The sequence below is a fragment of the Microbulbifer hydrolyticus genome, assembly GCF_009931115.1.
GTDB classification, from domain to species: domain Bacteria; phylum Pseudomonadota; class Gammaproteobacteria; order Pseudomonadales; family Cellvibrionaceae; genus Microbulbifer; species Microbulbifer hydrolyticus.
Window position 1 is genome coordinate 1,838,149 of the sequence record NZ_CP047491.1, and the last position, 57,671, is coordinate 1,895,819.

Below are 57,671 nucleotides of genomic sequence, written 5' to 3' on the forward strand. Positions count from 1 at the left end.
ACCCGCAAAGCTGACGCGCGGGGTTTTACCGGCGGGGGCAATAGCCATGCTCGGGGTGCGCTTGCGGTCTTCCTGTTTGAGGTCAATCTTGTCTGACAGCCCCGCAATTTCGTTGGCGAGGCTGTTCAGCTCAGCACCTTTGGCGCTGCTGTTGGCGGACACACTGATCTCGATCGGATTGATGATATTTTGCAGATAGGTGTCCAGTTGTTTCTTTACGTTTGCGTCCAACATCGGTGTGTCCTGGTATTCGGTAATTCGTGGTTTTGTGAAGTCCTGTGGCGGTGCTGCTGACGGGTGCAGCCTTGCGAAACACGCCGTGAACCCATCCATGGGGGCTCTTCCGCGAGGTCCCTCTCGCGGAAGGTTTCGCAAGGCTGCCCCCGTCATCAGCACCTTCTCGGGTGTTTCAGTACTTCGTATGAACGAAGTAGTACTTAGATTTTGCCTACCAGGTCGAGAGAGGGAGCGAGGGTTTCATCACCTTCTTTCCACTTGGCCGGGCACACTTCACCCGGGTGGGCAGCAACGTACTGGGCGGCCTTAATCTTGCGCAGCAGGTCCTGGGCATCGCGGCCGATACCGCCGGCGTTGATCTCCACGATCTGGATCTTGCCTTCCGGATCGATCACGAAAGTACCGCGGTCTGCGATGCCTTCTTCTTCGATCATTACCCCGAAGTTGCGGGTGATGGTGCCGGTGGGGTCGCCGATCATCGGGAACTGGATCTTGCCGATGGTCTCGGAAGTGTCGTGCCACGCCTTGTGGGTGAAGTGGGTGTCAGTCGATACGGAGTAGATCTCAACCCCCAGCTTCTGGAACTCGGCGTAGTTGTCGGCCAGATCGCCCAGCTCGGTGGGACACACGAAGGTGAAGTCCGCCGGGTAGAAGAACACTACAGACCACTTGCCCTTGAGGTCCGCGTCGCTGACGTCAAAGAAGTCGCCGGACTGGTAGGCCTTGGCGTTGAAGGGTTTGATTTCGCTGTTGATGTAGTTAGCCATGGTATTTCCTTGTCTCCTGAGATTGAGTCTGCCCCGTGTTTGGGGCGTGGGTGATCGGGAATGAGGTAAATACTATTAGCTGAGAATCATTGATTGAAATTATTGATATCTATGGCTCTGATTGCTATGGGCAATGATATTTGTCTGTCTGATAGTTTCCTGGTCATCAGTTGTGATGTCTTCCGGCAATAAAAAAGCGGGCCCGAGGGCCCGCTTAAGGTTTGAGACGTTGTGTCAGTCTGTTATCAGACCAGCTTGCGTCTTCTCAGCAGTCCGGCCGCTGCCAGCAGGGCCAGCAGGTAGTACACGGAACCACCTTTTTTCTTCTTTTTCTCCGGCTCAGGCTGAGGCTCAGGTGTCACCGGAGTTTCAGCCGCGTTTACGGTAACAGTGACTTCCGCTTGTGAAGTCATCGCGCCATCACTGACAGAAACGGTGAAGGTGTGTTCGCCTTCGCCCAGGCCACTGACAGTCGGTGTGGCACTGTCCGCACCGTCGATGGTGCCCGGGCCGCTCCAGCTAAAGGTCAGTGCATCGCCGTCGGCGTCAGAGCTTGCGCTTGCATCAAGCTTCGCGCTTTCGCCTTCGGTGATGGTGACATCGCCGGCAACAGCCGCTACGGGCGCATCGCTGGCCGGGTTTACAGTTAACATGAAGGTCACGCTGCTGTAGTCCGAGGCAACGTTGTTGTCCCGCACGGTGACGGTAACTTCGGTCTCACCGGAGAAGTTTGCTTCCGGAGTGATGTCGAAGGTGGAACCGGCATCGTGGCCGTGGATGGTCGCAGAGATGTGTGCGCCGCTGACTTCGATGGTGTTGGGCACCGGGTCCGCGTCCACATACATTACCTGGATGCCTTCGAGGGTTTCATCCTCGTTCACTACCTGATCGGCGATACCAGCAACAGAGATATTGCCATTGACCACAATCTCCTGAGTGGAGGATTTGGCATCGGCAAATTCCATTGCGTTGTCCAGGCTGACCACCAGGGTTTGGCCGGCGGCGGACTCGTTCACACGAGCCTGGAACTTCACCTGCATGGCACTCTGCTCGGGACCTGAGTAGTCGTAACAGATCACCAGGTCATCGTGCAGGGTCTCGTCGAGGTTGTCGAAAGCGACGTTTTCTTTGCGGTAGCCGTTCATGGGGCCGGCAGATGTCAGGAAACCTTCACCCTGTTCGATACCAATAGCGCCGTCGGTCAGATCGCCGCTCAGGTTGTCGTAGGCCATAACGATTTCATGCATGCCTTCGCTGAAGTCGATGCCATTGCGCATGATTACCTGGAAGTCCACTTCGGTACCGGTTTCCTGATCGACGATATTGTCGTACTCGAGGAATACCAGGTCGCCGAGGTCGGGACGTTCTTCGGCATACTGGTTGGCGATGGTCAGGCCGCGCACTTCATCCGGGGAGTTGTAGTAATCCGCAGTGAAGTTGCCGCGCCAGAAGGGCATCACACCGGACATGACAAAGCCGGTGCCCGCTGGGCGGTGCCAGTTCCACATCCACCAGTTCTCGTCCATATGCAGGAGGCCGTTCGGCAGGATGTTGACGAAACCTTTGTGCGGCAGGCCGAACAGAGGAATTTCCGCATCTTCTTTCCAGAACAGCCACTCGGTAGATACCTGGGCGACAGTGCGCCAGTCGGCACCACCTTCCCACAGGCCGGGTAGCGGGCGGATATTGAACTCCAGCAGGTCAATGTATTTACCGTCGGAGTACTCGTCGATCATCGGCGTGTGACACATCTGATCAGTGGCGTTGGTGGTTACCACATAATCGCGCGGCAAATCGCGGGTAGTCGGCTGCAGGCCAGCGAGGCTGATCAGGCCGTTTTCGGTTGCCAGGTTCTCAATGTTGGAGGATGAGTTTACGGAACCTTCTACCAGCGTCAGACCTTCCGGCAGAGACGCCTTGATGTCGTAGCTGCGATCGGCGGATTCCAGGTTCTGACGGACATCGAGGGTAAAGTCGAGAACGTCGCCCGGTTTGGCGGTCTTCTGGCTGATTTCCAGGTTGACCTCGTCCTTGCCGCGTTCAACACGTACCGCGGAAAGACCGATACTGCCCGGCGCACCGGTGACACCCAGGTCGAATGCACCGTAGTACACATCGCCCTGCGTCGCTTCCGGCAGGTCCCAGTCCAGCATGATGTCCACGGCGCTGCCGCCGGTATTGGAATCCGGGGTGGTGATGGTCATGTTTTCCGTGTTGGAGTTGGAACCAATCACGGCATAACCGCCGGTTACCTTGCCTGCTAGGTGAGGAGAAATACCGTGACCGGCTGCTGAAGAGTTGTGAATCACCGCCCAGTAGGTGCCGGGTTCCGGGTTGTTAATCACACAGAAGTTGTTGACGCCCGGGTGGAAGGACGTACACACCAGTTCCTCCTGGTACTCCTCGGTGCTCTCGAAGTCAGCGCCGTTACCATTGCGATCGATGCCGAGCATCACCGATGGATTGCGATCCAGATCTTCAGGATTGACTGCATCGTAATCGTAGGCCTCGACCACCAGCTGCTTGGTGTCTTCGGGCACATCGATCAGCATCCAGCCCCAACCGCGGTCTTCGCCCATGTTGCCAGGGGAGACGTAGATGTTGCCACGGCCCAGATCAAATTCATGCACGGTTGCCTTGGTCAGGCCATACTCGCGCACTTCAAATGAACCGGTTTCCGGCAGCTCCAGACCACCAACAATTTCGCGGCCCTGTTCGCGGTGGATTTCCATTGCTACCTGATCGGGCAGCGCACCGCGATTGAACGCGGCAACTACCGGAAGGTGGCTGCGCGGCGAGGCACCACTGGTTTCGGTCAAAATTACATCGCCAAAGAACCAGAGCTTGTCCGTGTCAACCGATGGCAGGTCTTCGAACGGCGTCTGAGACACGGCGTCGAACATATCTGCCAGCTCCACGGTGACCATGATGGTCTGCTCTTCGCCGGCACGCAGCGAAAACTGCTCCGGGCTGACCTTCACTTTGGCATCGGAGTTGTACTTGTCCTCGGCAGTCGCGTTCCAGGTGCCATCTTTCGTGGCTTTCAAGGTGCGGATCCAGGAACAGGTTTCCCTGCAGTCCTTGTTTACCATCGAAGGTGTGTTCAACCACTCGACTCGGCCGCCTTCGGAGGGGTTGGCTGCGACGTAGTTGTCGATGGTTTCATTCATTACCAGGCCAGCTTCTGCCGCCGCGGCAATGTTGAGGCTGCCAGCACCCTGACGGAAGGAGTTGGTCAGGGGGATCTTGCGACCGTAGTTGTCAGCGCCGTGCGCCTCTCCTGCGGTCAGCATCAGTGCGGACTGGATTTCCGCAGGGGTCCACTCCGGATGTGCCTGTTTCACCAGGGTCATGGCGCCAGCAACCTGCGGAGAGGCCATGGAGGTGCCGCTCATAAAGGTCCAGTCGCTGGGGAATGGCATGTTGGTGAAGGGCTGGTCGTCCGCATTGGCCGCATAGACATCAACACCGGGTGCCGCAATCGCAGGTACCAGGTAGTTGGTGTTGGTAATGCTGGGGCCCGCAGAGCTGAACGGGGCCATGATATTACCCGCTTCAGGGTCTGTACCGTAGGTGGTGACACCCGCGGTGATCTCGGCCATGTTGACCGCGTCCTGGTTGGCATTCAGCCATCCGTACAGGTTCGAACGGGCGCTGGCATCGATGTGGATACCGGGAATGACATAAGCATCTGCGACCAGGTTATCGCTGTAGCTCACGTTGCCGAGTACAAAACCTTCAGCGCCACCAGCGGCAACGTTTTCGGCTTTTGCGACCCGCGCAACCTCACCGCGGTCACACAGTACGATTACCGGCTGTGTGCTCTCGTCGACATCGAGGGTGTCCGGGTCATCCGCAAAATCAAACGTGCCCGCCGGGAACGGCTGTTCACACAACTTTGAATCCATGGTGGAGTTCGGGTTTGCGTAATGGCCGGCATAAACAATACGTCCAGCAATGCCATCGGAGTAACTGACCCCTTCAAAGGTTTTGCCATTCACCCGCCAGGTCTGGTTGGTGCCACCGGTAAAGTTGCCGATGGTTTTTTCCGCTTCCCGCAGTACCCGGTCATGGGTGAGGGCGCCGACCGAAGTCAGCCACGGCGAAGTGTGGTCTGTAGACCAGTAGGAACCGTAGTTCCCGGCAGCAACGGCGACAGAGATACCCGCTTCACGGGCAGACAGGAACGCCAGTTCCATCGGGTCTTCCCACGGGAAGGATTCAGCCCCACCAATGGAGAAGTTGATGACATCAACACCGTCGGCGATCGCGTCGTCGATGGCGGCGAGGATGGCTTCTTCCGGGCAGCCGGCAAACTCATCGCCTGCACTACCGGCATAACATACCTGATAGGAGATGATGTTGGCATGCGGAGCGATGCCGGACGTCTTCGGAAAGTTGAACGGCAGATCGATACCGTCGGAAGTGGTAACGTTTTCCGGTGCCTGCAAAGGCGTATCCATCACCACGTTACCGCCTGCGGTGCTGGCGGTATGGGAGCCGTGTCCGTTGTAATCCTCGCCATTGGTGGGGCGACGGTTGGAGGACGGCGTCCAGTATTTGTAGGCGTCGGTAATCACCGAGTAGGAGTGAACGCCGATCAGCTTGTCATTACACAGTGAGGCATTTTCGACACAGTCACCCACGTAAACACCTTCACCCAGCGGGTTGGTGTGTTCGTAGCCATCGCCGCCGACTTCGGCAAAGGCGACGTGATCGGTATTGATACCGGTATCGATGATACCGAGGATCATACCTTCACCCTGGTAGGGGACGCCGCTGGTTACCGTGCCATCGTGTACCTTGTCGGCGCCGAGGAATTCAACCGAACGGTCTGAATGCAGGTCGAAAATACGGGATGGGGTAATGCGTTTTACGCCCGGCATTTCAGCCATACGCATCGCCTGGTCCTGGGTCATGCGTACTGCCATGCCGTTGGTGGCCATGGTGAACTGCTTCTGCACTTCAAAGCGAATGCCTTTCGCTTTCGCTTTACCCATCAGGTCAGACTGTGTACGACTGAGCTGGTCACGGTATTGCTGTACTGCGCGGCTATTTTTCAGGTCTTTGAAATTGCCAGTCGGGTTGGAACGCATACCGCTCTGCAGCTGACGAATATCGTTGCTGTAATTTACAACCGGTTCGTCGCTCAACTGCACGATGTAGGTAACATCGCCGGAGACATTTTCCTGTGGCTCAAAGACGGGGCTTTTGCTGCCGTCGCGCACCTGGTTGGTGCCGGGTTGTCTGTTCTCGTAGATGCTTCCCTGGAGATTTATCGTACCTTCTTCCACCTGACCCTGGATCATGTCCATTGTCAGCTTGGATGCGTGAAGCCCCGTACGATATCCCGAACCCGAGTCTATCGCGGCGGCGCCACCGGCTACATACAGCGCGGTGACACTGGCGATAAGACACTTCGAGAAGCGTGCCTTATTGGCATTAGTCATAGTTATTTATCCTTATTTGGCGGATTGCCGCCCATGCCTCGCAAGCCTTGGGTAAAAACTGCCGGCTGGAGCAATCCGCTATTTACCACTAAGTAAAAGGCGCGATTTTTATCGCTACCTGTTTTATATCGGAATTGGCGGCCGTGGAATATGGCGCCAGCCTGTGCACTGGTAACGGTTTGTAACACCCGCTTTTGTTTTTTTAGCAATGCTATTTATGTCATTTTTGACAGGTTGGGATTTTGTGAGGGTGTTGGCAAACGGTGTGCTATGCACAGTTTTCGTGAATTGTGTTCAGCGCCCAGTCACCGCTTTTTCGGTACAAAAAACAGCCTTTCAGGTGCGATTGACGAACGGGGCTTTTGTACTGTTTACGGATTCACCCAGACCGGTAGGGGGGCGCATGTTACTGGCGTGAGGAGGGCTGTCTGTCGGGGGCGTTGGTTAAAACAGCGTATTGACGATCATTCCCGGAACCAGCCCGGTGATGACAATGGCGATCAGTACCACCAGGCCATCGTGGGCAATCATGGCGAGCGCGAACGTTGCCAGAGCCAGGCCGGCGATGGTGGCGGAGAAGGGCACCACTTCCATCAATGGCAAAAACAGGGCGATAGCGCAGCAGACCAGCGCGATCACAAAGCTGCCAACGCGCGAGACCAGTATCTCAAGGCGTGGGCTGAGCCACCGGTCGAGTACCGCCGCGGGCTTTTTCAACCAGTGCAGGGCAAGGAGGAGTTTGCGCTGGGGGATCGAGCGCTGAAGAAGCCAGCCGGGCAGCCAGAAATGCGTGCGAAAGGCGAGCATTTGTATCGACACCAGCAAAACCAGTATTGCCATAAGCGTCGGAACCCCCGGGAGACCGGACAGGGGCGAGAACAGCACCAGCCCGGCGAGCAGCAGTATGGGTGCGAAAGAGCGAAGCCCGACCCGTTGCATCACCATTTCCAGTGACACGCGATCGCGCTTGCGTGCCAACGTTTCAAGCTGATACAGCAACTGTGTGAGGCTGGTGATTTCCTCTGGCATGGAGGTTTTGCCGAATTCCTTATGGGTTACAGTGTGGTTTGGAGGGGGCGAGATTACTCCGAGGCCAACCGTCCTCACGCTATCCGGGACTTTCTGCATCTCCAAGCGTAGATGCCAGCAGAGTGCATAGGAACGAGGAGGACTAGCATTGGCATTTTTCGCGCCTTGGTCTAGGCTTGATACACGATCTCGACCTGCCTGTTGGCAGCTTGTTCGACCAAAAAGATAACGCTATTGAAATTGCTATCCTGGTGGCGCTCCCACTGACATCACCGTCGACGAAAATGTAAGCCCGCGCTGGTATATCTGTACCCGTGGCCAGCCCACTAGTCTTCGCTTACCCCCGAGACCAAGGACATCGCTATGAAACTCGCCATTCTTTCCCGCGGTCCCAACTGTTACAGCACGCTCCGGTTCAAGGAGGCCGCCATCAGTCGCGGGCATGAGGTAAACGTGCTGGACACGCTCAAGTTTGCCATCGACCTGGAGCGGGGCGCGCCGGATCTGTATTACCGGCAAAAGGATATTGATGACTTCGATGCGGTGTTGCCGCGTATAGGCGCTTCGATAACCTATTACGGTACCGCCGTAGTGCGACAGTTTCAGGAAATGGATGTCTTTTGCGCGAATACGGCGCACGGTATCAACAACTCCCGCGACAAACTTCGCAGCCTGCAATTGCTGAGCCGACATCATGTGGGGATTCCGCGCACGACGTTCGTGCACAGTAAAAAAGATGTGTTGCCGGCAATCGAGCGCGTTGGTGGGGCGCCGGTCGTGGTCAAGCTGAATGAGGGCACCCAGGGTATCGGTGTGTTGCTGGCGGAAACGGTCAAGCAGGCGGAGGCCATCATCGAGCTTCTGCAGGCACAGAAGCAGAATGTCCTGATCCAGAAATTTGTTGCCGAGAGCAAGGGTAAGGATATACGGGCATTCGTGGTGGGTGATCGCGTGGTTGCGGCAATGCGCAGGGTGGCCCAGGGACAGGAGTTCCGCAGCAATGTGCACCGCGGTGGTATTGCCGAGCCTGTGGAACTGCCACAGGAGTATATCGACACCGCCGTGCGCGCGACCCAGATCATGGGGCTTCAGGTAGCCGGTGTTGATATGCTGGAAAGCAGTACCGGGCCGCAGATTATGGAAGTAAATTCTTCGCCGGGCCTCGAGGGAATCGAGACCTGTACCGGCCTGGATGTGGCCGGGGCGGTGATCGAATACATTGCGGCGCAGGTAGATTTCCCTGAAATTGACGTACGCCAGCGACTGACCGTGAGCAAGGGCTACGGTGTCAGTGAAATCTATATCCCCGAAGGGTCAAAGTTTGTCGGCCGCACGATCACCGAGACCCGCCTGAGCGAACACGATATCAATGTGCTTACCCTGTACCGTGGCGCCAAGATTATCCCCAACCCCCGGTACGAGCGTGTGCTCGAGCCCAACGACAAGCTGCTGTGCTTTGGCAAACTGGAAGCCATGCGCGGCATGATCCCGGCGAAAACCCGCCGCAGACGTCAGCCGGAGATTGCTAACCTGGACCCTGATGCGGTCGCCGCGGTGGTCGCCGACGTTACGGATTAGCTGAGGACCTGACCGTCATGGACGGTCAGGTGCTATCTCCTTCGTGCTCCGTGTTATTTTCAAGTCGCAGGTGCCACTCGAGTACAAATACGGTCAGCGATGGCAACATGGTGAGGGTAACCAGTGTGGCGCCGATAATACCGGTCATGACGATCACGCCCACGCCGCGGTAGAGTTCGGTGCCTGCACCGGGCAGAAACACCAGCGGTGCCAGGCCGCAAATGGTGGTGATGGTGGATATCGCAATGGGCCGCAGCCGTGAACTCACCGCTTCCTGCACCGCGTCGACCGCGCGCATGGCTTCTTCCTGCACATTGCTGATGGCCCGGTGCACAATCAGGATCGGGTTGTTGACCACGGTACCCATCAGGATCAGAAACCCCAGCATCGAAATCATATCGAACGGCTGGTGCACACCTTCCATGCCCATGGCGCGCAGCAGGGCCCCCACAAGATTGAGCAGCGCGAGCCCGGCTATACCGCCGGCGATGCCGAGCGGAATGGTGGTCATTATCAGCAGTGGGTATCCCCAGTGGGCAAAGATGGCCACCATCAGCAGGTACACAATCGCCAGCGCCACTACATAGTTGCTGCCGAGCGCGGCGCGGGTGGCGTCCAGCTGATCCGCGGCGCCAGAGATACCCATGGAGACCCCCAGCGGTACCTGTCCCTGGTCTTTCAGATACTGCACCAGATCTTTTTTCACACGCTCGACACCGGTTTCCAGGGCTACCGAGCGCGGGGGGATAATGTCCAGGGTAACCGTGCGGCGTCCGTCCACACGGCGTACCGTGGCAGTATCCACGGTCTCCTCAATACGGGCGAGGTCAGATAGTGGCAACACTGCACCGGCCGGGGTGTAGACGAATATCTGCTCCAGGGTCTCGACGGAGGCATCGGGGCCGTGGCGGTTGTAGAGGTAGATATCAATCTTGTCGTCATCCAGGAAAAACTCATTCACGAAGGCGCCGTCGGTCAGTGCGGCCACCGCAAAGCCAATGTCTTCGGCACTCATGCCCACTTCCGCAGCACGATCCCAGTCCGGCTTTACCTCCAGAAGTGGCTGCGCCAGCGACAGGCTGGAAGGGCGCGTCTGGATATTGGGATTTTCGAAAATTTCTCCGGCGCGGCTGTAAGCGGCCCGCGCCATCCGATACAGGTCGGCGAGGTGGGCTCCGGAAATATCCAGGGTCACACTGCGGGTGCCGCCATCGTTACTGCTGATAATGGAGCCCCGGGTGGCGAACGCGCGCATGCCCGGATAGCTCTCGTACTTTGCGACAATTGCCTGCATCAGCTCATCAATCTGGCGCGGGTCCCTGGTTTCGGAAATGATCCGTAAACTCTGTGGTGAGACCCGCAGGTTGAGGTATTTCATTGCCGGTACCGGGGTCTTGCCAGCGGCGAAATCCTCGGGCATGTCGTCGACGTAGGGCAGGAAGTATGCCTGCAACTCATCGGCAATCTTTTCCATGGTCGCCAGGTTATAGCCCGGCGGCGCGTTCATAATGGCAAACGTCTTGGCTTCTTCCCCTTCGGGCAGATACTCCGCCGGTGGTGTGAGCAGCAATACGATCGCGAGGCTGCTGAGGAAGGTGGTGACGATGCAGTACAGGCGCCGCCTCGGGGATGCCAGCAGCCAGTCGATACGGTCAATCACCGCGTGGCGCAGGCGACTGTGCTCCAGCTTTTCATTCGTGGTGCCATCGAAACGCAGCCGCGCACTGGCGGTGGGAATAACCGTGATGGCGACCAGCATGGAAACCAGAATGGACGCGGAAACCGCGATGGCGATATCGGAATAGAGCTGGCCCGCTTCCTCGACGATAAATACCACCGGCAGGAACACCATGACCGTGGTCAGGGTGGATGCCAGTACCGCCGGCCACACTTTTTTGACCCCGCTGATCGCTGCCTGCAAGCGGTCGAGCCCCCGACGGCGCTCCAGCTCGATGCTTTCGAGTACCACGATGCTGTTGTCGAGGGTCATGCCGATGGAAAACGCTACCCCGGCCAGGGAGATCACGTTGATGGTGCGACCGGCCACCAGCAGGCCGATAAACGCGGCAATGGTACAGATGGGAATGCCGACCACGCCCAGCGCGGTTGCCCGCAAAGAACGCAGGAACCAGTACATGATGGCGGTGGCGAGCAGGGCGCCCAGCAGCAGGTTCTTCCACACATTGAATACAGACGCTTCCACATAGCCGACGTCGTCGGCGGTGAGCTCCATACGCATGCCCTGGGGTTCGAGCAGCTCGCTGTTGATGAGTTTGACCTCTCGCAGCATCGCCCGCTTGATGTCGATGACATTGGAACCGCTCTCGCGGCGCACCGACAGGCTGATTACCGGCAGTCCGTTCACATAGGAATTGCTGCGGATCTTGAAATGGTCCAGCTGGATATCGGCAACCTCACCGAGCCGCACGATGCTGTCGCCGTCCCGCCGCAGGATCAGCGCGCGCAGTTGCTCCAGGTCCTGAAAGCGCCCCAATGTTCGCAGAAGATAGCGGCGTTTGCCGCTTTCGACTTCGCCCCCGGAAATATCGCGGTTGCGCTGGCTGATGGCCCGACGCACATCCGCGAGCGCGAGGTTTTGCTCGGCGAGACGCTCCGGTAGCAGCCGGATCTGGATCTGGCGCTCGGCACCGCCGTACACATCCACCTGTGCCACCCCCGGTACCCCGGACATACGCGGCCGCACATTGTCTTCCACGAAATCCCGCATCATATCCATGTCGAGGCTGCGTGGATTATCCGGCAGGGGGGATATGCGGAAATACATAAACGCATTGGCCGAGAACGAGGTTGCATACACCCGTGGTTCATCCACATTCTCGGGGTAGGAAGGCACCTGGGTGAGCGCGTTGTTGACGCGGATCAGCGTCTCGGTGATATCGACGCCAAAGGGAAACTCCAGCTCGATCTCCGCGCGACCGAGGTCCGCGGTCGATTGCAATTCCTGCAGATAGGGGATGTTGCGCAGGTATTCTTCCTGCTCGATCAGGATTTCTTTTTCGATATCCTGGGGGGTGGCACCCGGCCAGTCGGTGCGGATGGAAATTGTGCGCACTTCCAGGTCGGGGATCATTTGTACCGGGATTCGGAACGCCGCTACCAAGCCGAGAATCGCAATGATCAGGACGCTGACCGTGACCAGAATACCGTTGCGGACAATGTGCTCGAACATGATATCTGGCCCCGGAACAGTTAGCGACGGGCGGGTTTTACCAGGACAGTCTGCCCGGGCTGCAGGCTCTCGTTACCTCGCGTAATGACGATCTGTCCCGCTTTTAGTCCCGATGTGATTTCAATCAGGCCATTGAAACTGAGGCCGGTCCTCACCACCTGCTCGCGCACACCAACGGGCGTCTTGCGGTCGCCGTCGGTATCTGCGACCCATACTGTGATGCGTCCATCGGGGTAACGCAATACCGCGTCCCGTGGGACTGCAATTCCCGGTTCGGGCCGCTTTAGCTGCATGACCGCAGAAGCCGACATCCCGGGAATCAACGCTGGCAACTTGCCCGGTGGCTTTCCGTTCAATTGGGTACGCAACAGGAAGGTGCGGCCCGCATCACGGCTTAACGGTACCTTACTCTCTACCGTCGTCTGCAACAGGTGCCCGGTATCCAGTTTGACGGTAAGCGCGTCCTGGGGCTGAATTCGGGCGTAATAGCGTTGCGGCACACGGAAGTCCATGCGCAAGTCACCGGTGTCCACCAGTTCGAACAGGTTGATGCCCGGTTCCACCCATTCACCCAGATCCACGTGTCGCTGGCTGATTATGCCGGAAAAAGGCGCCACAATTTTGTGGCGTCGGAGCAGGGCGGCCTGTCGTTCCGCTTCCACTTCCGCCGCCTGTAACTGTGCATCGCGCACGCGCACTTCGGAAGCGAGGGTTTCCACTTCTGATTCAGCGATGTGCTGATCGGCGATCAGGGCCTGGGCTTCGCGGAATCGCCGTCGGCTGTCGGCCAGGGCTTCCCTGGCCCGGGCGACTTCCGCCAGCGCCACGTCCCGGCTGATGGCATTCAGCTCCGGATCCAGAATCAGTAACACATCGCCTTTGCCGACTTCACGCCCGACATCGGTGCGTATTTCCTGTACCAGTCCCTCGACTTCCGTGGAGAGCAATGCCTGTTTGAGAGGCGTTACGGTACCGGTAATCGGTACTTCTTCGATCAGTGCCTGTTGCTCGACGCGTACGGCCTCTACCGTGAGTGGTTGCGCCTCGGCGTGGCCAATACCCGCGAGGGAGGCCACGAACGTCAGGGAAAACATCAAGTGCAATCCAGCCATAGAGACAACATATCGATAAGAGTTTGCCGTGCAACTAAGGGTACACAGCTGCCGCGGGTTACCACAATGCATACGGTGGATGGAGAATAGTGGATCTAACTTTCGTGAACAGATGTTTTCAGGGCTTCGCGCTCGCTGGCCTGTAGTTGTGTATTGAGTTCCTGCATCGGGGTTTGGTCCACTACCAGCATGCCTTCATAAGAGCGGTCGAGATCGGCGATCAGCAAGATGACAACCGAATAGGCCAGGGCTAATGCAATTGCCACCTGGGGTGAGCCCTTGCGCCCGGTACCCAACTGAAAACCAATGGCAAACATCGCCAGCGCGGTAACGGCGAACAGGGCGCCCCAGATAGGTGTGGGAATGCGATAGCGACCGCCAACAAAGTCTCGCGAGGTGTGGAAATCGATGACCTCGTTCAGTGCGTCAAGAAACTTGCCCAGCCTGACGCCCTCGTAACCCGCGTCACTCAGGTTCCTGGTCACTTGCCACAGCTGCTGTTGAATAGCGGTACTGCGCGCAATCCGCTCGTTGTAGTCCGGTACGTTTTTGGGATCGAAGTCGCGGACATTTACATACTCGGCAAGCAATGCACGCACCTGTCGGCGCTCGGCTGGTGGCAGCAGGTCAGCCCGTAAATAGCTTGTTCCGATGGCGTTCACCTCGTCGAGCAGCAGTGCTTTGCGTTCGGCATAGCGCTCTGCGGCGGAATTGAAGGTGAACGCCAGCATAAACGCCAGCAGACCGAGAACCGCCGCCACGGCGCTGCCAATGGATGATTCGCTTGCGTGCCCACTACGTGTAGAGCGCCGCCCAACAAGGTTTCCCACTAACAGCGCGATAAGCACCAGCAGGATGGAAAACCCCGCAAATACAGACAGGGACGGATGACCGAAGGGACCGCTAAACATGATGCAAAAGGCCGTTGTTTTCCCGTAAGTCTGGCCCACCCGGCGGTCGGTTGCAGAGTTTTGGCGGCAATTGGTTGCGCGCAATGCGGGTTCCTTGCCGATGCGAAACAAGGGTCTGGAGCAAGAGAGGGCTGCCTGTACCGCATGATTGGCGCGTAACCCACCTCAAGTTTCTGCGATGAAGCCTTTAACCGTCACCAATGGCTTGAGACTTTCCTATATTTCCCATCACTACCCCGAATTCCGATAATGACTGGAGACGACAGCGATGCGGACCAGGTTTTCCTCTGTGGTTGCAGCCGTGGTGGTTGCGACGACGTGCCTCAGCTCTGCGCAAGTAGCATTTGCCCAGAATATGCCGCCGCCCGGCGAGCCCAAGTCCAACCAGTTTTGGTGGCCGGATCAATTAGATCTTTCGCCCCTGCGTGATCACGGGAAGTCGTCCAATCCGATGGACGATGATTTTGATTACGCCAAGGCCTTCAACAGCCTGGATCTGAATGCGGTCAAAAAGGATATCGAGAAAGCGCTGACTACCTCTCAGGACTGGTGGCCAGCGGATTATGGTCACTATGGTCCGCTGATGATTCGCATGGCCTGGCACAGTGCCGGTACCTACCGGGTGGGTGACGGCCGCGGTGGTGCCGGCGGTGGCCAGCAGCGTTTCGACCCACTGAACAGCTGGCCCGATAATGCCAACCTGGACAAGGCGCGCCGCCTGCTGTGGCCGATCAAACAGAAGTACGGCAAGTCCATCTCCTGGGCCGACCTGATGATCCTGACCGGCAACGTGGCGCTGGAATCCATGGGCTTCAAAACGTTTGGTTTTGCCGGCGGCCGCGTGGATGACTGGGAGCCGGAGTTGGTGTACTGGGGGCCGGAAACCCAGATGCTGGACTACGAAAAGCGGTTCAAAGGCAAAAAACTGGATCGTCAGCTGGCGGCCACGGTGATGGGGTTGATCTATGTGAACCCGGAGGGGCCGGGCGGAAGCCTCGATCCGAAGTTGGCGGCGGAAAAGATTCGTCTCTCATTTGGTCGCATGGCCATGAATGATGAGGAGACGGTTGCGCTGATTGCCGGTGGCCACGCATTCGGTAAAACCCACGGTATGGGCAAGCCGGATTGCATCGGTAAGGAGCCGGCAGCCGCACCGATAGAGGATCAGGGGTTTGGCTGGAAGAACAAATGCGGTAAGGGCAATGCGGAAGACACCTTTACCAGTGGCCTGGAAGGCGCCTGGACAATCACTCCGGCGCAGTGGAGCCACAACTTTCTGGATAACCTTTACAAGTTCGAGTGGAAAAAATCCAAGGGGCCTGGCGGCGGCACCGTCTGGATACCCACCGACCCGAATGCGTCGAATATGGTGCCGGATGCGCACCTGAAAGATAAGCGCCACGCCCCGATCATGCTGACGACCGATCTGGCGCTCAAGGAGGACCCCGCCTATCGCAAGATTTCCGAGCGGTTCAAGAACAACCCCAAAGAGCTCGAGGATGCCTTTGCACGCGCCTGGTTCAAGCTGACCCACCGGGACATGGGGCCAAAGGCGCGGTACCTGGGCTCCGAGATTCCCAAGGAGGACCTGCTCTGGCAGGATCCGCTGCCAGCGGTGGACTACAAGCTCCTCGATGAGAGTGACGTGGCCAAGCTCAAGGCCAAGATTCTCGCCTCCGGCCTGACTATCCCGCAGCTGGTGCGCACTGCCTGGGCTTCCGCATCCACGTTCAGAGGCTCGGATATGCGTGGGGGTGCGAACGGTGCGCGTATCCGTTTGAAACCGCAGAAAGACTGGCCGGTGAACAATCCAGCCGAACTGAGCAAGGTGCTGGCAAAGCTCGAAAGCATCCAGAAAGACTTCAACGGTTCGCTGTCCGGGGGCAAACAGGTTTCCCTGGCTGACACCATCGTACTGGCGGGTAATGCGGCGGTAGAGCAAGCGGCGAAGAAGGCCGGGCACAATGTGACAGTGCCGTTCAAGCCCGGACGTGCCGACGCCACCATGGAGATGACAGATGTGGAGTCCTTCTCCTGGCTAGAGCCCCGCGCCGATGGATTCCGCAACTACTACAGTAAGGGCAATTCCGTGTCACCGACGGAAATGCTTGTCGATCGTGCCGACCTGCTGACCCTCACGGTACCGGAAATGACCGTACTCGTTGGCGGTATGCGGGCGCTCGGGGCCAACACGGCCAATGTGAAGCACGGTGTATTCACCGACAAGCCCGGTACTCTCAGCAATGACTTTTTTGTCAATTTGCTGAGTATGGATACCGAATGGTCCAAGTCCTCCGAAGATGGTGTTTATCAGGGTAAGGATCGCACCAGCGGTAAAGTGAAGTGGACAGCAACCCCGGTCGATCTGATTTTCGGCTCAAATTCCGAGCTGCGCGCGCTAGCCGAGTACTACGCCACCGAGGATGCAGGCGAGGTATTTGCCAGCGACTTCGTTGATGCCTGGGCCAAGGTGATGAACCTGGACCGGTTTGATTAACAGAACGACAGAGTATCCACCTGGCTCCTTGCAATTGTGAGCCAGGTGGATAGTGTGCCGCGTGTTCTTTTCTTCCTGTCAAAAGCCCCACTCAAATCCAAACGTATAGCGGTCGTTTTGGCGGAATTGTCCGTAGAGTCCGTCCGCGGTCCCACTGAAAACGTCTGCACCCAACCATACTTCCAGATTACTGAACCAGAGGTAGCTGATTCTGGGACGCTACCTTCTGTCACCTCGATTCAGGGAATACAGGCCCTGGAATCCAACGGTCCAGGTATTGTGTGCCGGTCTTTGTTCTATATGTATAAGCATGTACCTGCAACGACATTTTGTGGCGACATCCGGTTTATGCCAGTCGGCTGCGTTGTTACCGTCATATAAGGAAAGTGATCCGTACACCGGGGTTTGTCGTAGCCCATAAAAATATGTAGCTGGAGCCAAATCATGAAGTTACTCCCTGCCGGTCTGTTACTGGTGTGTCTGTTCCAGTTGTCCGATGTGGCGGCAGAATCAATCTCCGTACGTATCAACAATGCGCCAGAGCAGGGTGTGGTGGTCATCCAGCTTTACGACAATCCCAGTACCTTTGGCGACTTTCGCAACCCGGTCCGGGAAACCCGCCATCCCGTCTCCGCCGATGGTGTCTACCGCATAACCAATGTCCCCGCCGGCGAATACGCCGTTCTTGCCTATTTCGACGAGAATGAAAACGGCGCACTCGACAGGACGTTCATCGGGATCCCGAAGGAGCCCATTGCGCTGTCGAACAACTACAAGCCCAAGGGGCCGCCCAGTTTTCAGAGGGCGAGTTTCAGAAAGCTGGATGACGGTGAACACGTGTTGGATCTCGAGATGTACAGCGTGCTGGGCGAGGCAGGCCAGTGGGGTGTGGGTCTCGGCGTGATTGGGCGCAGTAGCCCTTACAAAGGCTCTGATACCAACGTGGTGCAGGTGATACCTGCGATTACCTATTTCGGGGAACGGCTCCAATGGGTCGGCCCGCAGCTCCGCTACGGCCTGGTGGGGAGTGATCAGCTGCGACTGGCGGTCACCGCCACCTACCGTGTGGGCGCGTATGAGGAAGACGACAGCCCCATCCTGCAGGGGCTCGGCGACCGCGACAATACATTGATGGCCGGGATCGGCCTGGTCTATGAGGGGAAGCAGGGGGTTGATGTCGACTTCCGCTACGAGCACGACGTGCTTGGGCGGGCAGACGGTGGCACGGCAGCGCTAACGGTATCCAAAGGGTTCCAGTGGGGTAACCTGCGTCTTTCCCCCGCTCTCGGTGTCAACTGGCTGAGCAGCGACCTGGCGAACTACGATTTCGGGGTTCCCGTTGCAGCGGCCCTGCCGGGGAGACCGGCATACGATGTTGGCAGCAGTATCAACGTTGAGGCCGGTGTCAGTGGCCTTTACGAAATCACAGAAAACTGGCGATTCGTACTGTCCGTGAGCGCAGAGTTCCTGGACAGCGAAATTACTGATAGTCCGATCGTCGCCGACGACCAGGTATTCAAAGGCTTTGCGGCGCTTACCTACACTTTCTGAATGCGGCTTTCTGAATGTGGATTTCTAAATGTGTCTTCGCAAATTCGCGTGAAACTGTGGTGACCTAAGCGCAACGGCCGTTGTATCTATTGCTCGGGTATGTCGTTACACCGTTTGCAGGCCACGCGATTCTTGAAATTTCTGATACGAAAAATCAGGAAAATACTTGACGTTATAAACGCCCAGAGAATGCCAAATTCTATAGCGTATTCCAGTTCCCGGCCTTTCAGATATTGCACGCCTGTGAACAGCGTAAACAGAAGCACGGCCATAACGGCATACTGAAATATCGATTTTCTGACTGGCATCGAGAATCTCCTTTTCCCTCAAGATACATAAGGCCTGCGGCGTCACGGAAAGTCGCTAACTTCTGTTTGTGCTTGATATACGCGCCAATCCGCGAACCCATTGTTCGACGGCATAACGCTATATTCATACGTTGTACGCAAGTTGGCAACTCGGCTGTCGCTCGCCAAACTTTCCCTTCATGTCTGCGTCATGCACGGCTGGAGGATCTGTCAGAATAATCCAATCTGGGGCTGCTGGTCACAGAGCTCCAGTGGCTTTACCTGCGGACGCTGCGCGTGTAGTAGATCAGTCCACAATTTGACAAGGCAGAGAGCATCGCCGTTGTCCGGCATATGCATAAACACGAATGGCCGGACTCCTAGCTCTATCCAATTGGCGACACGCTCTACCCAGGGCGCGAGGTACTCGCGGTTACTCTCCAGATCCGGGTGGCCGATATAGCGGATGACAGGGGGTGCCTCTACCGGTAACAGGTGCACGGGCACATTCGGTTTCTTGCGCTGGGCGTCGACAATTGACGGGCTATCGGCCTTAGCCGCGAACAGACCCCGGCTATCCAGGCATACGCGGGCACATTTGCGCTCGCGGAGCCCCCGGTTCAGCACGCGCTCGGCGTCTCCCTTCTGGAAAAAAGCCGGATGCCGGACTTCCACGGTGCACATAACGGGCGAGGGCAGTCGGTCGATAAAGCGCCACAGATTGTTCAGGTGCTGTGGCCCAAAGGTTGCGGGCAACTGAAGTAAAAAGGGCCCGAGTACATGCTCCAATGGGGAAACGATTTCGAGGAAGTCCCGTATTTCCTTCTCCGGAGGTGCCAGCAACTGATCGTGGGTAATGCTGCGAGGAAATTTCAGCAGGAAACGAAAATCGTCAGAAACCTGGCTGCGCCACTGCGCGCACTGGTCCTGGGTGGGCGTTGCGTAGAACGTTGTATTGCCCTCGACACAGTTCAGCACCTGACTGTAGCGTTCCAGTGGCGTGGAACCTTCCGGTAAGCGGTTGTTCCACGCCGGGTGATGCCACTGGGGACAGCCGAGGAAATAGGGGAGATTCATGGTTTCGCAGTGATAAATATTCCGGGCCAAATGTAATGAGGGTGATGCTTAAGTCAAGTCTGCACTTTTAGTTTTAAATCATTAGAATGCGCGACCTTTTCACTGGGCAGAATTTGGTGGGCAGACAACCCACCTGTGAGCTGCACTCAAGAATGCGAAGAGGTTGACTGAAGTTCTATGATCGTATTTACCCTGACCAATGAAGATACGGACGAAGTATGGGTTGGCACGGCACGCGAAGGGGTAACCCCGGAAGCCCGCTTTCAGCAAATCCAGGCCGCACTTACACTGGGTATCGATCATCCGTTCTATCAGGAACTGAAAAAGTTTGGCGCTGGCGCTTTCACTCCGAGCCTGTTCGCCGTGGCGGAAGACCGCCTGGAGCTGCAGGAGCTGGTTGAAGAGGCGCTGGATTCATTCAACGCTAAAAGCCTTGTAGGAATAAAGACCGTTCGCCCCGGTACCACTAAGTCTGCGTTGTCACCCAAGCCAAAGCCTCGCGCGAGCCGCGCGAAGACTTCTACTGGCGCCAAAGCCACAGTATCTAAAACCGCAAAGCCGGTAAAAGAAAAGCTGGCAACCGGGCGCACCGGTAGTGCCGCTCGAGAGCGCGCGATCAAAGCGGGTATCGAAGCAGAAAAGGCCAGGATGGCAGCGGCCAAAGCCAAGAAAGTTCAGGATGAAGCCGATGAAATGAGGGCGATCCTGGCGGGGCTGGATGCCCGGGGTTCGACACTGTCCCGCCGCTGAGCGACCACAGCGGATCGTACCTTCCAATCGCTTCGGGGTGGGCTCCCTGTCCGCCCCTCAGCCTTTGCTATAGAACCCGAGTTGTACCAGCGCTGCACGAATCTGGCTTACTGTCGCATTTTTTAGCTGCCGGTAGTCGGGGTAGGGGGTTAGCAGTATCTGCCGTTCATAATCGATGGCGACGGCTGGCGCTTCCCTCAATGGCCTGGCATCCAGGCCGGGTATCTCGAAGCGCTGTAAATTGTCCTTACCCCCAATCCAGTGCCATGTATCGAAGGCCTTCAAGTGCGGAGCAAAGCACAGGGCAGTTTGCCGAAACAGCTCCCTATCCCTGAAATCGCGCCACTCCTCTCCCGGGCTCGCAACCTTGGCCAGCAATGTCACAATTTTGCGCCAGTGGTTCGAGTTGTTTTTTATTAGCTCGCGGGTATCGGGGTTCCCGATCAACTGCTCCAGCCCCTCGGGACGGTGAGGAAGATAGAGAATCAGCGATGGGCGCTCAGTGCCGAGATAGTCCAGTTCGGGCATGGTGATGTACTGCCGGCTGATAGGTTATTTGAGAGCCATCGTTCTTCTTAGTGATCCTGTTGTGTGGACTTGTCAGAGCAGCGTACAGGACGCCCTGGATTCTTGGTGAAACGCGGCAATCAGGGAGTACTGCAAGAACGGGGCGCAGGTGGTCAGGCAGTCCTTTATCCAGTAGTGAATATCTTCGGGATCCAGCGACTCGTCAGTGGCAGTGAATTGGCATTGCACCACATTGCGCGAGTCGTGTTCTTTTTCATCGTCGGTTACCACGATGGTAAGTGTAGAGGTGTCAACGTTCCAGCCGAAAAGCATGTACCTGGAGTCGTCCTGGATGTTGTTCTCCAATAGGCCACAGGCTTTATCAATGCAGGCATCGATTGCCTGCTGCATCTTCTCGTCTGAGGTAACTTCAAGGCTCGCGGAGTGTATGACGCGCTCGGAGCTATCCTCGCTGGTGGTGCCGGCGGGGCTGCCCGCATTCTCAATTGTCCACATCAAGTCCATGTTATGTCCTGGGTGACAGGGTTGTGAAAAAAAAACCCCGCTTGTGAGAGCGGGGCTTTCCATTGAGCGTCAGCTCGCTGTTTAAGTGAGAGACTTAAACAGCAACGTCCTGAATCTCGGTAGCGGCAATGCGCTTGCCTTCTTCGGCAGATTTCTGGAATTCCTCAATCTGGTCGAAGTTCAGGTAGCGGTAGATTTCCGCCGACATGGAGTTAAGGTTCTGGGCGTACTCCTGGTATTCCGCCGGGGTCGGCAGTTTACCCAGGATGGCGCCTACAGAAGCCAGCTCCGCGGAGGTCAGGTACACATTGGCACCATCGCCCAGGCGGTTCGGGAAGTTCCGCGTGGAAGTGGAGAGTACGGTGCTGTTCGGGGCTACACGTGCCTGGTTACCCATGCACAGGGAGCATCCGGGCATTTCGGTGCGGGCACCGGCTGCGCCGTAGATGTTGTAGTAGCCTTCTTCCATCAGCTGGTGCTCGTCCATCTTGGTAGGCGGAGAGATCCACATGCGGGTGGAGATTCCACCTTTGTGCTGCTGCAGCAGTTTACCGGCGGCACGGAAGTGACCGATGTTGGTCATGCAGGAGCCGATGAACACTTCATCGACCTTGTCGCCAGCAACGTCGGACAGCAGCTTGGCGTCGTCCGGGTCGTTCGGGCAGCAGACGATGGGCTCCTTGATTTCCGCCAGGTCGATTTCGATTACTGCAGAGTATTCGGCGTCGGCGTCGGCGCTCATCAGTTCGGGGTTTTCCAGCCACTCTTCCATGGCGCGTGCACGACGCTCCAGGGTGCGCTTGGAACCGTAGCCCTCAGAGATCATCCAGCGCAGCAGGGTAATGTTGGAGCGCAGGTACTCGGCGATGGCGTCTTCCGGCAGCTTGATGGTACAGCCGGCCGCGGAACGCTCTGCAGAGGCGTCGGACAGTTCGAATGCCTGCTCTACGGTCAGGTGATCCAGACCTTCGATCTCGAGGATGCGGCCGGAGAAGATGTTCTTCTTGCCTTTCTTCTCGACGGTCAGCAGGCCTTCCTGGATGGCGTAGTAGGGGATCGCGTGTACCAGGTCACGCAGGGTGATGCCCGGCTGCATTTCGCCCTTGAAGCGCACCAGTACGGACTCCGGCATATCCAGCGGCATGACGCCAGTAGCTGCGGCAAACGCCACCAGACCGGAACCGGCCGGGAAGGAGATGCCCATCGGGAAGCGGGTGTGGGAGTCACCACCGGTGCCCACGGTGTCCGGCAGCAGCATGCGGTTCAGCCAGCTGTGGATGATGCCGTCACCCGGGCGCAGGGAAACACCGCCGCGGTTCATGATGAAGTCCGGCAGAGTGTGCTGGGTGTCGATGTCCACGGGCTTCGGGTAGGCCGCGGTGTGGCAGAAAGACTGCATGGTGAGGTCGGCCTGGAAGCCGAGGCACGCCAGGTCTTTCAGTTCGTCACGGGTCATCGGGCCAGTAGTGTCCTGGGAGCCGACCGTGGTCATCTTCGGTTCGCAGTAGGTACCGGGGCGTACGCCGTCGATGCCGCAGGCTTTACCGACCATCTTCTGGGCCAGGGTGAAACCTTTGCCGGTGTCGTTCGGCTGCTCCGGCAGACGGAACAGGTCGGAGGCGCCAAGGCCCAGGGATTCGCGCGCTTTGGTGGTGAGGCCACGACCAACGATCAGGTTGATGCGACCGCCGGCCTGAACTTCGTCCAGCAGCACGTCGGACTTCAGTTCAAACTCGGACAGTACCTTGCCGTCTTCGGACAGGATCTTGCCTTCGTACGGGCGGATCTCGATGATGTCGCCCATGTTCAGGTCGTCGACCGGGGCTTCAAATACCAGTGCGCCGGCATCTTCCATGGTGTTGTAGAAGATCGGGGCCACTTTACCGCCGATACAGATGCCGCCGCCTTTCTTGTTCGGTACGCCGGGCAGGTCTTCACCGAAGAACCACAGTACGGAGTTGGTGGCGGATTTGCGGGAAGAACCGGTACCCACTACGTCGCCGACGAAAGCAACCGGGTAGCCTTTTTCCTGCACTTCAGCAATTTGCTTCATCGGGCCGGTAACGCCGTGCTCTTCCGGCTCCAGGCCGTCGCGGGTCATTTTGTACATGGCGCGCGCGTGCAGGGGGATATCCGGGCGGGACCAGGCATCCGGGGCCGGGGACAGGTCGTCAGTGTTGGTTTCACCAGTCACCTTGAATACCGCAACCTTGATGCTTTCGGGCACCTTGTTGCGCTTGGTGAACCATTCACCTTCCGCCCAGGACTGGATCACGTCTTTGGCAACTTCGTTGCCAGCCTTGGCTTTCTCTTCCACATCGTGGAAGGCGTCGAACATCAGCAGGGTGCCTTTCAGCTGCTCGCCGGCGAGTTCGGCCAGGTCTTTGTCGTCCAGCAGGTCAACCAGGGTGGAAATGTTGTAGCCGCCCAGCATCATGCCGAGCAGTTTGGTGGCGTGTTCGCGGTCGATCAGCGGGGATTCCGCTTCGCCCTTGACGATGGCGGTGAGGAAACCGGCTTTCACGTAAGCCGCTTCGTCCACACCCGGCGGAACGCGGTTGGTGATCAGGTCCAGGAGCTCCTGCTCTTCACCGGCGGGCGGGTTCTTCAGCAGCTCAACCAGGCCGGCAACCTGTTCGGCATTCAGGGGCTTGGGTGGGATATCTTGTTCGGCGCGCTCGGCGACGTGTTTGCGATAGGCTTCAAGCACGGATAATTCCCTCTTTGGTATATGGGGTGGAACCAACAGCTTTCCAGGAATCCGGAGGTGGATACATCGCCAACCGAACCCCGATTTACATCGATGGCCGCTGGAAGCGGGTGGCGAATTCTACAATAAACGCATACCGCTGTTAAGTTCGTTGAAAAATCAATAACTTACGCGAATTATCGCCATTCACCACACGAATAAAGGTCGATAAAATGGTCAGCTTGATGCTGAGAATCAATCGCATTTGTCGCCCCTAATATCCATCCGGTGAATAGACGAAACCCTCCATCAAAAATGCTATTCTGTGACGCTTCCTTTCACACCGTTTTATTTGGCCCGCCGGGAAATACCCGGCCGGAAGATGAGGTATTTCCACTTCATGGCGATCTATAAGAAAGTGCGCACGCCCTGCATCGGGGTCTGCTCCACAGGGATAGGTGACAACGTTTGCCGCGGTTGCAAGCGTTTCGCCCATGAAGTGATCGACTGGAATGCATATTCTGAGGAGCAACGCCGCATTATTGCAGAGCGCCGTGAAGGTTACCTTGCAAATGCCGTGCGCAGTCAGCTTGAAATCATCGACCGGGATCTCTTGTTGAGCCAGTTGCGCCACCAGCAGATCCGCTTCAACCAGGACGAGAGCCCGTACTGCTGGGTGTTCGAGTTACTGCGCGCCGGCGCCAGTCAGATCAACGACCTGGCCGCGTTCGGCCTGGCGCCCACCCTGGCGGCCAGGGGGGTGCCGCTGGTCGAGGTGCGCCGCCGGATTGATGAGGACTTCTACGCGTTGTCGGAATCCTATTATTTGCGCTTCGTTTCACCCGGCCTGCAGGCGGGCTGAACTCTCCGGTCAGGCGGTCGCTTACAGGGAGTATTACCATCGCTCAGCATATTTCAACGGATCGCCGCGCTCTGCTGGTTCGAAACCCGGGTAGCCGGCAAGGCGATAGCGCCGATCTCGACGCCGGTCTCGAAAGGCTGGAGGCTGCCGGGGTCCATGTGGACCAGCAGTTGTCGCGGTCCGCGGACCAGACGCGGGACATCATTCGGAAGCACTGTAATGACGTCGACTTCGTGATTATCGGGGGAGGTGACGGCACCATCAGTTCCTCTGCCAGCGTATTGCTCGAGTGCGGCCTGCCATTTGCCATACTTCCCCTTGGAACCGCCAACGACCTGGCGCGCTCCCTCGGTATTGAAAGCCTGGATCAGGCGTTTGCCACCATTTGTGACGGTCACACAACCAGGATCGATCTGGGGGTCGTCAACGACCATCTGTTTTTTAATGTGGCCAACCTCGGACTGGGTGTGCATGTCACCGAGGAGCTGACCCCGGAAGTGAAGCAGCGCTGGGGGGTGTTCAGCTATCTGAAGGCGCTGGCGGCAGCGCTTGCCCGCCATCGTCAATTCAGGGTATCGATCAATGTCGATGGTGCGGAGCATTCGATGCGCTCGATGCAGCTGGCGGTGGGTAACGGTCGCTTTTATGGCGGTGGCAATGTTGTCGATCAGAAGGCCACAATCGACGATGACCTGCTACACCTTTACAGCCTGAGGCCGCAGACGTTCTGGGAGCTGCTCACGCTTGCCCCTTTGCTGCGAGGGGGCCGACACGACCTTGCTCGGCGTATTTTTGCCACTTCCGGAAGGCAGCTGAACGTTTCCACACGTCCGTCCGGCATGGCGATTCATGCCGACGGTGAGCCCGTGACTCAGACTCCGGCTGCTTTTTCCGTGCGGTCGGCGGCACTTGAGGTTTTGGTGCCAGCAGACTCCCCATTACTGAATCGGTGACAGATTGATGAGCATATTGCGCAATGACACCCAGGTGGCGCTCAACGACTTGCACAGGGCGTTGCAGGAAAGTGCGGATCACTACCAATATGCGGCAGACTTCCTTGAAGGCTCCGCCGCCAGCGACGTGTGTGCGAAGCTGGTGCGAGAGAGACGAGGGCTTGCGGCCCGGGTGGCAGATGCCATCCGGGAATCCGGCGAGCTACCGGGTGAGGCGGATCGTGACCTGGAGGCTGCCGAGCAAATCAGGCAGCGTTTCGAGGCCCTGGTTGAGGGGGACGAAGTATCTGCCGTGGTTACCCATCGACTGGATGCTGAGGGGGAGTTTCTCGCATTTCTCGAGCGTGACGTGCGGCCGCTACTGGGGGATACGCACTCGGAGCTGCTGAGCGAGAGTCGGAAAAGTGTCGACCATGCCCGCGAGCTCCTCGGGTCACTGGGTGCGGGTGGGGAGTAGCGCGCTTTACTTTCCGGTGTGCAGGTAAACGCGGAGCGCCGGTAAAAAGGGGGCCGGGGCGATTCTCAGGTCGCGTCGCTGTCTTCTCCTGCTCGCCGGGGGCTCGTGTTCGACACGGGTGAACTCCGGCAAGCGTCTTGTCTCCTCGCTTTCCACCAGTACCGGCATCGCCGCGTATCCTACCTGGCGATAGCTTCCCTCATTCCCATTCTCTTCGTCGTAAAAGACCTCAGCCACCTGCAGGTTGGGGCGGCTCTGCACCTGCACTTGACGCAACATACCGTGCTGACTGGGGTGCAGGTCTGCGAGCAGCTGTCGCTGGTACTGAATGCCGGTGTCCTGTCCCTGGGGGTCGAGTTGCACCAGCTTGTGTTCACACCATGCCACGGTGACCTTGCGGATGGATTTGCGGGCCTTGATCCAGCTCAGTGCAATGGCGTCCGGCTTTTCAGGGCACAGCAGAATCTGCCGGTAGCACTGTCGCAGGTGGGTGCGCGGGTACCCGGCATCGGCGAGTGCGTCGCGCAGGCGCTCATTACGCTCCAGGGCAGGGCGGTCGGCCAGGCCGCTTTTGATCGCTCCGGTCAGCTGCTGGAAGGCGAACTTGGCCTCATTGAGTGACTGCGCGCTCCGAATGACGTTGCCGGGTACCGCGAGGATTCCGGGGATCTGCAGGGTTTGCCGTGCGTCGCCGAGTTCGCTCTGTTCGCAATAGTTCAGCTGGGAAAACAGGGCGGCGGTCAGGCTGAACGGAGAGTCGAAGCTCCGCTCCAGTTGTATGGCGGCCTCTTTGGCATACAGGGGCTCGAGCAGGTAGCTCTCCCAGGCTTGAGGGCTCTGCTCGAGCGACGCCAGTGCAGCACTCAGGTCTGCGGCACGGTGATGCATTGCATCGAGCGTGCCCGGGAGCTGGCGGATCAGTGTGGGCAACTCTGCGGCGCTTTTTTGTTCGGGGGAATCCGTCATCAAGAGGATGGCCTTCAGTGTGCATAAGAGCTGATATTAATACACTTAATAAGCCGTTATCAAATATCGCATGCTCTAACGTTCGCCGTACCCCCGTCGCAAAATCGACGGTTATCCAGAAGCGGGGGAGGCGCTATAATGCGCCGGCTTGCGGGTGGTGCCCGCGAGAGCAGCGATTGCTGCCCTTATTCATCCTATGTTGTCCGTTGCCCATGACTACCGAAGTGCCAGACCTTTCCGCGATTCACGAATTCCTGCTGTGCCCGACACCGGACGCCTGGGTGGAAGCCGCGCTGGCCGAGCCAGAGTTGATGCTGGTGGATCACGCCAACTGCGAGAAAAAGGCCGCGGGTACCGCGCTGAACCTGATGTTCCGCTATCTGGATAATTTCGAGCTGCTCAACAAGATGTCGAGGCTCGCCCGCGAGGAATTGCGCCACTTTGAGCAGGTGATCGCGATTATGAAAAAGCGCGGAATTGCTTATCCGCATATCAGTGCTTCTCGCTATGCCGCGGGACTGCGCAAAGAGGTCCGTGGTGCTGAACCGGGGAGGCTGGTGGATACACTCATCTGTGGCGCAATTATCGAGGCGCGCTCCTGTGAGCGGTTTGCGCGCATTGCTCCGCAGCTGGATGAGGAACTCCAGAAGTTCTACCTGTCGCTGTTGAAGTCTGAAGCGCGGCATTTCCGCGATTATCTGACGCTGGCGCAGAAGGCCAGTGGGGAGGACATTACGCCGCGGGTGAACGCCCTGTTGGAGGTTGAGCGCAAGCTTGTGGAAGAGGGCGACGGTGAGTTTCGTTTTCACAGCGGTGTGCCCGGGCTCGCCTAAACACGCTTGCATCCGGTTCAGCTACGGTCAATTTTCCCGAGTAGTTCAATGAACTCGTCCAGGTCCACCTGGTTGCGGTAGTCCACGGTAAATTTATTGTGGAAGAATATCGTGAGTTCCACCTTGGGCGAGTTTAGAAACACGGTGTACCCGTCGAAATCCGTGCTGGCGGTGAGCCCGCGGTAGCGCCAGCCTTCATCGGTTTTCTCGCCATGCTTGGTGATCTTGTCGAATACGCGCAGCGCCTGTTTTACATCAATCTTCTGTTCGAGTTCCACGCATCTCCCCGCGATCGGTTGATCTAAGCTTTAGTCTTTCTGATTGCCCATGGCTATTCGCCGGAGGCAGAATTCCCAGCATAGATTACGCCATGCGCTCTAACCAAGCTCACGATGCCATCTCAACCAGGCTGTTTGACGGGCTCGCCTACCTCGGGGTGCTGCCATTTGTCATCGGCATTGTGATGGCGTATGCCGATTTCAGGTTCGCCGGTATCGACGGCCGCCTCTGGTTTACCGCCTATAGCAGTGTGATTCTTAGTTTTCTGTGTGGTGTCTGGTGGGGCGGGGCGTTGAACCGGTTGGATCACAGCCACCGGCTGGCGCTGATGCTGTTGAGTAATGTCGTGTGTCTTATTGGCTGGTGTGCGCTGTTGTTTTATCGGTTCCCGTTTTCGCTGCCGGTGCTGGCGGCGTCCTACCTGTTTGTGGAGCGCGCGGAAGCGCGGCTGAAGCCAAACCTGCCATATTTCGCCGGCTATTTTGAGAGCCGAAGCCGGGTGACCTATCTGGTCGTTTTTTGTCATCTGGTGATGATCGGTGTTCTGTGGCGCTGACCACTTCTGCGATCAATTCCCGTCCTCGATTACCTTCACTACCTCGCCCAGCCTGTCGCCTACGATCTCTCGAATTTGCACCGCCAGCTCACGATACAATCGGCGGCTCGGCGTGCTGGCGCGCCACACAAGTCCATGCTGGCGGCGTATCGGCTTGGCTTTCAGTTCGCTGACGTGGAGCGCTTCCGGGTTGTGCATCTCCGAGTGCACGTAGAGACCGGGGAGAAATGCGACGCCGAGTCCCATCACTACCATCTGCCTGAGTGTGTCCAGGCTGGTCCCTTCGTAGTCTCGCTGCACGTTTGCCCCGAGGCTTTGGCAGATTTCTTGCACCTGATGGTGGAAGTGGTGTTGCCCTTCCAGCGTGAGGACTTTTTCACCGCGCAATTGGGTGGGACTGACGGTGGCCTTTCCCGCAAGGCGGTGGTCCGCCGGCACCACGAATTTTAGCGGCTCGGTAAACAGCGGCTCCACAGATAGGTCGTCCCGATCCACTGGCAAGGGGACGATGGCAATATCATAACTGCCCTCGCTCAACCCTCGCAGCAGCTGCCGCGGCGGTCCCTCGCGTACATACAGTTTCAAACGGTGGTGTCGCGCATGTAGTGCGGGCAGCACGTGCGGCAACAGGTAAGGCCCCAGGGTAGGGGGGACCCCCAGCTTGTAGGTGGTCTGCAGGCCTTGCGCGATGGTATCCGCATTTTCCCGGAATTCACGCATTACCAGCAGCAGCTGGCGGGCTTGTTCCAGTAGTTCGCGGCCCTCGGGTGTAAGCAGCGTGCCGGATCGGGAGCGCTCAAACAGTGGGAGCCCGAGCAGTGTTTCCAGGGATCGAATCTGGGTGGTCAGGGCAGGCTGACTGACACCGAGCTCTTCCGCGGCGCGCCGGTAGCTCGAGCGTGACGCGATGGTCACAAAGTACTCGATTTGTCTGAATGTGGGGGTTTGGGGCTGTGCTGGCAAAGTAACTCCGGCGTCTACCTGATAATAAATAGTTATCAACGATTAGTATTTTAACTTATTGAACTATCAAAAAATAATGCTTTCCAACCTGTTTGCCCATTTCTGTTTAGCAGTAAGGAGTTTCCGTGGAACATGTGATTTCTGGTGTGGCGAAGTTTCAGAAAGAAGTTTTCCCAACCAAAAAGGCCCGTTTCTCTGAATTGGCCGAGGGTCAAAGTCCCGAAGTACTTTTCATTACCTGTGCGGACTCCCGCATTGATCCGAACCTGGTTACGCAGACTGAGCCGGGTGAGCTGTTCATCTGCCGCAATGCCGGCAATGTGGTTCCTCCCCATAGCAGCCAGACCGGTGGTATGACGGCGTCCATCGAGTTTGCCGTGGCGGCGCTGGGTGTTTCCCACATTGTCGTGTGTGGTCATACCGACTGCGGGGCCATGAAAGGGGCGATTGAGCCGGAAAAACTCGACAGTCTTCCGCACGTGAAGGAGTGGTTGAGCCATTGCCGCTCTGCCACAGAAGTCGTGCGCGACCGTTGCGGTTCTCTGACTCATGAACATCTTGACCAGGTCACTTGTGAGAACGTCATCCAGCAGATGCAGCACCTCCGCACACATCCATCGGTTGCCACAGGCCTGGCAAGCGGCCGGGTCACCCTGCACGGCTGGGTATACAACATCGGCAGCGGCGATGTGCTCTGTTTCGACGAAGAAACACGCGAGTTCAAGCCTATGGATGAGCGCTACCGTGCGATGTTCGGTGATATGCCGAAAGAGGTCGCTGCTGGTTCCTGCTGTAGCTAATGCGCTGACACGGAAGTAAATGAAGTAAAAGAGGTTCAGCAGTAATGAAGTTCGATCTATCCAATTTGCGTGGCGATATTACCGGAGGTATTACCGCCGGTGTCGTTGCGCTTCCCCTTGCACTGGCATTGGGTGTCGCCTCCGGGCTCGGCCCGATGGCCGGTATGTATGGTGCCATCGCGGTGGGTTTTTTCGCCGCGCTGTTTGGGGGCACCGGACCGCAGATTTCCGGACCAACAGGCCCCATGGTGGTGGTGCTGGCCGGTCTGTTTGCGAGTCTTTCCGGAGATGCCTCGCTTATCTTTACCGCCGTCATTCTGGCGGGCTTGTTACAGATTGTTTTTGGGGTGCTGGGGATAGGGCACTACATCCGACTGGTGCCCTATCCGGTGATCTCCGGATTTATGACCGGTATCGGTGTCATCATTATTATTCTGCAGCTGAACCCGGTGCTGGGGCACGCATCACCCAGCGGGACCCTCGGAGCGTTGGGTAATATCCCGGAAGCGCTCTCGGCGATTCACCCGGCTAACCTCCTGCTCGGTATCGCGACACTGGTGATGGTGTACATGTGGCCCGCGAAGTGGGGGCGATATGTCCCGAGCCCGCTCGCCGCGTTGATTGTCGGCACATTGGTGGCGTACGTCGCACTGGATGTTCCGGTTCTGGGTAGCATCCCCACAGGCTTGCCGGAACTGCAGATGCCGGTTCTCGGTGGCGATAATATGGTGCTGGTGATAGAGGCCGCGATCATCCTTGCCATTCTTGGCAGCCTGGATAGCCTGCTCACTTCATTGGTGGCCGACAACATGACCCGTACGCGCCACCACAGCAATAAAGAGCTGATCGGTCAGGGCATCGGCAACACCGCGGCCGGGCTTATCGGCGGTATCGCGGGTGCCGGTGCCACCATGCGCACCGTGGTCAACATCCGCTCCGGGGGGCAGACACGCATCTCCGGTATGGCGCACTCGCTGGTGCTGCTGGCGGTGGCGCTGGGGCTCGGGCCCTTGGCGGAAAATATTCCGCAGGCAGTGCTGGCGGGTATTCTGGTTAAAGTCGGTCTGGATATCATCGACTGGAAATACCTGAAGCGCGCGCATCAGGGTCCCCGCTGGGATCTGTTGCTGATGGTGCTGGTATTGGGTATGACGGTGTTTGTCGACCTGATCACTGCGGTTGGGGTCGGTGTGGTGTTGGCCGCACTGGCTTACGTAAAGCAGGTGGCGGGGCTTCAGATCGAGCATCTGCGCAATCTGCCCGAGCACCTGGACAGTGATGAGGACAAGGCAATTCTTGAGCGTAATCGCGACAAAATCGCCCTGTTCGAGTTCAGCGGCCCGCTGAGCTTCGGTGCGGCCGCTGATCTCGGTCACCATGTGCGGGAGCAGAGTGGCGGCGGCGCCCAGGTGCTGATTCTGGACTTCTCGTCCGTGCCATTTCTGGATGTATCAGCAGCCCTTGCGGTGGAAACCATTGCTTCCGATGCCAAAAGTAGCAGCAAGCGTCTGTTGCTGGCGGGTATGAACGATGAGGTGCACAAGGTGCTAAAAGCACTGAATGGCCGCATCCCGGCTCAGGGTAGTTACCAAACCCTGAGCGAGGCATTACAGGCCGCGGAGGCTTCACTGAAGGAGTCTGAAAGTGGCGAGCCGCAGTCGCTGCCGGCGGCTGGCGCGAGTTAAGTAGGCCTTAAACTCGCTGCGCCATCGAATGCCCCGGATCGTCCCTCGAATTTATGTCGGGGGTTGGTTCGGGGCATTTCTGTTTTCGCTGGCGTTTATTTGTGGGCGGTTTCTACCGAGGTCACCACCGCATGGGGGGACAGCTCTGCCATGATTTCCCTGAGTGGAAGCAATTGCCAGCATGGCAACGCGCCCACGTCCGTATGGTTTCCCCGCAGAATCCGTCTGGCCATTGCGACTGCTGGCGCGGCGGGAATCCACGGGCCATCGCCATTCAGGCCCAGAATCTGCCAGCTGCCACGGGCACTTTGCCCATCGATATCCCCGTGAATTTCCACCAGCATGCCGCCGTGATCACTTCCGCCGGGCCAGCGTGCTGCCAGCCAGTGCCCGAGGCGGGCCAGATAGGGGAGTGGGTCGGGGATTGCGTCGGGTCTCCGTATGCGCGCCAGCCAGGCGCACAGTGCGAGTCCCCGTTGTAATAACTTTGGCTGTACGCCGGTGCCGAAGCGCAGGTTTTGTATTTCAGGGATGTGCTTCGGGATCAAACGGAGGTCCGGTACATCGAAGTTGCATACCCGGCGATCGCCCACAGGGTGACCCAGCGTGATTTGGCGCAGCTCAGCGCCACAGTAGCTCGGTACGCTCCGGCCATCGCGGAGCACCAGCATATCTTTGCCAAGTGACTCGAATCCTGCGCGCACCGTGGCGAAGCCGCGGCTGATACGGTGGGCGGGGGCGATGGTAATTTCGATGTCGTCGATACGTGAGAAGGGCTCGCCGAGCACCTGGATAACGGCAGAGCTGAGTGCCGGCAAGCTGCTGGCACCGCTGATCACGGTGCATTCCGCTTCCTTGGCCCTCTGGTTAAGCGTGGTTATATCGCTGACGAATGTGGTCGCGTCGGCGATATCCACATAGTGGATACCGTTGTCGATGCAGGCATTCGGGACGTGGTAATCCTGCTGCTGGAAGGGGCCGGCACAGTGAATGACCAGATTGAGGTTGAGGCCACGCAGTTGCGCCGTGAGATTGACGGATTCGTGATCAAGGCGCAGGCCTTCGAAGGTGGTATCCGGAAATTGCTGGTACAGCCGGTTGGCGAGGAGTTCCGCTTTGAAGCGGTCGTGTCCGGCGAGGATGATGTGGACACCGGTTTCACTGGCGAGCATTTCCGCAATGCGGCTGCCGAAGGTCCCGTAGCCTCCGAGTATCAGAACCCGTTTGCGCAACATTTTAATCGATGACAACTGGCTGGCTCCTGATCCCTGGCGCGTAATTCACGTGAATCGCTAGTCTGCCGTGGGCCAGTGGATCAGTTCAAGTCCCTTGTTGCTCGCATCGCCGGTATTTTCCGCTCGAATGCACCAGCCCAGGTCGCCCCAGTCCCCCAAAACGATGCGCTCGGCGGGTTCGCCGTCGATGGTCAGGGTGTGCCGGGCAGGGCGGTGGGTGTGGCCGTGTATCAGAGTGCGTACCTTGTGGTCGCGCATGACCCGTACGACTTCATCGGGAGTCACATCCATGATGTCTTCCGCCTTGCGGCTGTTCATGGACTTGGAGGCGGCCCGGATCTGCGCGGCAATTTGCCGGCGCTCGTTCAGAGGCTTTGCCAGAAGCGCCTGCTGCCATTGCGGATTGCGAGCCTGCTGGCGAAAGGCCATGTATTCCTGGTCCAGCGTACACAGGCTGTCGCCGTGCATGAGCAAGACAGGCTGGCCGGCGAGCTCCACCAGGCTGGGGTCGGGCAGCAGGGTGGCGCCGCAGCGTCGGGCAAAATCCTCTCCCAGCAGGAAGTCACGGTTGCCGTGCATCAGGTAGAGCTGCGGGCCACTGGCACTGTATTTGCGCAGTTGTTGCGCAACTTCCGCCACCAGCGGCGCATCGTCGTCGTCCCCGATCCATACTTCGAAAAAGTCACCGAGTATGTACAGGGCTTCGGCGCCCGCCGCGGGACCTTCGAGAAAGTCATAAAAGGCGCGGGTAATCTGCGGGCGGGATTCGTCCAGGTGCAGGTCTGATATCAGGAATGTTGCCACTGGTTGCTCCGCCCGGTGAGTGCCTTATGTTTTTTGCCTGTCCGCTTATTTATCGGAGTAGGCGTCGGAGATGGTCACACCGGTGATCTCGATGGTCTCGGTGGGTACATCCTGGTGGAAGCCGTTGCTGCCAGTGGCCACTTCTTTCATCTTGTTGACCACGTCCATGCCGTCGACCACCTTGCCGAATACGCAGTAGCCCCAGCCCTGCGCGTCTTTGGCGCGGAAGTTGAGGAAATCGTTGTCGTTGACGTTGATGAAAAATTGCGCAGTTGCGGAGTGCGGATCCATGGTGCGTGCCATGGCGAGCGTTCCGGTGTCGTTCTTGAGGCCGTTGTCGGCTTCGTTTTCAACCGGGTCGCGGGTGGGCTTCTGATCCATATTGGGGGTCATACCGCCGCCCTGGACCATGAAGTTGTTGATTACCCGGTGGAAGATGGTGCCGGTATAGAAGTCGTCACGGCAATACTGCAGGAAGTTGGCCGCCGTCTTCGGCGCCTTGTCAAAATCCAGCTCGATGGCGATGTCGCCGTAAGTCGTGTGCAAAGTGATCATAAAGTGTCCTGTCCGGGTCGGTTTGGGGCGGCATGATACTCTGTTCACAGGCCGACGCAAACATACTCCGGCAGGGTGTTACAACCCGAGGAAAACCCATGCGGCGGCAGTCATCTGCGTTATAATCCGCCGCTTAGTTCGAACAGCTGTATATAGAGAAAGCTATGACATCCGAGAGCAAGCCCGCTCACTTTTTGCAGAATATCATCCGCGAAGATCTGGCCGAGGGCCGCGTCAGCCAACTGACTACCCGTTTTCCGCCAGAGCCCAATGGCTACCTGCACATTGGTCACGCCAAGTCGATTTGTCTGAACTTTGGCCTGGCGAAGGAGTTTGGCGGCGAGTGCAACCTGCGCTTCGACGACACCAACCCGGCGAAAGAAGAAGAGGAATACGTGGATGCAATCAAGCGCGACGTGTCCTGGCTGGGGTTTGAGTGGGCCGGTGAGGCCAAGTACACCTCGGACTATTTCGATCAACTGCACCAGTGGGCCATAGACCTTATCAAGCAGGGCAAGGCCTACGTCTGTGACCTGTCTCCGGAGCAGGCCCGTGAGTACCGCGGTACCCTGAAAGCGCCCGGCAAGAACAGTCCCTTCCGGGATCGTTCGGTCGAAGAGAACCTGGACCTGTTTGCGAGAATGGCAGCGGGCGAGTTTGATGAGGGCAGCTGTAGCCTGCGGGCCAAGATTGATATGGCGGCGCCGAACATCAATCTGCGTGACCCGATCATCTACCGCATCAAGAAAATGGCCCATCACCAGACCGGTGACAAATGGTGCGTGTACCCGAGTTACGACTTTGCGCATGGCCAGTCCGACGCGATCGAGGGCATCAGCCATTCCATCTGTACACTTGAGTTTGAGGACCACAAGCCGCTGTACGACTGGTTCATCGAGAACCTGCCGGTTCCGGCCCGCCCGCGCCAGTACGAGTTCGCGCGGCTGCACCTGAATTACACCGTGGTGTCGAAGCGCAAGCTGAAGCTGCTGGTCGATGAAGGTTATGTGGATGGCTGGGATGATCCGCGCATGCCGACCATCTCGGGCATGCGCCGTCGCGGCGTAACCCCGGCTGCGATCCGCCAGTTCTGCGAAATGATCGGCGTGACCCGCTCTGATTCCACTGTGGATGTGGGCATGCTGGAATACGCGATTCGCGATGATCTGGATAAAAATGCTCCCCGGGCCATGTGTGTTATGGAACCGCTGAAGGTGACTCTCACCAATTACCCGCAAGGCCAGCAGGAAATGCTGAGCGCGCCGGGGCACCCGGTGCGCGACGATCTGCCGGCTCGTGAGCTGCCGTTCTCCGGCACGCTGTATATCGAAAAGGAAGATTTCCGCGAGGAGGCCAACAAGAAGTACAAGCGTCTGGTCCTCGGCAAGAAAGTTCGGCTGCGTAATGCCTATGTCATCCAGGCGGATGAAGTGGTCAAGAACGATGCCGGTGAGATTGTCGAAGTGCTGTGTTCTGTCGATCTGGATACCCGCGGTAAAGATCCGGCCGACGGCGTAAAGCCGAAAGGCGTGATCCACTGGGTGTCTGCGGAGAACAACGTCGATTGCGAAGTGCGTCTTTACGATCGTCTGTTCAATGAAGAGTCCCCGGATGTGGGTGATAAAAACTTCCTGGAATCGGTCAACCCGGACAACCTTCAGGTCCTAACCGGCTGCAAGGCGGAAATCGGTCTGGCGGAAGCTCAGCCTGAAAAGGGCTACCAGTTCGAGCGCAACGGCTACTTCTGTCTCGACAGTAAATACGGCAGCGCGGAAAAGCCGGTATTCAACCGCACCATCGGCCTGCGGGATTCCTGGGCCAAAGAACAGAACAAGTAAGTAGTAATGGCATTACATCTCCACAATACGTTCTCCGGAAAAAAAGAGCTTTTCACTCCGCTGCAGGAAAACCGCGTACGCATGTATGTGTGCGGCCCTACGGTATACAACCGTGTACACATTGGTAACGCGCGCCCGGCTGTGGTGTTCGATACCCTGTACCGTGTATTGAAAGCCGAATACGACGATGTGGTCTACGCGCGCAATATCACCGATATTGATGACAAGATCATGAACACCGCGCGGGAAAATGGCGAGGAAATCGGTGCACTGAGCGCGCGCTTCGCGCAGGCCTATTTTGAAGACATGCAGGCCCTGAATACCCTGCAGCCCGATATCACACCCTATGCCACCGAGCACCTGCCGGAAATGATCGCGATGATCGAAAGCCTGGTGGAGAAGGGGAACGCCTATGTCGCGGATGGACATGTACTGTTCGCGGTACAGTCCATGGAGGATTACGGCAAGCTTTCCAAGCGCTCCCTCGACGACATGCTGGCCGGTGCCCGCGTCGAAGTGGCGCCGTACAAAAAGTACGCCGGTGACTTTGTCCTCTGGAAGCCGTCTAGCGACGAGGAGCCGGGCTGGGATAGTCCCTGGGGCCGTGGCCGGCCAGGCTGGCACCTTGAGTGCTCGGCGATGATCAAAAAGCACCTCGGCGACACCATTGATATCCATGGCGGTGGTCGCGACCTCACATTCCCTCACCATGAAAACGAACGCGCGCAGAGCTGCTGCGCCAACGGTGTGGATTTCGTGCGTTACTGGATGCACAACGGTTACGTCAACATCGACGGCGAGAAAATGTCCAAATCCCTGGGCAACTTCCGCATGGTCAATGACCTGCTTCAGCAGTACCCGGGTGAGGTTCTGCGTTTCGCACTACTGTCTGCGCATTACCGTTCAGAACTGAACTTTAGCGCTGACCTGCTGGACCAGGCCTGGCGCACTCTGGATGGTTTGTACGGCGCATTGCGCGAAACCCAGAGTGTTGAAGTGGCGACCGCCGACCTGAGCGATTCTGCGTTTATGGCGGCGCTAAATGACGACCTGAACACGCCAATTGCGATCAGCGAGCTACACCAGCTGGCCCGTGACCTGAATAAGGCGGAAGATGCAGAAAAGCCGTCGCTCAAAGGTAAGCTGCTGGCAGCGGGCGAAATGCTCGGTATCCTGCAGCTGGACCCGGAAGCCTGGTTCAAGCAGTCCCGTGGCGGCGACGAAATCAGCGAAGCCGATATTGAAGCCCTGATTGCCGAGCGCCAACAGAGCAAAAAGGACAAAAATTTCGCACGCGCCGATGAAATTCGTGAGGAACTCAAGGCCAAGGGCGTCGTACTGGAAGACAGCCGCGAAGGCACCAAGTGGCGCCGGGAGTAATCCGCATTTCGTAGGCGGCCTCCGCCAGCAGGCCAACACTGGCGAGGCTCGAGTCGCTTCGTCTGCCTGCAGGCTGGCATCTGCAAGGTCAAACAATCTCGTGATAAAAGAAATAACGGAAAACAATATGAAAAAGTTATTCACCATTGCCACCGCATCCATTGCCGTCATTACCCTTACGGCGTGCGAGCCCAAGCGCGGTTCGGAAGCCTGGTGCAAAAAAATGGATGAAACTCCCAAGGGTGAGTGGAGTTTCAATGACGCTGGTGATTACACCAAGTTCTGCGTACTGAAGCAGAAGCCTGAAGACCAATAAGAGTCTGACTTCACGGAAGCCTGCCGTTGTTCTTTGCAGATTCTTACCAGCATTTCTTTCGCCCGCTCACCGGTAAATACCGTGAGCAGGTGGTCGAATGCCTGCGTCTTTTATACGAACGCCTGTATACCGCCAAGGCGGATTATGGTGAGTCGCTGACCCGCGAGCAGATTCTGGAGACCTTTGCCGAGGCGCTCACGCGCGCACCGCAGCTCGACAGTGACGGCAGCTCGGAGCCCGAAGGTCGCTTCCGCAACCTGCGCGAGCAGTCGGTGTGGGTGTTGAACAGCCTGGTGGAATACGGCTGGCTGGAAAAGCTGGTGGACTCCGCCACGCTCACCGTTTCCTATCCATTCAGCCGCCGCGGGCGGCTCTTTACCCAGCCAATGGTGGAGCTCAACAGCACCCGCGTACGCACGCGCCACCGCAATACCCGCAATACGCTCAATGCACTGGAAGCATTTGCCAGCCGTGGCGAGGTATATGACCTGATCGACGCCTGGGAGTACTCCGAGCGTATCGTTGCCGACTTCACCGATATGATCGCAGAGCTGGAAGAGCGCAAGCGCGAGCTAGTGCGTGAAGTCGAGGCGCAGATCCTGGTGCAACAGGCAACCGACGAATTTTTTTCGTTTATGGAAAGCCGTTTTCAGCCAGACATCGCTATCCGTCTGTCTGCAGACAGCGTGGAAAAGCATCGCGATAGCATAGGCCGGGTTATCGGCAAGATCCGTCGCAAGGACAATGAACAAAAGGCCGAGTGGGAGCGGCGGTTGCGTCAGCAGTTGCCCGAGCTGTACGCCGATGGCCAGTCCGTGCTGTGGTTGATGCTGGACACCATTGAGGATCGCATGCGTCGGGCATGCGAGGTGAAGTTACCTGCGTTGCGCCAGGCACTGCAGGGTTTTACCAAGCGCGCAGAGATCATTATTCGGCAGCTCAGCTATTTGCAGAGCAGCACCGAAGGCGCCTTTACCGATCTATGTCAGGATCTGGGTAAGGCGGGCAACCGCGATACCCTGCTGTCGGAACTCGGGGATCAGTTGGCTTCGTTTCAGTTGCGTCTGTTCGACCCCAAACAGACGCAACTCTGGCAGCGTAGCCGCCGTCAGCCAGTCAACACTCTGGTGGAAGACGAGGCGCCCATCACCGACGACAGCCAGCGTGACATCCTGTTGCAGCAGCTGCTGGACCAGGCATTCAACTTCAACAGCAGCGACCTGCGAAATTATCTCTCCACTGCGCTGGGAAGCGGCCAGCGGGTCAATAGTCGTGACCTGCCACTGAAAGACGCCCGTGACCTGCTGGCCATGAGCCACGCCCTGGAAGCCGCGGCGGTATCACAGGACGGCAGCGGCCCCTTCATGCAAGTGACGTTTACCGGCGAAGTCGCCAGTAATGATTTCTTCCAACAATTTGACGAATATACCCTCGAGCTTAAAAACCGTGATTGAACAGGCCCTGGATGAAGCGCTGGCCCAGTGCCGGCTCACCCGCAGTGAATTTTCCGAGCTACTGGTGCGGCTGCTGGATTACGGCGTTATCTGCCGCGATGAGAGTAATATCGAAACGCTGCTGTACGACCGCTTCCAGCGCTGTGAGCAGGTGATTCGCGAGTGGATAGCACCACTGGGACTGCGATTGCAGCATGACAGTCGCTTCCAGTTTATTCGCGTTTATCCCCCCGGCTCGGAAGTGCCCGGCATGCCCGACCAGGAAGAGCCGCACCACGGTGGCTTTCGCGCACGCTTGTCGCAACAGGAGGTGGCTGCGATTCTGGTATTGCGGGTCGAGTATGACAAATCCCTGCGCGAAGGGCAGGTGGATGACCAGGGTTGTGTGGCGCTCACGCTTGAAGCATTGGAGCTGGGCTTGCGCAACCTGTTGAAGATGTCCCTCCCGGACAAGCTCGCGGAGCGCAAACAGCTGCTGAAAAAACTGCGCCAGCTGCGCCTGATCCAGTTCAACGGAGAAGACAGTGACGTAGCCGTCGAAACCCTGATGCGGGTGCGCCCGACGATTGCGCAGTTTGTGAGCGAGTCAGCGCTGCAGCAATTACTGGAAAGCCAATCAGTAGATGGTGTTCCAGGCGCGGCAAAGCCTTCTATTGATGCGGAACCGGAAGAGCGGATTACGCCGAGTAGCGAAGAGCATAGCCTGTTCGCTGAATCCCAAGAATAAATCTATATACCGAGCATTCGAAACGTATGTTTCTGAAAAAACTCATTCTGATCAATTGGGGCAATATCCCCCAGCTGGAATACGACTTCGGGCCGATCAACCTGTTTTCTGGTGGCAATGGCTCCGGTAAAACCACGGCGGCCGATGCCATCCAGACCCTGATGACAGCGGCCCACGACACACTGTTTACCTTCAACCCGGGGCAGGATGAAACCACCCAGCGCGGCCGTGGTGGTAAACAGGTGCGCACGCTTGCCTCCTACGTGCTCGGTTGTGATGACGGTAGTTATGCGCGTTTGAAACCCACGGACTGTTATATCGTGGGTAATTTCTATCCCACTGATGGGGAAGACGGCGAGCCGTTTACCGCCATTATGGGCATACGCGCTCACCTGGATACCAGCACCAAGCCGGCGCAGGCACGTCAGGACAGTCTCAAGTTTTTCGTTGTTCCCGGTGAGCAGCTGGGGATGACTGACTTCATAAAGGAGTACAAGGACGGCAAACACCTGCTGCCCCTGGACAAGTTCTATAGCGTTGTCGGCAAGCAGTTCGAGCGGGTAGAGCAGTACGACAAGAAGAAAGCGTATCTGCGCCGCCTCTACGGTGCGCTGCGCGGTCGCAAGGATGCGGTGCCCGACCGCGAGGCGACCCATGCGGCACGTACCTTCGCGAATTTCATGGCGTACAAGCCGGTAAAAAGTATCAACGATTTTGTTGCCCAGGAAGTGCTGGAAAAGCGCGATCTCGGGGAAGCCATCCGTTCGGTATCCGAACTGATGAAGACGATTCATGGTATGGAGCTGGAAGCGCGGGAGATTGTCGAACGAGTCGATGCCCTGCAGCGTATTGCGGAGTCCGCAAACGTTTACACCGAGCAGTGGTTGCAACTGCGCGTGCAGGAATACCTGCAGGCCAAGCACCAGCAGCTGCGCGTGCAGAAAACCTATCTAGAAGGGAAAAATCGACAAAAAGAAACCCGCGCGGAGCTGGAGCGTACCGCACAGGAAATCCAGCAGTCCGAGAGCAGAACCCGTCACCTGAGTGAGCAACTGGTGAGCATCCAGGCGCAGCGACAGGGCGTCGCTGCACTGCGCAGTAAAGATGAACTGGACCGGAACATTGCCGAGGCGAACCGGACCCTGTCATCGCTGGCCGGGCCACTGGCGGCACAACAACAATTGCATGTTTCTAACCAGGCGGCTGCTGGCGAGCTGCTGTCCCTGCTGAGCACGACCTCGGTATCCCTTGAGATTCCCGCATTCAGTGACGGGGGGCTCGTGAAATCGCTCAAGGCGGTCGGTCGCGGAGACGCATTGCCACAGCTCGATGGGCTCCTGGCCAAGGACTGGATTGACCTCGCAGCCCAGGAATCCCTGCGTGAACAGGTTGCGGCTACGGAGGCGGCACAGAACCGGCTGGTGCGCCAGATGACCGAGTCCGAACCGGGTGAGGTCACCCTGCGCGACCAGGTAAACGACCTGGTATCCCGCGGCGAGCTCAAGGTACAGCAGCTACAGAAGCAGTTGCATGCGCAGGAATCCCGCATTCACCACCTTCAGTCCAATCGCGTGCGCTATCCGCAGTATGTGGATCAGGCACTGTCGGCGATTCGTGAGCAATGCCCCCAGGCAGAACCCCAGGTACTGTGCGACTTTGTCGAGGTGCTGGATGAGCGCTGGCAGATGGCGGTGGAAGGCTACCTTGGCGGCGCGCGTTTCTCGATCATCGTCGACCCGGAGCACGAGGCCGAGGCAATCGCCATCGTGCGCGCCATGCCCGGCAGAAGCAACCGGGCGCGGGTCATTCAGGGGGACAAGGCGCGTCGCGATGCGGAGCGTATGGAGTCACCGCAGAAGTCCATCATCGACTTGATGACCTTCAGTCACAAAACCGCCGAGTACTATCTACGTGCGTCTTACGGCACAGTGCTGCAGGTGCGGGATGCGCAGGAGCTGCGCGGAACTCGTCGCGGTCTGACACCGGAAGGGTTGGCCAGCGGCAACTACAGCATGTGGCGCTCTGATATCGATGACAGTGAACTGGTATTCGGTCAGGGTGCACGCGCGCGAGCACTGGCCGCGCAGGAACGGGCGCTGCAGCAGTTGCTGAAAGAAGCGGGGCAGATACACGAGCAGCAACAGCAACTGCGCAACCTGGCCCAGGCCGTGCGGAGCCTGGCGCCTCTGCGGCTGCTGGATTCCGTCGACAGCGCACTGGATGCCCAGCGCAAGGGGCGCAATGCCGAGCAGGCACTGGCGAACCTGGATCTCGACGACGGCCTGGAGCTGGAGCAGCAGGCCAACGAGCTGCACGAAAAGCTTGAAACCGAACGGCAGCAGGGCGCCGGCCTGCAAAAGCTGGCGGGCAAGCTTGAAACCAATCTCGACAATATTGGCAAGCAGTTGCATGCGCTCTCGGCACAGCTCGATCAGCTGGATGACGCGCTCACCGATTGCGAAGCGGCGGTCCAGCGTATAGCCCAGATTACCCCGGATTTCGACACCGAGTCGGTTTTGCAGCGGGCGGATGATCAGGCGGCGCAGGCGGACGACGGATTCGATTTCTCGCAGGACGTGGCCGAGTGGCGCGGTCTGTTGCAGAAATACAGCCATCAGCTGCTGAAAGCGGTGATGGACTACAACAGCAGCTGCAGCACCGGGGACACGCTGTCTTTCGACCCCGATTTTGCCGGCGGCCACAGCGAGGCGCAGTTCAAGCTGGTATGCCAGTTGGTGGAGCAGGTGACCGCATTACGCAATCGCCTCAAAAACAATCTGTTGATGGACCGCCATGAACAGCTGCTGGGTCTCAAGAAGTCCTTTAACACCACTTTTGTCACCCATCTATGCCATGCCATTTACCAGTCGATCAACGATGGCAAGCGGGTACTGGATGACCTGAACGGCGAACTGGAGCACCACCGCTTTGGTGCTGACCGCGAGCGTTTCCGTTTCGATTACCGCTGGGTGCCCGAGTTCAAGGAGTACTGGAACTTCTTCAAGGCGGTGATCGAGCTGCCCAATCTCGGGGAAGAGCAGAGTCTGTTCGACGCCGACCTGGATCCCAAGTACCAGCAGGTTCGGGACAAGCTGCTGAACATGCTGCTGAGCGAAGACGAGCAGCTGGCGCGCCGGGAGCTCGACCGCATCAGCGACTATCGCAATTATCGGAACTACGAGATTTACAAAGAGCCCCAGGGCAAAGAGCCCATTGCGCTCAGCCAGTATGGAACCGGCTCTGGCGGCCAGCTGGAAACGCCGGCCTACATCATCCGCTCCGCGGCAGTCACCTCGGCCTTTCGCTTCAATGACGGCAACAGCCACCTGAAAATGGTGCTGGTAGACGAGGCCTTCTCAAAGATGGATGAGTCCCGCTCCCGCGAGGTGATTCGCTACCTGACCGAAACCCTGGGCCTGCAGTTGCTGTTCATTATGCCGAGCAGCAAGTCAGGGCCGTTTATGGATCTGATCTCCAACCAGTTCGTATTCAGCAAATGCCCGAGTCCCAAGCCGGTCGGGGAGTTGAACACGAGGGTGTATGTGGACCGCAAGGTGTGCAACCAGGAGAAAATCGCCAAACTCTGGGCAAACCACCGCAGGACCATTCGCCAGCAGGCAAGCCTGGAGTTTCTGGATATGCTGGAAGAGCCGGTCACTATTTGAACTTGCGTTTTACGCGCCAGTTCGCGGAAGATATCCCGGGTTACGGTAATATTACCGGGTAATTACTATTTATCGCGCTTGAGCAGGGGAGGCTTGAATGCGTCAGTTTTCGATTTTGTTGATCTTTGTGGTGGCCTTTGGTGGCGCTGCTGTGCTGTATGAACAGGAAAGTCGCAAGGTTAAGGGGGTTCTGTCCCAGATTACCGACTTGCAGGCCAAGGTGGGTGATATGCAGGCAGAGATCAATCGGCTGAATGCCGAGCTTGAGACGGTGAAGATGGCCGAGCGCCGGCGTCCCAACCTCAACCGTATTGCTACTCGGGTTCTCAATAATGAGCCCGCTGCGACAGCCCCCGCCAAGGCTGCGCAGACACAGCAAGAGCGTCGAGGCCTGGTCGCCGGTGATGTGACGGCTGCGACGCCCGCGATTCGCGGCCGCGGCGATGCCGAGGAAGACGGGGAGTGGTCGAGGCCGACGGTGGACGCAGAAGCTTACGAGGCGCAACCCTCCGCGGAGGCGAGGCCAGTGACCGACCCGTATCAGTAAGTGGCGCATGTCACGTCACCGGTCGTCAGAAAACCAGCCATCAAGCCCGCTTTCCAGCGGGCTTTTGATTTTAAGTCAGTCCAAAAAGATAGTGCTAACCATGAATGTAACGTCTTTCTATGAATCCCTCTGCGCCCAGCTGGCTGGCCTGCTGACCGGCGAGCGCGACTGGCTCGCAAATACGGCGAATGCCAGCGCCTTGTTGTTCCTGGAGCTCGAAGACATCAACTGGGCGGGGTTCTATTTTCTTCACGGTAGTGAATTGCGCCTCGGTCCGTTTCAGGGAAAGCCCGCGTGTACACGAATCGAGGTAGGTGCCGGTGTGTGTGGTACCGCAGTCAGGACCGGGCAGTCCCAGCTGGTGGAGGATGTGCATCAGTTTCCGGGACATATTGCCTGTGATGCGGTCTCTGCGTCCGAAGTGGTGGTACCGCTCTACAACGGGGACCAATGTATCGGCGTGCTGGATATCGACAGCCCGCTCATTGCCCGCTTTACCGAGCAGGATCTTGCCGGCGTTGAGGCGTTTGCAAAAACGCTGCTTGAGAGCTCCGATCTGCCCAGCAGCTAAGGGTACCCGAATCGCGATGGACCTCTACGTATAATCTGGAGCAGGGATGGCGCTAGTCTGGCAAAAGCAGGTGGGTGATTCTCGCTACGAGGTGCGCAGCCATGGGGCCACAGTAAGGCTCTACAGCAATGGCGTCTTCCATTCTCAGTGGAACCCCGATGACCCTCTCAAGGGCTCGTTGTGGGAGCTGTTGCTCCTGCCTGTATTCTTTCGCCCGGTGCAGCAGGTTCGTCGTGTGCTTATTTTGGGCGTTGGTGGCGGTGCACTGATTCGCCTGTTGCAACGCTTTGTTGCGCCGGAAGTGATCGTGGGTGTGGATATCGACCGACATCATCTGACCGTGGCGCGTCGGTTTTTCGGTGTGCGTGATGCCGAACTGGTGTGTGGTGATGCGCGCGAATACGTCGCGGAGCTAGGTGCCGCTGACGGGGTTGAGCATTTTGACCTGATTGTGGATGACCTGTTTGGGCATTGTGGCGGTGTCGCGGAGCGTGCGATCGAAGCCGATATTCCATGGTGTGAGAGTCTGCTCAAGTTGCTCTCGCAAAATGGCCTCGTAGTCAGCAACTTTGGCAGCCGCAAGGAACTATTGGCCAGCGGATGGCGCTCGTCCGCAGTGCGTGCTCATCTGCAGGGTAGCTGGAGTGCCGAATTACCGGATTACGAGAACTGCATCGGCATTTTCAGCCGCCAACCTCTGTCACTGAGTGCATTGAATGACCGGGCACCCGCGGCGATCAGTCCCGTTAGCACGCGCCGTAGACTGGATGCGCGCCTGCGGCCGTTGCGCTAGTCGCGGTAAATGGCTGGAAGGTCAAAATTCGGTTGGCGTGCTATTGATCCCTGTGCCTATACTGGAATTAGGCGGTTATTTTCCCGGGAATAGTTGATGCGGTACAAGACCTTGGAAGATGTGATTCAGGAGGGAAGGGAATTTCATCTGAAGTTGAGCAGGCAGTACGAAGAATTCGAACTGCTCTCGGCAAATGAGCGGGCAAGATTGTTGCTTGACCAGCTCAAGCGGCGAGAAGTGTCCATGACCCACACGCTGGAAAACTTTCGCGAAGATATTGGCGAGGGTGCCCTGCGAACCTGGGTACAGTTTGCCCCTGAGGGCCGCGAGCCCGAATTGCTACAGCGGCTGAGGAATACGAACATTACGGATCTGGATGCCATTGGCAAAGTGGCCATGGATATCGAGGTGTACCTCGCTGACCAGTACCGGGATCTGTTGATGATTGCTGATACGCCCTCGGCCAGGCATGCGCTGGAGCGGCTACTGGAGCTGGAGCAGCTCGAAGAGCATACGTTGTCAATGAACCTGTTTAATTTACGGGATTACTGATGTGAGCTCGAGTTAGCTTTTCTGCAGTCGGTAAATACAGAAACCCTGGGTTTCTTCCAGGGTTTCAATTATCGCGAACCTTCCCTGTGCCTTTCTGGCGACGGGGATAAATTCATTGACCACAAACAAGGCTGTTCCGCCAGAGCGCAGGATGCGCGCCGCTTGCTGTAAAAAGCGGTCGGTGAGATCACCTTCTACCTGAAACCCCTGATGAAATGGTGGGTTGCACACCAGAAAGTCAGCGCTGCCGCTTTCAATTTCCGAGCCCACATCCCCGGCGATTACCTCACCCTGAATATCCTGTGCCGCGAAGTTTTTTTCGCAGGCATGCAGCGCAGCGGCATTGTTGTCTGTGGCGATGAACCGGAAATGGTCATAGGTGGCAAGTTGGGTGCTGAGGTAGCCGTAGCCGCAGCCGAGGTCCACAACAGACGCGCCGGCGTTGGGGTGGTGGTCGGTAAAATGGCGGGCCAGTAGGGCGCTTCCAGTATCGACTTTATTCCAGCCGAACTGGCCAGGTTTACTGAATAGCCCTTCGAGTGCCGCGGGTTGTTGCAGCAGCGTATAGCCACTGTCTTGCAGCGGTTCCCCGAGGTTGCTTTCTGGGGGGAGGAGCAGGCTGCCGAGATAGTCCTGGCCGTCCTTCAGCAGGTTTTTTTCCGTGCCCAGATATTTTGCCGCTTTAACGGCGTAGGTTTTTATACCGCTGTTTTTCCGCCCCAGGAGAAAAAGCTCTCCCTCGGGCAGCAGCACGTTTGGGGCGCTGTTGATCACGTGGTGTGTGATAGCCTTTTCCTTTGAGACCGGAAAAACAATGCGCCGGTAGCGTGTTTCGAGGGCGGCAAAGTCGAAATCGTTGAACGTTGCGCGCTTTACCGAGTGCTCGGCCAGTTGCGCGATATCCCAGCGATTTGTCAGCAGGTCGCCGCCAAAGGAAAAGCCCTGTTCAAGCAGTGAGCGACTGTTTTCGTCAGCGATCCAGAGCGTATGTTCCGGATCCTGTTCCAGCAGTTGGCTGAGGAGAATGGCCATGGGGCTCCGTACGTGAATGCGCTCCGGCTATGCGATGGAGGCAATTTCTGCTTCAGACAACGGGCGGTACATACCTTCGGGTAAGTCTTCGTCCAGGGTGATGGTGCCGATACTTTCCCGGTGCAACTCCAGTACTCGGTTCCCCAGTGCGGCGAACATCCGTTTTACCTGATGGTAGCGGCCTTCGCTGATGGTGATGCGCACTTCATTGCGATAGAGGATTTCCAGCTTTGCCGGTTTGGTGCGCTTTTTTTCATTATTCAGCCAGACACCCTTTTTGAACTTGTCGATCGCGCTGTCATCAAGAGGGTCGGCGAGGTGGGCGTAGTAGGTTTTTTCACAGTGATGGCGTGGTGATGTGATCCGATGGGACCACTGGCCATCATCGGTTACCAGCACCAGCCCGGTGGTGTCGATATCGAGACGCCCGGCAATATGAAGCTTGTGCTTATTCGGCTCATCCAGCAGGTCAAGTACTGTCGGGTGCTCGCCATCCTTGGTTGCGCAAACGTAGCCGAGTGGCTTGTTCAGCATAAAGTAGCGGGGGCCGGCCTCATTCAGCGGTTCGCCGTCCAGGCACAGTTCGTCAGTCTCACAGACCTTGCTGGATGGGTCGGTCACCGCCATACCATTGACGGTGATCCGTTCCTGGCGCGCCGCGCGTTTCACTTCCGCGCGAGACAGGTCGGTGACCTGGCTGATCGCCTTGTCCAGGCGCAGGGGTTTACTGTCAGCCAATCTTCTTCTCACCAGAGTCCACTGACTGATAGATCAGGGTGTTGATGGTCATCGGGCCGACGCCGCCGGGTACCGGCGTGTAGGCAGAAGCGCGGTCTTTCAGCGGGCCGAGCTCGATATCGCCGACCCCGCCAGGGTGGTAGCCGGCATCCACGACAACCGCGCCGTCCTTGATCCACTCCGCCTTTATAAACTCCGGGCGGCCTACCGCTCCGACCACAATGTCGGCGCGGCGAATATGCTCATCCAGGCCCTTGGTGCGCGAGTGACAGATGGTCACGGTAGCATTGGCATTCAGTAGCATGGCGGCCATGGGCTTGCCGAGAATCGGGCTACGACCGACAACTACCGCATGTTTACCGGCAAGTTCAATTTCGTAGGCTTCAAGCAGGCGCATGATGCCCTTAGGGGTGGCACAGCCGTAAGCTTCCTCGCCCATTGCCATGCGGCCAAAACCGAGGCAGGTCACACCGTCGACGTCCTTTTCCAGGGCGATAGCATCGAAGCAGGCGCGCTCGTCGATCTGCTCCGGCACAGGGTGCTGTAAAAGAATGCCGTGTACATTGGGGCTGGCGTTCAGCTCTTCGATCTTGGCCAGCAGTTGTTCGGTGGTCGTAGAGGACGGCAGTTCAACCTGAAGGGAGTCCATGCCAATACGGCGGCAGGCGTTGCCTTTCATCTTTACATAGGTTGCAGAGGCAGGGTCGTCACCGACGAGAATGGTGGCGAGGATTGGCGTCTGGCCACCGCTCTTTTCTTTCAGTGCGGCAACGCGGGCAGACAGTTCTTCTTCGGTTTTCTGGGCAAGGGCCTTGCCGTCCAGAACCAGTGCAGACATAGCGATTTCTCAACCTGAACAGGGAGCGCAATAGCGACAGCTTGCGGGCGCTCGTGGGAGTTGGTGGTAGAAGCTTAATTTAGGCGCGGCATTTTCGCACAACCGGCGAACATTTTCCCTATTCAGTCACTCTTTAGTCATACATTCGTAACTTCTCCTCCGCTGTTCAGGTGCCCGGGAATATCAATTGTTGGCGAAAGGCTAAACTACTTTAAAAAAGAATGGCTTAGCGGCGTTGACACCCTCGGGGGGCGCAAGTAATATGCGCGCTCTCGAACGGGGGCTACCCCCGCGAAAGAACATCGGGGCATAGCGCAGTCTGGTAGCGCGCCTGCTTTGGGAGCAGGATGTCGGGGGTTCGAATCCCTCTGCCCCGACCAATTACCGGGTTTTCTTGCGCCCGTAGCTCAGCTGGATAGAGCATCCGCCTTCTAAGCGGATGGTCGCAGGTTCGAGTCCTGCCGGGCGTGCCATTATTTGATGGTGGCTGCGAGCTTGGCAGACTTGTGAGAGTCCTTTGCCAGCTGCTGATCGCAGGACTATTCCGACCCATCGGCTAGCTGATGGGCATCGAAACGCTCGTAAAGCGGTGCTTTGCAACAGGCGTTTCGGCCCTGCCAGGCCTTGTGCCAAGCAGGTGATTTCGTTGTGTTGCCACAAGACACAACCTAAAGCGCTACTATGGTGGCCGTAGCTCAGTTGGTAGAGCACAGGATTGTGGCTCCTGAGGTCGCGGGTTCGATCCCCGTCGGCCACCCCATATTTGACCTTTTGGTCCCGTGAACCCGGCTTTATGCCGGGTTTTTTGGTTTTACGGCTTTATTCTTCTATGTGTTGCCTTTACCTGCACAGGGGCGATCAAGGATAATGCGCGCCAGTTTTTGCGATTTCGGCATAGGATTTGCCGGATTTAATCAATTGCCAACTGTTATCTGTAAATAGGGGAATAAAGTGACGGAAGTAGTCGAGCGTAAGGCAACCAATGTTCATTGGCACGGCGGGGAAGTAACCCGTGGTGACCGTGCTGCAATGCTGGGTCATAAAGGTGTGACCTTGTGGTTTACCGGCCTATCCGGCTCCGGCAAGAGCACTGTAGCGGTTGCCGTAGAGAAGGCGCTGGCTGCGCGCGGTGTTCTGAGCTATCGCTTGGACGGCGACAATATCCGTCTCGGCATCAACTCAAACCTCGGTTTCTCGGCGGAAGATCGCCAGGAAAACATCCGTCGTGTCGGTGAGATCTCCAAGCTGTTTGCCGATACCGGTGTTGTCGTATTGAGCAGCTTTATCAGCCCCTATTCAGAAGATCGTGCCTTGGTGCGCAAGATTCACGAAGAAGGTGACCTGCCGTTCATGGAAGTGTTTATCGACTGCTCCCTGGAAGCGGCGGAAGAGCGCGACCCGAAAGGCCTGTACAAAAAGGCACGCGCTGGTGAAATTCGCGGCTTTACCGGCATTGATGACCCCTATGAAGCACCGGTTAATGCCGAGCTCCACCTGCGCACCGACGAGATGAGCCTGGAAGAAGAAGTCGAGGCTGTCATCAAGTCCCTGCAAGAGCGCGGCATTATCATTTGATGCCTGCGCAGGACATCCCTTGAGCTCAATCCTTAGGCTAAAGGAAGCTTGGTGGGAATGTTCTGCGATATGTAGCTACCGGGGCAAATAATTACTTATTTGCCCCGGAGTTGCCCTTTCTGTTCCGCTCGCTTAGCGGTTGCCAACGTCCAGATCTTGCCCGCCGGCTCCCGCCGAATTTTCTTCGAGTTTACTCCCCCGCCAACTCCCCGACGCTTTTCACGGCGCCACATATACTGTTGCTGTGTCGGCACGATTTGAATAAATGCGTGGCACAGGGAATAAATGGTGCACGGAGGCGACTATGGCTTGGAGCGCACGGAATCTCTCTGCTCGGTTCAGTACCCGGCGGATAGTAACGGGAGTGGTAGCTTCATTTTTCATTCTGCTTGGATTGGGTGGCTGGTATGCCTATGAAAAGCTACCAAGGGTTCCAGGTGTGCCCAAGGCACCAGTGGTCGGCGTGCCAGATGGTGCGTTGTCGCATGCGCCGAAGCCCGCTTATGCCGGTGCGCACCCGCGGAAAAGTGGTCGCCCGGCCGAATACTTTCCTTTTCCTATTGCCATTGGCGAAACCGGGCCGGTTGAGACGCTTTTTGCCGGGCCTTCTACTTATCCGTTTCTGTGCGGTGAAAACTCTGTAACGGACGCACAGCCGCTGGTTGATAACCATAATGGCGAAGGCGTACCGGTATTTTCTTTAAATGAAGAAGGGAAGAAAACCGACGAGATTATTGGATACAGCCGTGATTGCAGCCATAGCACAGCCGTATCTTATTATTACCGCAGCACGCTCGACGGGCAGTTCCATCCACTGGAAAACGCGCAAAGCGATATTGATAAGGTAACCGTCAACGGCAAAACCACGGACTTTGTGGTTCGCCTGGAAACGGGCACCATCAACCGCTTTTTCTATGCCATTGCCGCACTGCGTGGGGAAGGGGAGACCGCGGACAGGCCTAATACCAGCAACTGGAATAAGCGCCTTATTTATCAGTTTCGCGGTGGCGTGGGTGTCGGTCGCCGCCAGGGCAATATGGGCAGAAAGTCGATCATTGATCGCCGCGCAGACCAACTGGCGCGAGGCTACGCTGTGGTGTACTCAACCGCTAACCAGACGAGTAACCACTACAATATCTGGTTGGCCGAAGACACAGCCCGCCGCCTGAAAAAGCAATTTGCTGCACTTTACTCCGAGCCGCTGTATACCGTTGGTATTGGCGGCTCCGGTGGGGCAATTCAGCAATACTTGCTGGCCCAGAATGCGCCAGGTGTGCTGGACGCTGCGCTGCCACTATACTCCTACCCGGATATGGTAAGTCAGACAATCTACGTGTTTGATTGTGAGCCCCTGGAATACTATTTCGACGTGGTCGCCGCGGAAGATCCCCGCTGGCGCGATGTATCCGAGCGCCAGGCCATTATCGGGCTGGCTACCAAGAAAGAGTTTGATCACCGCTTTAAAGTTCTGGAAAACGCTGCAGCCCTGTTTGATGGGCGCTATCGCGCCACCGCCAATGGTGCGTCGGAATGCGTGCAGGGTTGGCGCGGCCTGGTCCCGCTGGTAAATAATCCAAATTTCGTACACTTCAGCAAAAGCTTCGCAGACCCCGTCGCTGAGAATACCCACTGGTCCCACTGGGAAGATTTACGGGATTTTTACGGCGCCGGTGAAACTGGTTACGCCAACAGCGCGTGGGATAATCAGGGTGTTCAGTACGGCCTTAACGCGCTCAAGCAGGGCCAGATCAGTGTGGATGAGTTCCTGCGCCTCAATGCGACCATCGGTGGCTGGAAAGACCCGACAGAGCAGGGTGGTGAAAAGCTGTGGTTCATGAATGGTGAGCTCTTCCCAATGGAGCTCTCCGTTTGGAGCGAGCAAAACATGAACCTTGGAAGCCTGGATAACCCCGCGCCGAGAAGCATCGCCAGCGTTGAGGCCATCGAGGGGATCTACCGATCCGGGCACGTTTTTCTTGGCGATGTAGAGATACCGATTCTTGACGTGCGGCATTACCTGGAGGGCGAACTGGACATGCACCACAGCCTCGCCTCTTTCTCCAGTAGGGAGCGTATTCGCCGGGCTAGAGGGCACTCGGATAATCAACTGATCTGGATGAGCCACAAGAGCTACAACCCCATCGATGAAGCGTTGGATATCATCGATCACTGGATGCAAAAAATTATCGAGCACCCCGAGCTGGGGGTTGCTGGCAACAAGCCCGTGGAGGCCACTGACCGCTGCTTTGACAAGGACGGTAATGTACTGGCCGCGGGGCCGAGTGTCTGGGACGGCAGCTGGAATCACAAGCCCGCCGGTGCCTGTATGCAGCAGTACCCGATTTATAGTACGCCGCGGCAGGTGGCCGGCGCGCCGATCACCGGCGACGTATTCAAGTGTGCGCTGCAACCGGTTGAGCGGGCGCTTGCCAAAGATGCCTACGGTGCGGCTACCGCCGCTGTTGTTGAGCGGATAGAGGATATGCACAGAATTTTTCCGGAGGGCGTGTGCAACTACAGCGTGCCGGGTATGGGGCGTCCTAAAGATCGCCTTTTCCGCAATGGTGGTGACGTCATAATTGCCGGGCATCTGGTGAGCACGGATTATCGAACGATACCGGGCGAAATGGCGCAGGAATCTAAAACTGCGGATGAGGACATCCAGCCGACACCAGTATCTGTCGAGGATCCGGAAGCCTCCGAAAATAATTTGTAATTTTTGGCGCCTTTTTTGTTGACACTAAATCGCAGTCCGGTATTATGCGCCTCGCTCTCGGGGGACAAGCCCAGAGCAAAACGGAAATCTTCTGCGGAAGTTACCGAATTGGGTGGTTAGCTCAGTTGGTAGAGCGGCGCCCTTACAAGGCGTAGGTCACAGGTTCGACCCCTGTACCACCCACCACTTCCTGCGGGAAGTGCACTACCGCGGACCGGTAGTTCAGTTGGTTAGAATGCCGGCCTGTCACGCCGGAGGTCGCGGGTTCGAGTCCCGTCCGGTCCGCCAGATACAAAAAAGGCCCTGTTCGAAAGAACAGGGCCTTTTTTGTATCTGGAAACCCCTCCCGAGCTTGCAAAATGTCCCAAATCTGATTATTTTTAGGTCATATGTCCCCTTGAGGCTATTCAGGAGGCCAAATGGCAAATCCCGTCCGAACTCCGCAACCCTCCGAAGACCAGGTCTTGCTGGAGGCGACCCTCAATACCGCCAACCATCTGGGGCTGAAAAAGAAAGAGCTCAGCGAAATCATCCACCTGGATGACCGCACACTGCGGCGCCGAAGTGGTCTCACTCCGACGAGCGCCGAAGGGCAGCTGGCTCTGCTGCTGGTGCGGGCCTATCGTTCCGCTTTCGTACTGATGGGGGGGGCGGAGGGCGCCAAGACCTGGTTCGCCACGGCCAACCGCGCACTGAATGGTATTCCCAAAGAGCTCGCCTGTCGCATCGATGGACTGGTGCGGATCGTCACCTACCTGGACGCGATGCGGGGCAAGGTGTGATCGATTTGCGCGACAGAATCCGCGCAACCTCCACGCGCCTGATCGGCCGCCTGTACCGCATTATCGAATCCCAGGAAGAGGTCGCCACGAGAAGCCTGGTAGACAGCCTGCAGAAGCAGGAAGTCTTGGAAAACCTGCTGGAGCAGAGCAAGCCCGCGCGACTGCCTGGCAGCGAAGATCTGCACTACCTGCTGGCTACTCCATTTCGCTACCCACCGTTGCCCTGGGGCTCCCGCTTCGGAGGTACCGCGGAAAGCGGTATCTTCTACGGCAGTAAAACCATCACTACGGTACTTTCTGAAGCCGCCTACTATCGACTCCTGTTTCTTGGTGATATGGAAGTGTCACCGGCAGCGGCGGTCACCAGCTACCACCAGGTGTTTTCAGCCAAATACTGCGCAGACCCGGGGGTGCGGTTGCAAAGTGAGTCGTGGCAACAGCACTGGCCACACCTGACGCATCCGTCCGAATACACTTTCTGCCAACAACTGGGTACCCAGCTGCGGGAATGTGGCATTCGCGGGGTGGAATCCCCGTCCGCTCGGGCACTGAATGCTGGCATCTCACAGCTGCCGGTGAGCGGTGGCGAGGGCATCAATGTGGCCCTGTTTGACCCGGAAGCGCTGCTTCGCCGGCCACCCACTATCGAGGCCGAAGTAACAGCCGAATCCTCAAGGGACAGCGTCTCCTTTCTGGTGAAGTCCGGAAATGGCGTCGATAGCGTCAGCTTTCAGAAAGACCTTTTCCTTTCCTCAGGAGAACTTCCGCTCCCCGCATGATTCGATACCTCACAGAGCTCAGCCTCGAACACTTCACCGAGGCCGCCAGAAATGTTCCTTATCAGCAGATTCAGTCAGGCCTGTTTTTTGGCGCCGACGTGTGGATCCGCCGCGACGACCTTATCGACCCGCTCCTCTCCGGCAATAAGGCCTACAAATTGATCTATAACCTGCTGGAAGCGAGAAAGCAGGGCAAAGACACCATCGTCACTTGCGGTGGTGCCTGGTCAAACCATATACACGCAACTGCCGCCGCGGGGCAGCGCTTTGGCTTTAAAACCGTCGGTATTATTCGCGGCGAGCGACCAGCAAAGCTCAGCGCCATGCTGCAGGATTCAGAACGCTTCGGTATGGAATTGCGGTTTGTGGACCGCTCCCTATATCGAGAGCGCCATCAGAAAGGTTTCCTTGAAAGAGTAGATATGTGCCTGTTAGACAGCTGGTTCATACCTGAAGGGGGGGCAAACCTCGAGGGCGGGAGAGGAGTCCAGCTATTAGGGAAAATAATCGGGGAGGCCAGCCCAATTGGATTCGATGAATGTTGGTGTCCATGTGGAACCGGGCTGACACTCGGGGCTCTTACCTCCAGCCTTCCTTCATCAACTCAGCCTGTTGGTGTTCCTGTCCTCAAGGCGGAAGAAAGTATTTTGGCAATTGTGAAAGAGTGGGGCTCGTCTGGAGGGGAGATCAAACCTCCAATGCTAATCAGCGATGCCCAACACGGTGGCTATGGAAAACGCAGTGAGCAACTCGATGCCTTCCAGGCCAGATTTGAAGCCCTAGCCGGATTCGGTCTTGATCACGTCTACACAGCTAAATTGGCCTTTGCGTTAGAGGCCAGATTAAAGGGCGAGAGCAAGGTCTACCACGGGGATCACAAAACCAGAGTCTTGTTGCTGCATACCGGAGGCCTCCAGGGGCGCCGGGGTCTTTACGGCGCATAGTGGACTTTTGCGCCATTCGGTTTTAGTTCTCCTCGAATTGTGTGATATTTGGCCTAGCTTTGCCGTGTTAGCCAAGGGTTCGACTCGCCCTATGGGGTCAGGCATAATCAATAGTCAATTTGTAAGATGTTCTCTAATTTGTCGATCAGTATCGAGTTCGAGAAGGGATAAAAATGGACAATCCCGCGACAAATTAAAAGCGATCGAAACTGCACTAGCCCATATTCGGGCACCTTGGAGGAGTGGTGTCGGAATTTCAGAATATCGGCCTGATTGGTCGTACAGAGAGCGATAGCGCAGTCCTCTCGCTAAAGCGTTTAATGGCCTTCTTGGAGCGAGAGGGTTACTCTGTAGTCTTAGAGAAAAATACCGCAAACGACGTCACAAATCACAAGGCAAGGGTTTCCAGTAAGGATAAACTCGGCGAACTCTGCGACCTCGTTATCGTCGTGGGCGGCGACGGGAGTCTTCTCGCTGCCGCTCGTGCACTCGCAAAATTCAGCGTCCCTCTACTGGGGATCAACCGGGGCCGCCTCGGATTCCTCACAGATATTACTCCCGATGAAATCGAACAGAAAGTAGGAGAAGTACTTTCTGGTAAATACATGGCGGAAAGCCGTTTTTTGTTGGATATGTCCGTTACCCGCGATGGCAAACCCATTGGGAAGGGTTCATCCCTTAATGATGTGGTCATTCATCCGGGTGAATTTATCCGCATGATAGAGTTTGACCTTTTTATCGACGGTCAATTCGTATACACCCTCCGCTCTGATGGTTTGATTATTTCTACGCCAACTGGCTCTACGGCGTACGCGCTTTCTGGCGGTGGACCTATAATGCATCCAAAGCTTGACGCAATTGTGGTCGTACCCCTGAATCCGCACACACTAAGTAGTCGCCCGATCGTAGTGGAAGGAAGCAGTGAGTTTAAAGTTGTAATTAGTGAGCACAATGTAGCCAACCCATACGTGACATGTGATGGACATGATCAGGTGGTGACTCAACCTGGCGATGTAGTGAGAATTCACAAAAAGCCCCACCGATTAACGCTGATTCATCCTATTGACCACAATTTTTATGAGACCTGTCGGTCCAAGCTGGGCTGGGTTGGTTGAGCGTAAAAGGTGCAATTTTCGAAGGTTGACCAGTTCACAGTGGTTAGCGTCCGCGGGTAAAAAAATTTGATTATGACAGGCTTTAAAATTGAGTGCAGATGCCGCAAAGAAAAATGATCAAAAAAGCGTAGCCATTTTAATGGCTACCTGTAATGGAGAGCGCTTTTTGTCTGAGCAATTAGACTCTTTAGCATCCCAAACAGT

General features: G+C 57.3%; 48 protein-coding genes, 5 tRNA genes and 1 pseudogene (2 of these 54 only partly in view). 34 read left to right on the forward strand and 20 right to left on the reverse strand.

Annotated elements, in window-relative coordinates:
* The 4 genes from ahpF to GTQ55_RS07765 all read right to left on the reverse strand — a co-directional run.
* Nucleotides 1–234 carry the 5' portion of an alkyl hydroperoxide reductase subunit F gene (gene ahpF / locus GTQ55_RS07750; protein WP_161858214.1) on the reverse strand. 1,359 nt of this gene lie to the left of the window's left edge, so only the first 234 of its 1,593 coding nucleotides appear in the window; the start codon lies at nt 232–234; the stop codon falls past the left edge of the window.
* Between the two features lie 203 nt (nt 235–437).
* The gene (gene ahpC / locus GTQ55_RS07755) at nt 438–1,004 is read right to left on the reverse strand and encodes an alkyl hydroperoxide reductase subunit C (protein ID WP_161858215.1); all 567 of its coding nucleotides are present in this window, start codon (nt 1,002–1,004) and stop codon (nt 438–440) included.
* Between the two features lie 245 nt (nt 1,005–1,249).
* The gene (locus GTQ55_RS07760) at nt 1,250–6,454 is read right to left on the reverse strand and encodes a S8 family serine peptidase (RefSeq protein ID WP_161858216.1); all 5,205 of its coding nucleotides are present in this window, start codon (nt 6,452–6,454) and stop codon (nt 1,250–1,252) included.
* 444 nt (nt 6,455–6,898) lie between these two features.
* Entirely contained in the window at nt 6,899–7,483 is a 585-nt protein-coding gene (locus GTQ55_RS07765) for an exopolysaccharide biosynthesis protein (RefSeq protein WP_161858217.1), read from the reverse strand.
* Nucleotides 7,484–7,846: 363 nt separating this feature from the next.
* Here GTQ55_RS07765 and rimK point away from each other — a divergent pair.
* Nucleotides 7,847–8,770, forward strand: a pseudogene (gene rimK / locus GTQ55_RS07770) (30S ribosomal protein S6--L-glutamate ligase); the annotation flags it as partial.
* The gene (locus GTQ55_RS17935) at nt 8,753–9,061 is read left to right on the forward strand and encodes a cation:proton antiporter regulatory subunit (RefSeq protein ID WP_237567915.1); all 309 of its coding nucleotides are present in this window, start codon (nt 8,753–8,755) and stop codon (nt 9,059–9,061) included. The pseudogene rimK and the gene GTQ55_RS17935, both read left to right, overlap by 18 nt.
* 25 nt (nt 9,062–9,086) lie before the next feature.
* Here GTQ55_RS17935 and GTQ55_RS07775 read toward each other — a convergent pair whose 3' ends face one another.
* The 3 genes from GTQ55_RS07775 to GTQ55_RS07785 all read right to left on the reverse strand — a co-directional run bounded on the left by GTQ55_RS07775 (nt 9,087) and on the right by GTQ55_RS07785 (nt 14,274).
* Nucleotides 9,087–12,251 carry an efflux RND transporter permease subunit gene (locus GTQ55_RS07775; RefSeq protein WP_161858219.1) on the reverse strand — a complete coding sequence of 1,055 codons (3,165 nt, stop codon included), beginning with the start codon at nt 12,249–12,251 and terminating at the stop codon, nt 9,087–9,089.
* A 20-nt stretch (nt 12,252–12,271) separates the two neighbouring features.
* Nucleotides 12,272–13,345: an efflux RND transporter periplasmic adaptor subunit gene (locus GTQ55_RS07780; protein ID WP_161858220.1), complete on the reverse strand. Its 1,074-nt coding sequence runs from the start codon at nt 13,343–13,345 to the stop codon at nt 12,272–12,274.
* A gap of 113 nt (nt 13,346–13,458) precedes the next feature.
* Nucleotides 13,459–14,274 carry a bestrophin-like domain gene (locus tag GTQ55_RS07785; protein ID WP_161858221.1) on the reverse strand — a complete coding sequence of 272 codons (816 nt, stop codon included), beginning with the start codon at nt 14,272–14,274 and terminating at the stop codon, nt 13,459–13,461.
* A gap of 268 nt (nt 14,275–14,542) precedes the next feature.
* Here GTQ55_RS07785 and katG point away from each other — a divergent pair, with 268 nt between their 5' ends.
* Nucleotides 14,543–16,771: a catalase/peroxidase HPI gene (gene katG / locus GTQ55_RS07790; protein WP_161858222.1), complete on the forward strand. Its 2,229-nt coding sequence runs from the start codon at nt 14,543–14,545 to the stop codon at nt 16,769–16,771.
* A 444-nt stretch (nt 16,772–17,215) separates the two neighbouring features.
* Nucleotides 17,216–18,322, forward strand: a complete 1,107-nt coding sequence (locus GTQ55_RS07795; RefSeq protein WP_161858223.1) for a MipA/OmpV family protein — start codon at nt 17,216–17,218, stop codon at nt 18,320–18,322.
* Nucleotides 18,323–18,840: 518 nt separating this feature from the next.
* On the opposite strand, the gene GTQ55_RS07800 is transcribed toward GTQ55_RS07795, so the two are convergent.
* A complete protein-coding gene (locus tag GTQ55_RS07800; protein WP_161858224.1) occupies nt 18,841–19,686 on the reverse strand; it encodes a DUF72 domain-containing protein in 846 nt (281 codons plus the stop codon).
* A 177-nt stretch (nt 19,687–19,863) separates the two neighbouring features.
* On the opposite strand from GTQ55_RS07800, the gene GTQ55_RS07805 reads away from it, so the two are divergent.
* Complete coding sequence (locus GTQ55_RS07805; RefSeq protein WP_161858225.1) at nt 19,864–20,436, forward strand: GIY-YIG nuclease family protein; 573 nt, start codon at nt 19,864–19,866, stop codon at nt 20,434–20,436.
* A gap of 57 nt (nt 20,437–20,493) precedes the next feature.
* On the opposite strand, the gene GTQ55_RS07810 is transcribed toward GTQ55_RS07805, so the two are convergent.
* The 3 genes from GTQ55_RS07810 to acnB all read right to left on the reverse strand — a co-directional run bounded on the left by GTQ55_RS07810 (nt 20,494) and on the right by acnB (nt 24,178).
* Nucleotides 20,494–20,964: a DUF6942 family protein gene (locus tag GTQ55_RS07810; RefSeq protein ID WP_161858226.1), complete on the reverse strand. Its 471-nt coding sequence runs from the start codon at nt 20,962–20,964 to the stop codon at nt 20,494–20,496.
* 72 nt (nt 20,965–21,036) lie between these two features.
* Entirely contained in the window at nt 21,037–21,468 is a 432-nt protein-coding gene (locus GTQ55_RS07815) for a hypothetical protein (RefSeq protein ID WP_161858227.1), read from the reverse strand.
* A gap of 94 nt (nt 21,469–21,562) precedes the next feature.
* Nucleotides 21,563–24,178: a bifunctional aconitate hydratase 2/2-methylisocitrate dehydratase gene (acnB, locus tag GTQ55_RS07820; RefSeq protein WP_183946550.1), complete on the reverse strand. Its 2,616-nt coding sequence runs from the start codon at nt 24,176–24,178 to the stop codon at nt 21,563–21,565.
* A gap of 379 nt (nt 24,179–24,557) precedes the next feature.
* Between acnB and GTQ55_RS07825 the strand changes: the two genes are divergently transcribed.
* The 3 genes from GTQ55_RS07825 (at nt 24,558) to GTQ55_RS07835 (ending at nt 26,429) form a co-directional block, all read left to right on the forward strand.
* Entirely contained in the window at nt 24,558–25,019 is a 462-nt protein-coding gene (locus GTQ55_RS07825) for a DUF1289 domain-containing protein (protein ID WP_161858228.1), read from the forward strand.
* Between the two features lie 74 nt (nt 25,020–25,093).
* Nucleotides 25,094–25,972 carry a lipid kinase gene (locus GTQ55_RS07830; RefSeq protein WP_237567917.1) on the forward strand — a complete coding sequence of 293 codons (879 nt, stop codon included), beginning with the start codon at nt 25,094–25,096 and terminating at the stop codon, nt 25,970–25,972.
* Between the two features lie 7 nt (nt 25,973–25,979).
* Nucleotides 25,980–26,429, forward strand: coding sequence for a hypothetical protein (locus GTQ55_RS07835; RefSeq protein ID WP_161858229.1), 450 nt, complete (start codon nt 25,980–25,982; stop codon nt 26,427–26,429).
* A gap of 6 nt (nt 26,430–26,435) precedes the next feature.
* On the opposite strand, the gene GTQ55_RS07840 is transcribed toward GTQ55_RS07835, so the two are convergent.
* Nucleotides 26,436–27,395, reverse strand: coding sequence for a hypothetical protein (locus GTQ55_RS07840; RefSeq protein WP_161858230.1), 960 nt, complete (start codon nt 27,393–27,395; stop codon nt 26,436–26,438).
* 212 nt (nt 27,396–27,607) lie between these two features.
* Between GTQ55_RS07840 and GTQ55_RS07845 the strand changes: the two genes are divergently transcribed.
* Nucleotides 27,608–28,228, forward strand: coding sequence for a MiaE family protein (locus GTQ55_RS07845; protein ID WP_161858231.1), 621 nt, complete (start codon nt 27,608–27,610; stop codon nt 28,226–28,228).
* Nucleotides 28,229–28,245: 17 nt separating this feature from the next.
* On the opposite strand, the gene GTQ55_RS07850 is transcribed toward GTQ55_RS07845, so the two are convergent.
* Nucleotides 28,246–28,506, reverse strand: coding sequence for a DUF3081 family protein (locus GTQ55_RS07850; RefSeq protein WP_161858232.1), 261 nt, complete (start codon nt 28,504–28,506; stop codon nt 28,246–28,248).
* A gap of 92 nt (nt 28,507–28,598) precedes the next feature.
* Here GTQ55_RS07850 and GTQ55_RS07855 point away from each other — a divergent pair, with 92 nt between their 5' ends.
* Nucleotides 28,599–29,063, forward strand: a complete 465-nt coding sequence (locus GTQ55_RS07855; protein ID WP_161858233.1) for a DUF3429 domain-containing protein — start codon at nt 28,599–28,601, stop codon at nt 29,061–29,063.
* Nucleotides 29,064–29,075: 12 nt separating this feature from the next.
* Here GTQ55_RS07855 and GTQ55_RS07860 read toward each other — a convergent pair whose 3' ends face one another.
* A complete protein-coding gene (locus tag GTQ55_RS07860; protein ID WP_202620672.1) occupies nt 29,076–29,978 on the reverse strand; it encodes a hydrogen peroxide-inducible genes activator in 903 nt (300 codons plus the stop codon).
* 173 nt (nt 29,979–30,151) lie between these two features.
* Here GTQ55_RS07860 and GTQ55_RS07865 point away from each other — a divergent pair, with 173 nt between their 5' ends.
* On the forward strand, nt 30,152–30,826 hold the full coding sequence (locus GTQ55_RS07865; protein WP_161858235.1) for a carbonic anhydrase: 675 nt from the start codon (nt 30,152–30,154) through the stop codon (nt 30,824–30,826).
* A gap of 44 nt (nt 30,827–30,870) precedes the next feature.
* Complete coding sequence (locus GTQ55_RS07870) at nt 30,871–32,511, forward strand: SulP family inorganic anion transporter (protein ID WP_161858236.1); 1,641 nt, start codon at nt 30,871–30,873, stop codon at nt 32,509–32,511.
* Nucleotides 32,512–32,606: 95 nt separating this feature from the next.
* Here GTQ55_RS07870 and GTQ55_RS07875 read toward each other — a convergent pair whose 3' ends face one another.
* Genes GTQ55_RS07875 through GTQ55_RS07885 form a run of 3 tightly spaced genes read right to left on the reverse strand, consistent with a single transcriptional unit; the run spans nt 32,607 to nt 35,105 of the window.
* Nucleotides 32,607–33,761, reverse strand: a complete 1,155-nt coding sequence (locus tag GTQ55_RS07875) for a saccharopine dehydrogenase family protein (RefSeq protein WP_161858237.1) — start codon at nt 33,759–33,761, stop codon at nt 32,607–32,609.
* 42 nt (nt 33,762–33,803) lie between these two features.
* Nucleotides 33,804–34,550, reverse strand: coding sequence for a UDP-2,3-diacylglucosamine diphosphatase (locus GTQ55_RS07880; RefSeq protein ID WP_161858238.1), 747 nt, complete (start codon nt 34,548–34,550; stop codon nt 33,804–33,806).
* A 45-nt stretch (nt 34,551–34,595) separates the two neighbouring features.
* Entirely contained in the window at nt 34,596–35,105 is a 510-nt protein-coding gene (locus GTQ55_RS07885) for a peptidylprolyl isomerase (RefSeq protein WP_161858239.1), read from the reverse strand.
* Nucleotides 35,106–35,269: 164 nt separating this feature from the next.
* Here GTQ55_RS07885 and GTQ55_RS07890 point away from each other — a divergent pair, with 164 nt between their 5' ends.
* The 10 genes from GTQ55_RS07890 (at nt 35,270) to GTQ55_RS07935 (ending at nt 46,948) form a co-directional block, all read left to right on the forward strand.
* A complete protein-coding gene (locus GTQ55_RS07890) occupies nt 35,270–36,943 on the forward strand; it encodes a glutamine--tRNA ligase/YqeY domain fusion protein (protein WP_161858240.1) in 1,674 nt (557 codons plus the stop codon).
* Between the two features lie 6 nt (nt 36,944–36,949).
* Nucleotides 36,950–38,323 (forward strand): cysteine--tRNA ligase, encoded by a 1,374-nt coding sequence (gene cysS / locus GTQ55_RS07895; protein ID WP_161858241.1) that lies wholly within the window; start codon nt 36,950–36,952, stop codon nt 38,321–38,323.
* A gap of 127 nt (nt 38,324–38,450) precedes the next feature.
* Nucleotides 38,451–38,639, forward strand: coding sequence for a DUF3012 domain-containing protein (locus GTQ55_RS07900; protein WP_161858242.1), 189 nt, complete (start codon nt 38,451–38,453; stop codon nt 38,637–38,639).
* 26 nt (nt 38,640–38,665) lie between these two features.
* A complete protein-coding gene (locus GTQ55_RS07905) occupies nt 38,666–40,093 on the forward strand; it encodes a Wadjet anti-phage system protein JetA family protein (RefSeq protein ID WP_161858243.1) in 1,428 nt (475 codons plus the stop codon).
* Nucleotides 40,086–40,820 (forward strand): DUF4194 domain-containing protein, encoded by a 735-nt coding sequence (locus GTQ55_RS07910; protein ID WP_161858244.1) that lies wholly within the window; start codon nt 40,086–40,088, stop codon nt 40,818–40,820. The genes GTQ55_RS07905 and GTQ55_RS07910 overlap by 8 nt, the downstream gene beginning before the upstream one ends.
* A 26-nt stretch (nt 40,821–40,846) precedes the next feature.
* Complete coding sequence (locus tag GTQ55_RS07915) at nt 40,847–44,485, forward strand: ATP-binding protein (protein WP_161858245.1); 3,639 nt, start codon at nt 40,847–40,849, stop codon at nt 44,483–44,485.
* Between the two features lie 97 nt (nt 44,486–44,582).
* Nucleotides 44,583–45,032 (forward strand): hypothetical protein, encoded by a 450-nt coding sequence (locus GTQ55_RS07920; RefSeq protein ID WP_161858246.1) that lies wholly within the window; start codon nt 44,583–44,585, stop codon nt 45,030–45,032.
* A gap of 100 nt (nt 45,033–45,132) precedes the next feature.
* A complete protein-coding gene (locus GTQ55_RS07925; protein ID WP_161858247.1) occupies nt 45,133–45,603 on the forward strand; it encodes a GAF domain-containing protein in 471 nt (156 codons plus the stop codon).
* A gap of 46 nt (nt 45,604–45,649) precedes the next feature.
* Complete coding sequence (locus GTQ55_RS07930) at nt 45,650–46,396, forward strand: spermidine synthase (protein ID WP_161858248.1); 747 nt, start codon at nt 45,650–45,652, stop codon at nt 46,394–46,396.
* Between the two features lie 96 nt (nt 46,397–46,492).
* Nucleotides 46,493–46,948: a hypothetical protein gene (locus GTQ55_RS07935; RefSeq protein WP_161858249.1), complete on the forward strand. Its 456-nt coding sequence runs from the start codon at nt 46,493–46,495 to the stop codon at nt 46,946–46,948.
* A 12-nt stretch (nt 46,949–46,960) separates the two neighbouring features.
* Here the strand turns inward: GTQ55_RS07935 and GTQ55_RS07940 are convergent, their stop codons facing one another.
* The 3 genes from GTQ55_RS07940 to folD are packed head-to-tail and all read right to left on the reverse strand — an operon-like array spanning nt 46,961 to nt 49,556.
* The gene (locus GTQ55_RS07940; protein WP_161858250.1) at nt 46,961–47,980 is read right to left on the reverse strand and encodes a class I SAM-dependent methyltransferase; all 1,020 of its coding nucleotides are present in this window, start codon (nt 47,978–47,980) and stop codon (nt 46,961–46,963) included.
* Between the two features lie 27 nt (nt 47,981–48,007).
* Entirely contained in the window at nt 48,008–48,718 is a 711-nt protein-coding gene (gene rsuA / locus GTQ55_RS07945; protein WP_237567883.1) for a 16S rRNA pseudouridine(516) synthase RsuA, read from the reverse strand.
* Nucleotides 48,711–49,556, reverse strand: a complete 846-nt coding sequence (gene folD / locus GTQ55_RS07950; protein ID WP_161858251.1) for a bifunctional methylenetetrahydrofolate dehydrogenase/methenyltetrahydrofolate cyclohydrolase FolD — start codon at nt 49,554–49,556, stop codon at nt 48,711–48,713. Before folD ends, rsuA begins: the two co-directional genes overlap by 8 nt.
* 303 nt (nt 49,557–49,859) lie before the next feature.
* On the opposite strand from folD, the gene GTQ55_RS07955 reads away from it, so the two are divergent.
* The 12 genes from GTQ55_RS07955 to GTQ55_RS08010 all read left to right on the forward strand — a co-directional run.
* Nucleotides 49,860–49,936, forward strand: a tRNA-Pro gene (locus tag GTQ55_RS07955).
* A 16-nt stretch (nt 49,937–49,952) separates the two neighbouring features.
* A tRNA-Arg gene (locus GTQ55_RS07960) sits at nt 49,953–50,029 on the forward strand.
* Between the two features lie 211 nt (nt 50,030–50,240).
* Nucleotides 50,241–50,316, forward strand: a tRNA-His gene (locus GTQ55_RS07965).
* 191 nt (nt 50,317–50,507) lie between these two features.
* The gene (cysC, locus tag GTQ55_RS07970; RefSeq protein WP_161858252.1) at nt 50,508–51,131 is read left to right on the forward strand and encodes an adenylyl-sulfate kinase; all 624 of its coding nucleotides are present in this window, start codon (nt 50,508–50,510) and stop codon (nt 51,129–51,131) included.
* Nucleotides 51,132–51,570: 439 nt separating this feature from the next.
* Nucleotides 51,571–53,847: a DUF6351 family protein gene (locus GTQ55_RS07975; RefSeq protein WP_237567884.1), complete on the forward strand. Its 2,277-nt coding sequence runs from the start codon at nt 51,571–51,573 to the stop codon at nt 53,845–53,847.
* A 110-nt stretch (nt 53,848–53,957) separates the two neighbouring features.
* Nucleotides 53,958–54,033: transfer RNA gene (locus GTQ55_RS07980), tRNA-Val, on the forward strand.
* A gap of 25 nt (nt 54,034–54,058) precedes the next feature.
* Nucleotides 54,059–54,135, forward strand: a tRNA-Asp gene (locus tag GTQ55_RS07985).
* A 131-nt stretch (nt 54,136–54,266) separates the two neighbouring features.
* Complete coding sequence (locus tag GTQ55_RS07990; protein WP_161858254.1) at nt 54,267–54,629, forward strand: MbcA/ParS/Xre antitoxin family protein; 363 nt, start codon at nt 54,267–54,269, stop codon at nt 54,627–54,629.
* The gene (locus GTQ55_RS07995) at nt 54,626–55,408 is read left to right on the forward strand and encodes an RES family NAD+ phosphorylase (RefSeq protein WP_161858255.1); all 783 of its coding nucleotides are present in this window, start codon (nt 54,626–54,628) and stop codon (nt 55,406–55,408) included. Before GTQ55_RS07990 ends, GTQ55_RS07995 begins: the two co-directional genes overlap by 4 nt.
* Entirely contained in the window at nt 55,405–56,352 is a 948-nt protein-coding gene (locus tag GTQ55_RS08000; protein WP_161858256.1) for a 1-aminocyclopropane-1-carboxylate deaminase/D-cysteine desulfhydrase, read from the forward strand. The genes GTQ55_RS07995 and GTQ55_RS08000 overlap by 4 nt, the downstream gene beginning before the upstream one ends.
* Nucleotides 56,353–56,597: 245 nt before the next feature.
* Nucleotides 56,598–57,467, forward strand: a complete 870-nt coding sequence (locus GTQ55_RS08005; RefSeq protein ID WP_161858257.1) for an NAD(+) kinase — start codon at nt 56,598–56,600, stop codon at nt 57,465–57,467.
* An 88-nt stretch (nt 57,468–57,555) separates the two neighbouring features.
* Nucleotides 57,556–57,671, forward strand: the 5' portion of a protein-coding gene (locus GTQ55_RS08010; protein ID WP_202620673.1) for a glycosyltransferase family 2 protein. Its footprint extends 835 nt past the window's final position; 116 of the gene's 951 nt are visible here — the first part of the coding sequence; the start codon lies at nt 57,556–57,558; its stop codon lies off the right edge, out of view.

Bases quoted from the DNA above. Each gene is read 5' to 3' on its own strand.
- GTQ55_RS07840 (WP_161858230.1), bottom strand. From the start codon at position 27,395: ATGACGGATTCCCCCGAACAAAAAAGCGCCGCAGAGTTGCCCACACTG.
- GTQ55_RS07785 (WP_161858221.1), bottom strand. From the start codon at position 14,274: ATGTTTAGCGGTCCCTTCGGTCATCCGTCCCTGTCTGTATTTGCGGGG.
- GTQ55_RS07870 (WP_161858236.1), top strand. From the start codon at position 30,871: ATGAAGTTCGATCTATCCAATTTGCGTGGCGATATTACCGGAGGTATT.
- GTQ55_RS07935 (WP_161858249.1), top strand. From the start codon at position 46,493: ATGCGGTACAAGACCTTGGAAGATGTGATTCAGGAGGGAAGGGAATTT.
- GTQ55_RS07805 (WP_161858225.1), top strand. From the start codon at position 19,864: ATGATCGTATTTACCCTGACCAATGAAGATACGGACGAAGTATGGGTT.
- GTQ55_RS07765 (WP_161858217.1), bottom strand. From the start codon at position 7,483: ATGCCAGAGGAAATCACCAGCCTCACACAGTTGCTGTATCAGCTTGAA.
- GTQ55_RS07825 (WP_161858228.1), top strand. From the start codon at position 24,558: ATGGCGATCTATAAGAAAGTGCGCACGCCCTGCATCGGGGTCTGCTCC.
- GTQ55_RS07845 (WP_161858231.1), top strand. From the start codon at position 27,608: ATGACTACCGAAGTGCCAGACCTTTCCGCGATTCACGAATTCCTGCTG.
- GTQ55_RS07855 (WP_161858233.1), top strand. From the start codon at position 28,599: ATGCGCTCTAACCAAGCTCACGATGCCATCTCAACCAGGCTGTTTGAC.
- GTQ55_RS07810 (WP_161858226.1), bottom strand. From the start codon at position 20,964: ATGCCCGAACTGGACTATCTCGGCACTGAGCGCCCATCGCTGATTCTC.
- GTQ55_RS07760 (WP_161858216.1), bottom strand. From the start codon at position 6,454: ATGACTAATGCCAATAAGGCACGCTTCTCGAAGTGTCTTATCGCCAGT.
- cysS (WP_161858241.1), top strand. From the start codon at position 36,950: ATGGCATTACATCTCCACAATACGTTCTCCGGAAAAAAAGAGCTTTTC.
- GTQ55_RS07835 (WP_161858229.1), top strand. From the start codon at position 25,980: ATGAGCATATTGCGCAATGACACCCAGGTGGCGCTCAACGACTTGCAC.
- ahpC (WP_161858215.1), bottom strand. From the start codon at position 1,004: ATGGCTAACTACATCAACAGCGAAATCAAACCCTTCAACGCCAAGGCC.
- GTQ55_RS07815 (WP_161858227.1), bottom strand. From the start codon at position 21,468: ATGGACTTGATGTGGACAATTGAGAATGCGGGCAGCCCCGCCGGCACC.
- GTQ55_RS07800 (WP_161858224.1), bottom strand. From the start codon at position 19,686: ATGAATCTCCCCTATTTCCTCGGCTGTCCCCAGTGGCATCACCCGGCG.
- GTQ55_RS07900 (WP_161858242.1), top strand. From the start codon at position 38,451: ATGAAAAAGTTATTCACCATTGCCACCGCATCCATTGCCGTCATTACC.
- GTQ55_RS07885 (WP_161858239.1), bottom strand. From the start codon at position 35,105: ATGATCACTTTGCACACGACTTACGGCGACATCGCCATCGAGCTGGAT.
- GTQ55_RS07775 (WP_161858219.1), bottom strand. From the start codon at position 12,251: ATGTTCGAGCACATTGTCCGCAACGGTATTCTGGTCACGGTCAGCGTC.
- GTQ55_RS07890 (WP_161858240.1), top strand. From the start codon at position 35,270: ATGACATCCGAGAGCAAGCCCGCTCACTTTTTGCAGAATATCATCCGC.
- GTQ55_RS07940 (WP_161858250.1), bottom strand. From the start codon at position 47,980: ATGGCCATTCTCCTCAGCCAACTGCTGGAACAGGATCCGGAACATACG.
- folD (WP_161858251.1), bottom strand. From the start codon at position 49,556: ATGTCTGCACTGGTTCTGGACGGCAAGGCCCTTGCCCAGAAAACCGAA.
- GTQ55_RS08000 (WP_161858256.1), top strand. From the start codon at position 55,405: ATGATTCGATACCTCACAGAGCTCAGCCTCGAACACTTCACCGAGGCC.
- GTQ55_RS07990 (WP_161858254.1), top strand. From the start codon at position 54,267: ATGGCAAATCCCGTCCGAACTCCGCAACCCTCCGAAGACCAGGTCTTG.
- katG (WP_161858222.1), top strand. From the start codon at position 14,543: ATGCGGACCAGGTTTTCCTCTGTGGTTGCAGCCGTGGTGGTTGCGACG.
- GTQ55_RS07915 (WP_161858245.1), top strand. From the start codon at position 40,847: ATGTTTCTGAAAAAACTCATTCTGATCAATTGGGGCAATATCCCCCAG.
- GTQ55_RS07780 (WP_161858220.1), bottom strand. From the start codon at position 13,345: ATGTTTTCCCTGACGTTCGTGGCCTCCCTCGCGGGTATTGGCCACGCC.
- GTQ55_RS07795 (WP_161858223.1), top strand. From the start codon at position 17,216: ATGAAGTTACTCCCTGCCGGTCTGTTACTGGTGTGTCTGTTCCAGTTG.
- GTQ55_RS07930 (WP_161858248.1), top strand. From the start codon at position 45,650: ATGGCGCTAGTCTGGCAAAAGCAGGTGGGTGATTCTCGCTACGAGGTG.
- GTQ55_RS07920 (WP_161858246.1), top strand. From the start codon at position 44,583: ATGCGTCAGTTTTCGATTTTGTTGATCTTTGTGGTGGCCTTTGGTGGC.
- GTQ55_RS07925 (WP_161858247.1), top strand. From the start codon at position 45,133: ATGAATGTAACGTCTTTCTATGAATCCCTCTGCGCCCAGCTGGCTGGC.